33 protein-coding genes, 8 pseudogenes and 1 CRISPR repeat array are annotated in these 45928 nt (G+C 46.2%); of the genes and pseudogenes, 19 read left to right on the top strand and 22 right to left on the bottom strand.

The window, feature by feature from the left end:
• Window positions 1–267: 267 nt before the first annotated feature.
• A CRISPR array of direct repeats spans window positions 268–1028; the repeat unit is 36 nt; unit sequence GCTTTGAACCTCATTGATTTGATATTCATCTAAAAC.
• A gap of 27 nt (window positions 1029–1055) precedes the next feature.
• The 4 genes and pseudogenes from csn2 to cas9 all read right to left on the bottom strand — a co-directional run.
• Complete coding sequence (csn2, locus tag JCM11969_RS09185) at window positions 1056–1721, bottom strand: type II-A CRISPR-associated protein Csn2 (protein WP_054710703.1); 666 nt, start codon at window positions 1719–1721, stop codon at window positions 1056–1058.
• Window positions 1718–2023, bottom strand: coding sequence for a CRISPR-associated endonuclease Cas2 (cas2, locus tag JCM11969_RS09180; protein ID WP_304621840.1), 306 nt, complete (start codon window positions 2021–2023; stop codon window positions 1718–1720). Before cas2 ends, csn2 begins: the two co-directional genes overlap by 4 nt.
• Entirely contained in the window at window positions 2001–2906 is a 906-nt protein-coding gene (gene cas1, locus JCM11969_RS09175) for a type II CRISPR-associated endonuclease Cas1 (RefSeq protein WP_054710697.1), read from the bottom strand. Before cas1 ends, cas2 begins: the two co-directional genes overlap by 23 nt.
• Before the next feature lie 274 nt (window positions 2907–3180).
• Window positions 3181–7205, bottom strand: a pseudogene (gene cas9, locus JCM11969_RS17100) (type II CRISPR RNA-guided endonuclease Cas9); the annotation flags it as partial.
• Window positions 7206–7485: 280 nt separating this feature from the next.
• On the opposite strand from cas9, the pseudogene JCM11969_RS20715 reads away from it, so the two are divergent.
• The 4 genes and pseudogenes from JCM11969_RS20715 (at window position 7486) to JCM11969_RS09145 (ending at window position 10076) form a co-directional block, all read left to right on the top strand.
• Window positions 7486–8405 (top strand): annotated as a pseudogene (locus JCM11969_RS20715) (metal ABC transporter solute-binding protein, Zn/Mn family).
• 238 nt (window positions 8406–8643) lie between these two features.
• Window positions 8644–9201: a TIGR01440 family protein gene (locus JCM11969_RS09155; RefSeq protein ID WP_054710691.1), complete on the top strand. Its 558-nt coding sequence runs from the start codon at window positions 8644–8646 to the stop codon at window positions 9199–9201.
• A gap of 315 nt (window positions 9202–9516) precedes the next feature.
• Window positions 9517–9891: a MarR family winged helix-turn-helix transcriptional regulator gene (locus JCM11969_RS09150; protein WP_054710689.1), complete on the top strand. Its 375-nt coding sequence runs from the start codon at window positions 9517–9519 to the stop codon at window positions 9889–9891.
• A complete protein-coding gene (locus JCM11969_RS09145) occupies window positions 9864–10076 on the top strand; it encodes a hypothetical protein (RefSeq protein ID WP_054710687.1) in 213 nt (70 codons plus the stop codon). The genes JCM11969_RS09150 and JCM11969_RS09145 overlap by 28 nt, the downstream gene beginning before the upstream one ends.
• 18 nt (window positions 10077–10094) lie before the next feature.
• On the opposite strand, the gene JCM11969_RS19870 is transcribed toward JCM11969_RS09145, so the two are convergent.
• Entirely contained in the window at window positions 10095–10229 is a 135-nt protein-coding gene (locus JCM11969_RS19870; protein WP_263850044.1) for a hypothetical protein, read from the bottom strand.
• Between the two features lie 166 nt (window positions 10230–10395).
• Between JCM11969_RS19870 and JCM11969_RS09140 the strand changes: the two genes are divergently transcribed.
• The 4 genes and pseudogenes from JCM11969_RS09140 (at window position 10396) to JCM11969_RS09125 (ending at window position 14973) form a co-directional block, all read left to right on the top strand.
• Window positions 10396–12096, top strand: a complete 1701-nt coding sequence (locus tag JCM11969_RS09140; protein ID WP_162231466.1) for an ABC transporter ATP-binding protein — start codon at window positions 10396–10398, stop codon at window positions 12094–12096.
• 19 nt (window positions 12097–12115) lie between these two features.
• Window positions 12116–14001, top strand: a pseudogene (locus tag JCM11969_RS09135) (ABC transporter ATP-binding protein).
• Window positions 14002–14014: 13 nt separating this feature from the next.
• Complete coding sequence (locus JCM11969_RS09130) at window positions 14015–14230, top strand: hypothetical protein (RefSeq protein ID WP_054710686.1); 216 nt, start codon at window positions 14015–14017, stop codon at window positions 14228–14230.
• Window positions 14231–14322: 92 nt separating this feature from the next.
• Complete coding sequence (locus JCM11969_RS09125) at window positions 14323–14973, top strand: DUF3450 domain-containing protein (protein ID WP_054710684.1); 651 nt, start codon at window positions 14323–14325, stop codon at window positions 14971–14973.
• A gap of 486 nt (window positions 14974–15459) precedes the next feature.
• On the opposite strand, the gene JCM11969_RS09120 is transcribed toward JCM11969_RS09125, so the two are convergent.
• The 3 genes from JCM11969_RS09120 to JCM11969_RS09110 all read right to left on the bottom strand — a co-directional run bounded on the left by JCM11969_RS09120 (window position 15460) and on the right by JCM11969_RS09110 (window position 18314).
• Complete coding sequence (locus JCM11969_RS09120; protein WP_054710682.1) at window positions 15460–16047, bottom strand: EAL domain-containing protein; 588 nt, start codon at window positions 16045–16047, stop codon at window positions 15460–15462.
• The gene (locus tag JCM11969_RS09115) at window positions 16044–17306 is read right to left on the bottom strand and encodes a GGDEF domain-containing protein (protein ID WP_054710680.1); all 1263 of its coding nucleotides are present in this window, start codon (window positions 17304–17306) and stop codon (window positions 16044–16046) included. Before JCM11969_RS09115 ends, JCM11969_RS09120 begins: the two co-directional genes overlap by 4 nt.
• A gap of 162 nt (window positions 17307–17468) precedes the next feature.
• Window positions 17469–18314 carry a methyltransferase domain-containing protein gene (locus tag JCM11969_RS09110; protein ID WP_054710678.1) on the bottom strand — a complete coding sequence of 282 codons (846 nt, stop codon included), beginning with the start codon at window positions 18312–18314 and terminating at the stop codon, window positions 17469–17471.
• A gap of 106 nt (window positions 18315–18420) precedes the next feature.
• Between JCM11969_RS09110 and JCM11969_RS17735 the strand changes: the two genes are divergently transcribed.
• The gene (locus tag JCM11969_RS17735; RefSeq protein WP_156319322.1) at window positions 18421–18840 is read left to right on the top strand and encodes a hypothetical protein; all 420 of its coding nucleotides are present in this window, start codon (window positions 18421–18423) and stop codon (window positions 18838–18840) included.
• Window positions 18841–18924: 84 nt separating this feature from the next.
• Here the strand turns inward: JCM11969_RS17735 and JCM11969_RS09105 are convergent, their stop codons facing one another.
• The 8 genes and pseudogenes from JCM11969_RS09105 to JCM11969_RS18975 all read right to left on the bottom strand — a co-directional run bounded on the left by JCM11969_RS09105 (window position 18925) and on the right by JCM11969_RS18975 (window position 27837).
• Window positions 18925–19365, bottom strand: coding sequence for a hypothetical protein (locus JCM11969_RS09105; RefSeq protein ID WP_054710676.1), 441 nt, complete (start codon window positions 19363–19365; stop codon window positions 18925–18927).
• Window positions 19366–20163: 798 nt separating this feature from the next.
• Entirely contained in the window at window positions 20164–21786 is a 1623-nt protein-coding gene (locus JCM11969_RS09100; protein ID WP_054710673.1) for a glycoside hydrolase family 43 protein, read from the bottom strand.
• 722 nt (window positions 21787–22508) lie between these two features.
• Window positions 22509–23954: pseudogene (locus JCM11969_RS09095) on the bottom strand (MFS transporter).
• Window positions 23955–24298: 344 nt separating this feature from the next.
• Window positions 24299–25201, bottom strand: a complete 903-nt coding sequence (locus JCM11969_RS09090; RefSeq protein ID WP_054710671.1) for an AraC family transcriptional regulator — start codon at window positions 25199–25201, stop codon at window positions 24299–24301.
• A gap of 327 nt (window positions 25202–25528) precedes the next feature.
• Window positions 25529–26242 (bottom strand): acetolactate decarboxylase, encoded by a 714-nt coding sequence (gene budA / locus JCM11969_RS09085; protein ID WP_054710669.1) that lies wholly within the window; start codon window positions 26240–26242, stop codon window positions 25529–25531.
• A gap of 53 nt (window positions 26243–26295) precedes the next feature.
• Window positions 26296–26715 (bottom strand): hypothetical protein, encoded by a 420-nt coding sequence (locus JCM11969_RS09080; RefSeq protein WP_054710667.1) that lies wholly within the window; start codon window positions 26713–26715, stop codon window positions 26296–26298.
• Window positions 26716–26890: 175 nt separating this feature from the next.
• Complete coding sequence (locus JCM11969_RS09075) at window positions 26891–27583, bottom strand: zinc-binding dehydrogenase (protein WP_225353210.1); 693 nt, start codon at window positions 27581–27583, stop codon at window positions 26891–26893.
• A 35-nt stretch (window positions 27584–27618) separates the two neighbouring features.
• Complete coding sequence (locus tag JCM11969_RS18975) at window positions 27619–27837, bottom strand: hypothetical protein (RefSeq protein ID WP_054710663.1); 219 nt, start codon at window positions 27835–27837, stop codon at window positions 27619–27621.
• A 130-nt stretch (window positions 27838–27967) separates the two neighbouring features.
• On the opposite strand from JCM11969_RS18975, the gene JCM11969_RS09065 reads away from it, so the two are divergent.
• The gene (locus tag JCM11969_RS09065) at window positions 27968–28465 is read left to right on the top strand and encodes a MarR family winged helix-turn-helix transcriptional regulator (RefSeq protein WP_054710661.1); all 498 of its coding nucleotides are present in this window, start codon (window positions 27968–27970) and stop codon (window positions 28463–28465) included.
• A 196-nt stretch (window positions 28466–28661) separates the two neighbouring features.
• Here the strand turns inward: JCM11969_RS09065 and htpX are convergent.
• The 3 genes and pseudogenes from htpX to JCM11969_RS09050 form a co-directional block, all read right to left on the bottom strand.
• Window positions 28662–29566, bottom strand: a pseudogene (htpX, locus tag JCM11969_RS09060) (zinc metalloprotease HtpX).
• A 191-nt stretch (window positions 29567–29757) separates the two neighbouring features.
• Entirely contained in the window at window positions 29758–30321 is a 564-nt protein-coding gene (locus JCM11969_RS09055) for a LemA family protein (RefSeq protein WP_054710659.1), read from the bottom strand.
• 207 nt (window positions 30322–30528) lie between these two features.
• Window positions 30529–31698: an aminotransferase class I/II-fold pyridoxal phosphate-dependent enzyme gene (locus JCM11969_RS09050; RefSeq protein ID WP_054710657.1), complete on the bottom strand. Its 1170-nt coding sequence runs from the start codon at window positions 31696–31698 to the stop codon at window positions 30529–30531.
• A gap of 214 nt (window positions 31699–31912) precedes the next feature.
• On the opposite strand from JCM11969_RS09050, the gene JCM11969_RS09045 reads away from it, so the two are divergent.
• The 3 genes and pseudogenes from JCM11969_RS09045 to JCM11969_RS09030 all read left to right on the top strand — a co-directional run bounded on the left by JCM11969_RS09045 (window position 31913) and on the right by JCM11969_RS09030 (window position 33851).
• Complete coding sequence (locus JCM11969_RS09045; protein ID WP_054710656.1) at window positions 31913–32137, top strand: DUF2829 domain-containing protein; 225 nt, start codon at window positions 31913–31915, stop codon at window positions 32135–32137.
• A pseudogene (locus JCM11969_RS09040) lies at window positions 32137–32891 on the top strand (3-oxoacyl-ACP reductase). The gene JCM11969_RS09045 and the pseudogene JCM11969_RS09040 overlap by 1 nt, the downstream one beginning before the upstream one ends.
• A gap of 456 nt (window positions 32892–33347) precedes the next feature.
• Window positions 33348–33851, top strand: coding sequence for a QueT transporter family protein (locus JCM11969_RS09030; RefSeq protein WP_156319320.1), 504 nt, complete (start codon window positions 33348–33350; stop codon window positions 33849–33851).
• A 328-nt stretch (window positions 33852–34179) separates the two neighbouring features.
• On the opposite strand, the gene JCM11969_RS09025 is transcribed toward JCM11969_RS09030, so the two are convergent.
• Window positions 34180–34875 (bottom strand): GTP pyrophosphokinase, encoded by a 696-nt coding sequence (locus JCM11969_RS09025; protein ID WP_082409246.1) that lies wholly within the window; start codon window positions 34873–34875, stop codon window positions 34180–34182.
• Between the two features lie 164 nt (window positions 34876–35039).
• Here JCM11969_RS09025 and JCM11969_RS18970 point away from each other — a divergent pair, with 164 nt between their 5' ends.
• Window positions 35040–35453 carry a hypothetical protein gene (locus JCM11969_RS18970; RefSeq protein ID WP_225353209.1) on the top strand — a complete coding sequence of 138 codons (414 nt, stop codon included), beginning with the start codon at window positions 35040–35042 and terminating at the stop codon, window positions 35451–35453.
• 229 nt (window positions 35454–35682) lie between these two features.
• Complete coding sequence (locus JCM11969_RS18965; protein ID WP_263850043.1) at window positions 35683–36150, top strand: YdcF family protein; 468 nt, start codon at window positions 35683–35685, stop codon at window positions 36148–36150.
• A gap of 42 nt (window positions 36151–36192) precedes the next feature.
• Here the strand turns inward: JCM11969_RS18965 and JCM11969_RS09015 are convergent, their stop codons facing one another.
• Together JCM11969_RS09015 and JCM11969_RS09010 are read right to left on the bottom strand one after the other, a co-directional pair.
• Entirely contained in the window at window positions 36193–37806 is a 1614-nt protein-coding gene (locus JCM11969_RS09015; RefSeq protein ID WP_054710649.1) for an FAD-dependent oxidoreductase, read from the bottom strand.
• 1061 nt (window positions 37807–38867) lie between these two features.
• Window positions 38868–40999: pseudogene (locus JCM11969_RS09010) on the bottom strand (ATP-dependent Clp protease ATP-binding subunit).
• A 1280-nt stretch (window positions 41000–42279) separates the two neighbouring features.
• Between JCM11969_RS09010 and JCM11969_RS09005 the strand changes: the two are divergent.
• The 4 genes and pseudogenes from JCM11969_RS09005 to JCM11969_RS08990 all read left to right on the top strand — a co-directional run bounded on the left by JCM11969_RS09005 (window position 42280) and on the right by JCM11969_RS08990 (window position 45824).
• Entirely contained in the window at window positions 42280–43260 is a 981-nt protein-coding gene (locus tag JCM11969_RS09005) for an aldo/keto reductase (protein WP_054710647.1), read from the top strand.
• A gap of 143 nt (window positions 43261–43403) precedes the next feature.
• Window positions 43404–44156 (top strand): threonine/serine exporter family protein, encoded by a 753-nt coding sequence (locus tag JCM11969_RS09000; RefSeq protein ID WP_054710645.1) that lies wholly within the window; start codon window positions 43404–43406, stop codon window positions 44154–44156.
• A 15-nt stretch (window positions 44157–44171) separates the two neighbouring features.
• Window positions 44172–44623, top strand: a pseudogene (locus JCM11969_RS08995) (threonine/serine exporter family protein).
• Between the two features lie 13 nt (window positions 44624–44636).
• On the top strand, window positions 44637–45824 hold the full coding sequence (locus JCM11969_RS08990; protein ID WP_054710643.1) for an amidohydrolase: 1188 nt from the start codon (window positions 44637–44639) through the stop codon (window positions 45822–45824).
• Window positions 45825–45928 lie beyond the last annotated feature (104 nt).

Here is a 45928-nt window from a genome sequence, read left to right as displayed (position 1 = left end):
CAAATAACACGGCCGTTGTTGATCAAACAGCGGCCGTGTTTTAAATAAGTAGTTTGATATTCATCTAAAATCTAGTTGCAGATGCACTACTTATAATTCACTTTATCGAAAAAGTAGAAAAATGCAAGTGGTAGATTAAGACCTAATAATTGATTCAACACTCCTATTAATAGGTATTGAAATTGGACCAATAACTCTAGTACCAAAGTGAATAGTTTGGTTAAACCCTTCTAAAACCCAGCTCCGGCTATATCTCAAATCTAGCTCACTTTGAACCTCATTGATTTGATATTCATCTAAAACCGCCATATGGTGGAACTGCGTATCATGAGGGCTTTGAACCTCATTGATTTGATATTCATCTAAAACGTTCGTGTTTGACCTTGTGAATAAAATAATGCTTTGAACCTCATTGATTTGATATTCATCTAAAACGATAATGGCACAACAGCTATCAATACAGCAGCTTTGAACCTCATTGATTTGATATTCATCTAAAACAAACTCAACCACAAGGTTCAACTGGCGCTGGCTTTGAACCTCATTGATTTGATATTCATCTAAAACAGGACACCGCAGCTTATGTCAATGTGGACGGCTTTGAACCTCATTGATTTGATATTCATCTAAAACACGTAAACCCTGTAACCATGCGTTCTGGAGGCTTTGAACCTCATTGATTTGATATTCATCTAAAACTAACACTGTTTTTAGCGACAATGGCTGCGCGCTTTGAACCTCATTGATTTGATATTCATCTAAAACAGCCAAGTTCCTGCATGCGATTGTAAAATTGCTTTGAACCTCATTGATTTGATATTCATCTAAAACTTAATTCGGCTGCTGAATCATCAGCAACTGGCTTTGAACCTCATTGATTTGATATTCATCTAAAACTGATTCGTTGAAAGGAATGGGGAAGCAGAAGCTTTGAACCTCATTGATTTGATATTCATCTAAAACCAGCTAAGTGGATCAACAACTCGCGACTTGCTTTGAACCTCATTGATTTGATATTCATCTAAAACATTATTTACACATAAATTATTAATCTTTTATTTATGCCATAGCATAAAATCCGGGTCTATATAGTAATAGTCAGCATTCTCAAACAAACTCTTTCGTTGGTTTTCTGAGAATTCAATGAATATGCAACTCAAGTCAGTATAGGATATTACCTGACAAAATTGATTAATATCTTTCTTAGTTAAATAGTGGCTAGCATTTAAAATAATCGGGGTACGATCAATACCCAACTCCACTAGTACCTTAATCAATGTCTCTGTCTTTTCAAACGGCGACTTAATCACCTCAGAATCAAGCCTCGAACCTAATAGTTTAATTATATCTGTAATTGACGGTATCTCAACCATTAAAGGTAAATCAAACACAAAAAGATCGTTTAGTAACTGCGAGTTTAATCCCTGAACCATGTCGATTAGTTTCACCTGTTCTTCCTGACTCATTTCATCAACAACATGTTGCGAAACTTTTCTCTCAAACACCTTGTTTAAGTCAAGAGTTAGTAAATCACCATAGAAGGTACACAATTGATGTGGATCTTTCAATTCAAAATCATCCGTACTAGTTTTAATCGAATCGTTCAACTCATTTAATCCTTGAATGAAATCCCAGTAGACTTTGACGTTTCCAATATCAATGACTGTTAAACACTTACGTTTTATTGATATTGGTTTTAAAGAATAATATGTTAAGTTCATATCACTATTGTCCTTTCACCAGAATTAATAATGTCATGATTTTCTTCTCCAGCTAAAAAGTGCATGTCTTGGTATTGCTTTTCCGTCACAATGAGTGTTTGAACAAGCCCACTTTCAGGTACGTTATTTGCTATCCTCCTCTCGAGAAATTTTGCAGACTGTCTCGTCGCGCACACTCGAACGTAGACCGAATACTGCATCATATAAAAGCCTTCACGTATCAACTTTTTGCGAAAATGCCGATAATTACGTCGATCTTCTGTTGTATCTACCGGCAAATCAAATAAAACCATTAATCTCACGACTCGATACCTCATTTGGAATTGTCACCTCAACATTAATATGATTGATTTCTTGATTTAAGAAACGTAAACAATCATTTACATAGTCACCAATAATATTCCTTAAAAGTCCTTTTTTACCGTTAAAAACAAGTTCTAAATTTAGTAAATCAACGAGGCCATACTTTATATCAGGCGTAAACTCGTTAAATTTGTGAGTTGCTACCCACTGATCGATAATAGGCCTAAACGGTTCCATTAGGTCTGAGCCCAAATTATATTGGTTATCGGTTCTATCATGATGTATCCCAATGCAGGTCATATTTCCTCTAATCGTAATTTCTCGATTTATCAATGAATGAATAATTGCGTACCCATAATTAAGCGCTGCGTTTTTTTCATTTAATTCATCTCTTGAAAACCCTTTTCCAAATATAGCTGGGAAATATGCTCGGGCAGCAACTGCCTCTCTGTTACTAACGTCATTGATTTCTATTTCATTTAAAGCCGTCTCAATAATTAAGTTTGGACAGTCTAAATGCTCACACACCGCAAGTTGGTTTTTAATTTTACTAGTTACAATCAATGTCCAAAGTCTTTCAACACGCTCCTTTATCCAATTAACTTGCTGTGTAATTCTATGGGCGTTTCGCCGGGGTGAACTTGTTGTCTGAATATCACAGCTGGGATTCCCACTTTCATCGATAAAAATAATAACCGCTTGACCTCGATTTAATGCATTAATTGCAGCTGTTGTAATTACCCCTTGTAATGTGCTTAACATTAATACATCAATATCAGAAACAGGCACATGAAATCGATCTTGATCCGTTTGAATTACGATATTATTTGCAGATAATGATATCTTCGCGTGTCGAGAAACAATAATTGTTCGCCATGCCAAATAAATCAACCCCTTTATCTTTTTGCTAAATTATGATATATTTTTCTTGTTAAGTCTGATCAACTTAATAACCTCATTGATTTGATATTCAGAGTTAAAATCAAACAAGGCTTATGCCAAGTTTTCTCTTTTGAGCTCATCATTTGAGCCATTACATAAAAAGTCGGACTATCTTTTGATGGTTCGACTTTTTGAATTATTTAATCGGTACGATTCGTTCAAACAACCCAGTCGGCGACTGATGGATAATTTTACAATTCTCAGTAATCCGTAAACCGTTACTTTTTTGTAATTTTCCAAAATCTGTTTTAATGCCCATTTGTTTTAAGTTGCCTAATGTTGCATTCGCATGTAGCCCAATAAAAATCTCCTTTAAAATTGAACGCTTTCCTTTCTTCTTTTTATTGTCTGGCACATCTTTAGGAAAATCATTAATCGGTAATTGCTCGAAGGCTTTTTTACTCTTTTGCAGAGCTGCTCTAAAGCCATTCACATCATACAAATTAAAATAACTATCTACTTGCTTAAGTACATCATTGAAAATATCAAGGTATACTTTATCATCTGACTCACGATCCATTAGTTGTCTTTGCATCGATAACGGTAAAAATAATTGTTGAGAATTATGATAATACGTATCTGTTCCAAGTCTAAATCGGTGTGGACTTCCGGCAATATCATCAATCACTAACTGATCTAGTAAGACCTTGGGAATCACAACATCAAATTCAGGGATTTTTATTTCATGTGTCTTTTTATTTTCTTTACCTAATTGAGGTGCAATGACTTTTTTAAATGCTAACATAGTAGCTTTATCGCCTTGCGTCATCGCTTTCTCTATTTGCTGTACCTTATTTGTATAGATTGGCAAAACTCGAAGTTCAGATGTTTTTTTTGAATAGACTCTGACAATTGTCAAATAGGCGGCAGTCTGACCAGTGTAACCACCATAAATATCAACTGGCCGATTACGTTTGGTTGGAACCAACTTGAAACCTCCACCGTTTTGTTTTGCGTCGGTTGCCTTTAAAATTTTCTGCTTATACATTGCCCCGAAGCTTGTACGACTTTCATGGGTGATTAAAAGACGTTGATAATTATATATTTTTATCATTTTAGCTAAGTCCGACTTTTTATCCCATAGAATTTCTCCAGTACCTTCATCAACAATTGCTTTATCAGAATCAAGCGTCTTTATTAGATTGATACTTTTTAAATTTTTATGATTTTGCATATACTGACCGTACACAAAATATGGTCGCAGTTTGGGATACCTTTTATATAGATAAGTGCCGATACGCGCAGCTAGAAAAGCATCAAATGCATGATGATTATCATTTACTTCACGGATCTTAACGAGATCAAACTGTTGTCTGAATTGATGAGAAAGTGACGCTTTAATTGTGATGATTTCTGTTTGACTGTTTCCTAATAAAGCATCAAGAAGTTCAATAACTAGCTTTGTAACCTGTCTTGTTTCTACTAATTGTCGTTGAATAAAACCGGGTGCATATTTGTCAATTTCATCTGGTCTCATCGTTAGATTTTTTAATTTTCTGGCAGAAATCAGTCCCATTTCATGCCATCGTTTCCAGGTTGGCAACATGTTATTCATGTATTTATCTGAGACGAATGTAACACCTTTGTCCTCATTGGTTTTTTGACTAACAAGAACGCGATTGTCTAATGAATCATCTTTAACCAAGGATTGAGGCAATATATGATCAATATGATATAGCGATAATTTGTCAATGTTAATTGCTTTTCCTGTATAAAGATCCCGCCCACCTTGTTGGAAATACAGGAATAATTGATCTTTGATATTAGCTCGATTTTTTAAAATATCGTCTAACTCACTACGAACACTAGAATCAATGACTTCCTTATCTTCCGATTGATAAAGCTGTTGTAATTGCCTTTGGCGAGCAATTGTTTGTTGGTGACTATTTGACGTGTCACGTGCGACTTCAATAAAGATTTTTTCAGGCATATGGCCGGCTGCTGTCATCATATCTTGAACCACTCTGATAGCCTTACGCAAGGCCTTCTTATTCTGAGGAGAAGTATACAGATTAGAAATGAATTCATCCAACGATGCCAAATTCTTGCGTCCAGGTTCCCATTTGGCAGGAAGAACTTGACTCAAATTATTATTGTTTGCTGTTGCGATTTGTTCAGAAAAATCAGATTGTGCTTGAATTTCCATAAAATTATGATTAGAGTTCCACAGTTCATCTAAGATACTGTAACCATCTTTATTTTTAAAAGTTGTGAGTAATCGTAAAGACAATCGACCCCAACCACGATATCTTTTTTGAGCAAGTCTTTTCCTTTGACTGCTAGTTAACCAGTCAATTGAATCCAGTTTTTCCACAAAAATTGAGTTGTCTTCAAAAATAGTTGACCATAAAATTATTTTTTCGATATCATCAACTTTATTTCTATCTTCAAGTGCGTCAGGAATTATTTTATTGTAATCATATAACGTTGATAGTGAACTATTGAATTGTTTTTCATTAGCTAAACCACCAATCTTTGGCAAACTCATAACCTCTCCTGAGCTAACCAAAAATTTTGAACATCCTTAACCTGAACCGTTTTCTTCTTTTCAAATACGTGTGTATATACACTCTGTTTTTGTTTACGAGTAATGGGTTGCCCATCGATAGAAATCTTATTTAACTCATTTAGCACTTCAAAACGTTGATAGATTAAACTTTGTTTTGGCAATACATCCTCACCAATTAAATAAGTATCGGTAGTTGTCATTCTATCAATAAATGCAGTAGCTGACGCTGTGCGATCAATCTTTTCATCGAAGTTCCAAGGCGTTACTTCACCACTCTGTTTACGAATCATCCAGGCAAATTTACTATTCTTTGAATTGGAAGTATCTTCCTTCGCTATCATCGGTCCTACATAGTAGGGAATTCGGAATCCGACTAGCTCATCTAACTTGTATGGAAATGCAATTTGATGGTCAGCGACTGGGTTCTCCTCAGCTAACCATGGATAATATTCTTGTTGATTTTTTATAATTGTATCTAACTCTCTTTGTTGCAATTGATATGGGATTACACCATTTTCGGTTGTCCGTTGTTTTGGCAAAAAATTTCCAATCGTTATTTTAGACTTGATTTCTTGCGCTAGAGTGTCATCATCATTTTTAATTAACTTACTAAGATCACTGTAGAACTCATCAACTACCTGATGGATTTCAATATATTCTGCATAAGTGTTTTGAAGCTGGTGCTTCACTTTTGGCTTAGTGTCCCAATACTTTTTGAGCAAAACTAAATCGGACGCATGCCTATCATATTTCTGAATCATTGCTTCGGATAGGCTAAGCCCATTTGGAACTATTCCAGCCAGCGTCACACTAGAATACAATTTCTGTAGAATTGTTATTAAGGAAAAGTTCTTTTCTGAGAATGAGGGTTCAATAACGCTCATTTTTTCGTCCAATGTATCAATGCTAAAAGTCCAATCCTTTTGTTGGTCTTTTGCGATATCATTGCCGGTTATCACAAAAAATTTTGCTTTCAATCCTGTGATGGCTTTCGTAATCTCAGTTGAAACTGTTTTTAGAATTTTCGTTGTATCTTTGTCTAAATCATTTGTTGGCAACAACAATTTTGCAGCAGCTTTCTGTCGATCTGAACGTGATTGGGTACTATCCAGTAGCACTTCCTTTAATTTTTCAACGTATTGATCATTAAACTGTACCTGTTCATTACCAAAAATGCCTACTAAAATAGCATTTATTTCGTGAATGTCACTTTTTAGATCAAGATTAGAGGACTCAAAGTTCTTAGCCGCACCGTCCAGTAAAAAGTGGCCCCGGTATTTGACGATATGGTGAATAGCTAAATAAATCTCACGAATATCGAATTGGTGATCTTCATACATCAGTGCGTGACGTAAATGATAGATTGTCGGATAAAGAATCTTTCCATCCTTATCTCTTGGAATCAAAATTTCTTTCGCTAAACCGTCATAGTTAGGATCCTTTGGAGATACTGAGGATTCTTTCATCCGAGCAAAAAAAGTAGGATCTACCCGACTGATAGGTTCATCAAATATCTCTCTGAGTAACCGCAATCGCCACTTTCGGCGATTGTACCGGCGCCGTGTCGTTCTGAAACCACGCGTTTCAGCAGCCGCTTCCCCTTCTCTAAACAAATGTGCACCAATTGCCCGCTTCCCTTTGATATTTAGTGGCCAACCGTTTTCATCAACCCCGACAAATCCGATTGAGCTGGTACCAATATCTAAGCCAATGCTATATTTCTTATCCATAGATAGACGCTCCTTTAATCATTTGATTTTATCCTAATACGAAACCGATACCATTCATAGCTTTATTTTATTAACACCTATATACCCGTCACATACATGTAATAGTGTATTATAGGACTAGACCATTATCCACAAATAATTACATGAGAACTGAGGCTTCAATACCGACCGATTTTTAATCTCATCCAAAGTTTTTTACCAAACACATTGCAATTCACTGAAAATTCTGTCAGAATATTATTTTGAATCGTAATTATTACTTTTTAACGGAGGCTTAGTTTTGAGAGTTCATCAACATCGAATTTTTCGAGTATTATCTGCTCTATCTATTATTTTGGTAGCAGTCCTACTAACAAGCTGTACTAGTAAAACGGCCTCCAGCATCACAAAACACCCAAGTAAAATCCACGTAGTCACCTCCCTAGACTTCTACGGTGAAACCTCAAAAGCAGTCCTAGGCAACAAAGGTACGGTAAAATCCATCATCAACAAAACCCAGCATGGATCCGCACGAGTATGAAGCGACGACTAAAACAGCAAAAATTGTCAGCGATGCGGACGTCATTATCTACAACGGGTTGGGGTACGATACCTGGATGACCCGCATCGCGACTGACACAACCCACACCACCAAAATCAATGTAGGCCAAACAGTCATGGGCAAGCCAGTCGATACCAATCAGCACATCTGGTACAACCTAAAGACTATGCCGACTTTAGCAAAATACCTCGTCAAAAAGTACAGCAAACTCCAACCCCAAAACAAAGCCTATTTTGAAAAAAAATGCCAAGAACTACATCGCTTCACTCAAACCGCTCCAACAAAAACTCAACCAACTAAAAAAGAACGCAAACGGCGCCGAGGTCGATGTCAGCGAACCAGTCTTTGATTACACTCTAAATGACCTCGGCTATAAAGTAGCTGATACCGGCTACTCGATGGCTGTCGAAAACGATACAGATCCATCGCCTGCCGAAATCAAGGCCATGCAACAAGATATCAAGACACATAAAATCAAATTCTTCGTAGTAAATACGCAGGAAATCAATCAGATCACTAAAAACATGATGACCCTTGCAAAAAAGGATGGCGTTCCAATTCTAAAGGTCACCGAGTCCATGCCTGCCGGTAAAACCTACGAGTCATGGATGATGAGTCAGTTTAAACAGCTAGAAAAGATTCAGAAAGCCGTCAAATAATGACTAACCGGCCACTTTCAACTCAACCAAGGTGGTCGGTTTTATTTTGCACACAGTTACCAATCCGGCAGTACCACTTCAACGGTTAAACCAGTTCACTCCAGTATTGAATCTAACTCACCTTCACCCGCCACATAATTTTTAATCGAATTATCATTTTCCACGCTGAGTTGATTGTAATTTTCCGCTTCTCAATGTATAGTAAGCTTATTGATTATACGTATAAGGAGCGAAGAGAATGGATCTAGAAACAATTAAAAACCAATTAACGCAAGCACTATCCGACTACTTCGACAAGGTGCATTTACCGGAAAACGGCTTATTCGTTCTCGGGTGCAGTACCAGTGAAGTCACTGGCGCTTGGATGGGCCATGCGTCCAGCCAGGATGTGGGTGACGCTATTATTGATACGTTACTTCCTATTTTAGGTGCACATCATGTTGCTCTCGCTGTTCAAGGCTGCCAGCACATCAACCGTGCCCTACTCATGGAGCGCGAAGTTGCTGACCGTCGCGGGTACGAAATCGTCTCCGTCGTGCCTTCCCTGCACGCGGGTGGCGCAGCACAAATTGCTGCCTATCGGACGTTCAAAGATCCCGTTGAAGTCGAGCACATCGTTGCTGACGGTGGCATGGACATTGGCGACACCCAGATTGGGATGCACGTCAAGTTCGTTCAGATTCCGATTCAGACTAGCGTGAAGGAAATCGGCGAGGCCCACACGACCTTTCTAACTTCCCGGCCAAAACTCATTGGTGGCGCGCGTGCGATTTATGAATTTCCGGATGAAATCTAAGAGTGTGGAAGCAGGCGTTTAAGGAGCGGAGCGTAAGGGACTTTTACCGAAAAAACTGGGTTTGTTTTTTTGGTAAAAGCCCCTTACGTAGCAGCTCCTTGCCTGCTGAAACACGTTTCGACAATTAGAAAATAAAAGGCCAGTTTTCAGCCCTAATCCGCTGGAAGCTGGCCTTTTTGCACACTCGTAAAAAAACATTCTGGAAATTAGTTAGGATTTGTTGACACATCCTAACTACCGGACTATAGTAAGTAACGTTTGTTAGGATTTCTTAAATTATCCTAACTATTTATTTCTAAGAAAAGGAGGAGCACCATGTCAACTGAAACCAGTCAGCTCTTCGGGGTGTTCGCGCATTTGTTCCATGAAACGCGCCATATGACAGGCCATATTAAGAAGAGCGACTTGCATAGCCATCGTCATCCAAATCCCGGCCAACTGAGAGTCATCTTTCTATTAGCCAAGAATCCTCAGATGACTAACTCGGAAATTGTCGAGAAGCTGAGTATCAAGCCCAGTTCTGCCAGTGGCTTAGTCAATCGCCTTGTCGAAGGCGGCCTCGTTCAACGTCACGCCTCGCCAAAAGATAAGCGAATCATGCTCATCTCACTGACCGCTCGTGGCAGCGGTTCCTCGATTCTGCTCATGAGTTGCGGGATAAATTGTCTGAAGTCATCTTTGCATCGTTAACCGATGAGGAGCAGGCGCAATTACTGCACTTACTCAAAAAATTATCAGATGATATGGCAGACAAACTACCCACTTGGGAATCGTCAAGGGTGATGCACGACTTCTTTGAACAGCATCAAGAATTCAAGGAAGATCTTGACCACTTCGGCTTCTCCCAAACCAACACGATGCCCACAAAGCAATAAAAAAAAGCAGTCCCCCGACTACTTTTCCTGCTGATAGGTCACGTGATACGACTCGATACCATTTGATTCAAAGGCCGTTTCCAAGATTGCTGCGATTTGATTCATATCAATCGTTTTTGGTAGTTGAATGACAATGTGATTGTTGTCCGCCATTTGATCACCCCGTTTTGTATTACCTTCATTATACGAACATACATTCGGTATTGCAATCTTTTTCCGCAACAATTCTGATTCCACACAATTTTACGATTGTGCACCAGAATTCGCGCAGCCACCATTTCGTTTTGTCACTTAGTCATCATTTGAAAGGAGCGCAAAGATGCTCAAAATTGCCAAAGGACGCATTTCTTACACCGCCGTACTGGGGGCTGTCTTGTTCATGATCGTCCAGGTATTTGCCAACCTTAACCTCCCTAACTTAACGTCAGATATTGTTAACAACGGGGTTGCTAAGGGGGATATCAGTTACATCTGGAAGATCGGTGTCCAAATGGTCGGCTACTCACTGCTGAGTATTGCAGCGGCCATCTGTAACGTCTTCCTCGCCGCCCGGACCTCACAAAAGTTGGGTCAGAATTTACGGACGGATATCTATAGTAAGGTTATTCATTTTACCAACGATGAATACGACCAAATCGAAACGTCATCCCTCATCACCCGGACCACGAACGATGTTGTTCAGATCCAAAACGTGGCCATGATGATGTTGCGGATGATGATCATGGCGCCAATTATGTTGATTGGGGCTAGTTTCCTTGCGTACTCTAAGGACCACCAACTCACCATGATCTTCCTGGTTTCTATTCCATTACTTGCCATTTTTATGGGGATCATGTTGCGGTTCGCTGTGCCAATGTTCCAAGCCATGCAGACCAAGACTGACCGCATCAACCGGGTCTTTCGTGAAGGGTTAACTGGTGTTCGGGTCATCCGGGCATTCCGGCAAGACCAATTCGAACAAGACCGGTTTGAAGACGCCAACGTCGAATACACCAAGAACGCCATTAACGTGAACACCATTATGGCGCTCGCGCTTCCTGTCATGACCTTGATCATGAGTGGGACCAACGTCGCCATTATCTGGTTCGGTGCCAAACTCATTGGTGGTCAAGCCATGCAAGTCGGGAACTTAATTGCGTTCATGACCTATGCCACTCAGATTCTCATGAGCTTCATGATGCTTTCCATGGTGCTGATCTTCATCCCTCGGGCGCAAGCATCCGCCAAGCGGATCCAAGCCGTCTTCAACTTGAAGTCCACCATGACCGTTCCCGACACCCCAGCTGAACTCGATGACAAATCTGCTGACCACTCACTGGCTTTCAACCACGTCACCTACCGTTACCGCAACGCTGAACAGCCGGCTTTGACCGACATCGACTTCAGCGCTACCAGCGGGCAAACGGTGGCCATTATTGGTGGGACTGGTTCTGGGAAAACGACCCTGATCAACCTGATCCCACGGTTCTACGACGTTGAAAAAGGCGACATTGAACTCGACGGCACTAACATCAGTAAGCTCGACACTACCCAGCTCCGTAATGCCGTTTCCCTTGTCCCACAAAAGGCCACTCTATTCACTGGGAGCCTGCGGGATAACATGAAGTACGGGAAACCGGACGCCACCGATGATGAAATCTGGCACGCACTGGACATTGCCCAGGCTCGGGACTTCGTTGAAGAAGATCCAGACGGCCTTGACATGTATGGCGGCAACTTCTCTGGAGGGCAACGGCAACGTTTAGCCATTGCGCGGGCCCTGGTCAAGCAGTCATCCGTTTACGTCTTCGATGACTCCTTCTCCGCCCTGGACTTCAAGACCGATGCCGACTTGCGGGCTGCCTTACGCGCCGACAAGCACATTCAACAATCGATCACGGTCATTGTTGCCCAACGGATCGCCACGGTTGCCGATGCTGACCTGATCCTCGTTATGGATAACGGGAAACTCGTTGGTAAGGGTACCCATGATGAACTCCGGAAGACCAATACCGTTTACCAAGAAATCATTCACAACTGAGAGAGGAGGATGACAAATAATGGCTGATAAAGAGACGCCAAGACCACAACAACAGCGTGGTATGATGGGCGGACACGGTCCCGGCAACCACGGCGGGCTCGTCGAAAAGCCCAAGAATTTCTGGGGCACCACCCGTCGGATTATGAGCTACATGTCAGACCGGCTGGTCGGCCTGTGCTTCGTGTTGGCCTTCGCATCATTAGTGTTATCTTCCAGATCCGAACCCCGAAAATTTTAGGTCAAGCCACGACCGAAATTTTCAAGGGCGTTATGAAGGGCCAGTCTGAACAAAAAGCCGGCTTCTCCATTGCGGGACTGCCAATCAACTACGAGAAGATCGTGCACATCATCCTCATCGTTGGTTTGATGTACGCCGCTTCCGCCATCTTCAGTTTCCTGCAACAGTACATCATGACGCGGATCTCACAACAGACGGTCTACAAACTGCGAAAATTCATGAAACAAAAGATGCGCGTTGTGCCTATCAAGTACTACGACACGCACAGTAACGGGGATATTATGAGCCGGGCTGTCAACGATATGGATAACATCGCCAGCACCCTGCAACAACCCCTGACCCAAGCGGTTACGAGTACCGTGACCTTTATCGGGACCCTTTGGATGATGCTCACCATCAGCTGGAAGTTAACGCTGATCGCGCTGGTCACCATTCCACTGAGCCTGATCATCGTCGGCATCGTTGCTCCGCGGTCACAAAAGTTCTTCGCTGCGCAACAAAAATCCCTTGGGTTATTAAACGACCAAGTGGAAGAAAACTACGCTGGTCAACAAGTTCTCAAGAGCTTTAATAAGGAAGACAACACGATTGAAAGCTTCGAAGTTCAAAATAAGAACTATTACCAAGCTGCATGGAAAGCCCAATTCATTTCCGGCATCATCATGCCATTGATGATCTTCCTGAACAACATCGGCTACGTCTTCGTTGCCGTTATCGGTGGGATCGGCGTTTCCAACGGGTACATTACCTTAGGGAACGTGCAAGCCTTCCTGCAGTATACCAATCAATTCTCACAACCTATCTCACAACTGGCCAACTTGATGAACACCATTCAATCCACCATCGCTTCAGCCGAACGGGTCTTTGAAGTCATGGATGAAGAAGAAATGAAGGACACCAAGGAAAACCGCGACGTTGAAGACACCAGCAACCTCATCGAACTCGAACACGTTCAGTTCGGTTACGAAGATGAGCTGTTGATGACTGACTACAACCTGACTGTTAAGGCGGGACAACAGGTCGCAATTGTTGGGCCGACCGGTGCTGGGAAGACGACCATCATCAACCTGCTGGAACGGTTCTACGACGTTAAGGGCGGTGCCATCCGCTTGAACGGTACTGACACCCGTGACCTCGACCGTGAAGACCTGCGTTCACACTTCGCCATGGTGCTGCAAGACACCTGGCTGTTTACCGGGACCATCTACGATAACATCAAGTATGGCCGCGAAAACGCGACGAAGGACGACATCATGAACGCCGCCAAGGCCGCCCACGTGGACGAATTCGTCCGCAAGCTGCCAGACGGCTACGATACTATTTTGAACGAAGAAGCTTCCAACATTTCACAGGGACAACGTCAACTTGTGACCATTGCGCGGGCGTTTGTTGCGAACCCTGAGATCCTCATTTTGGATGAAGCCACCAGCTCCGTCGACACCCGGACCGAAGTTCAGATCCAGCACGCCATGAGCGAACTGCTGAAGAACCGGACCAGCTTCGTCGTTGCGCACCGGCTATCCACCATTCAAAATGCCGACAACATCATCGTGATGAACCACGGGGCCGTTGTTGAAACCGGGACCCACAACGAATTGCTGGCCCAAAACGGCTTCTACGCAACACTGTACAACTCACAATTCTCTGACAACGTGTCATTCGACTAAAGGAGGCCACAACATGACGAAAAAAGTTGGTGTTTTACTCTCAGCTGTCCTGCTGGGTCTCGCACTCGCCGGCTGCGGCAAGTCTTCTGTTTCCGTACAGGACCACTCCGTTGCCCCAAGTGGGATGGCCGCCGTCATCAAGGGTAAGACCAATCAGGTACTGTTCGCTACACCATCAACGGTGGCAGTACCAAAACAACAAAATCGCAATCTGAAGGCTACTCACTGACCATTCCGGCCAAGCCTTACAAGCAAACAGTCAAGGTCAGCGTTAAGAACGGCAATACTGAAACAGTAACGGTTGCCAAACGCAAGACCATTATGACCTATACCAAATTCCAAACGGCTTACAACCAAACGTTAGCAGGCGAGGCACTCTCCAAGAGTAACCAGACCAAGGCAACGAACCTGCAGGATCAGGCCGCTGCGCTAAAGAAGCAGTCCGCCTCGATTCAAGCACAGGTCAAGACAGCCAAGGCCAAGCTCGCGAAGGGCGACACTTCGGCTACTGCAACTTTGCAAGACCTCGCAACTAAGGGTGAAGCCTTGAAGACGCAAGCCGCCAAGTTAAAGGCCACACAGGCATCACTTGCCCCCGCTTTGAAGAAGGCTCAGGCGAGTGTTAAAAACGATACTTTGCCAGCCACTGCAAAGAACGGTATCCACACCATCAAGACAACCAAGCACTACAAAGTGCGGACCAACGTTTACAACGGCAAGCTCATGGGTGCAACACTCATCGTCCCAATCTCAGCACTGAAGAACGACACGCAAGCCAAGAAGTTTGCGATGACCTTCTCAGTCCTGGCAACCGGGGTTGGCGCCAATGCTAAACATGTGTTGAAGACTTTCTCGAATAATTCAAATAAGAAGAATTCGAGTCAAACAACTACTGAAACCATTCACTCGAATGGCGTCACGTTTAGTTTGGGGTATTCGACCAGTACGCTTTATATTTATGTAACTAAGTAGGATTTAATGTTAAAAGGCGCCACAGCAATGATGCTGCGACGCCTTTTTTATTTTTTGTTTGGTAGTATTGCTCGATGTATCCGAGGTTTAGTTTTGAGGAGGATCTTGCCAATGTTAAGTGATTCAAAGCAGCACTCTAATGTCGCTTCGTTCAACCGTTCGGCCCCGCAGGCTGAGGTGCGGTCGAACGGTTCCACTACGCTTTGATTCTGGCAGTGGTCGTCATAGCTAGTAAGTCTTCAAAAGTGGTATCACGAAACCTCTATATTAATCGTTACTGGTGACTGACATGTCATGAAAAGCATTGCTGTTAATAGCCTTACTAGCAGTCGAGGGCGGATTCTCTGCCAACTGGTTTTAACGCTATTGTGATGCTTAACTAGTGTTAAAAAGGTTCTCAACGTCAGTGGAATGGAGCAATTTGGCACGGATCTATTACCTATCATTGGAAAGACCCTCCAGAAGACATAGCGTTACTTCCACACGCTACCCAATTATCGGCAACTCTGCTGTCTCATAATAATCCCCAATCAACAAATGAATCTTCGCCTGCGATTGCGCCCAGTCAACTTCGCTTTTGGTCTTAATGCCACCGATAATGATCGGGATTGCCCACTCCAATGCCTGGACGTACCAGGCTTGTGCTGACAGTAACGCCTTGGCGCGGTTTGTCATTCCCTCGGTAGCCGGTAATGTATATTTTAAACCGTCAAATGGGTGACTTTCCTGCAGTTGCGCAAAGGCTTGCTTCTCGCATGAGGTCACATCTAAAATGACGTCAATGCCCGCTAAGTGGTACGCATGGACAGCTGCCTGCAACGCACTTTTATCCGGTAGCTGCATCAGCACCAGCGTCAACGTTTCCGGTCCGTCCGATGACCGCATAAACTGCGACAATTTATCAATGACCTTCGCATCTAAAAATCGCGCTTGCGGAATGGGTAACTGGACCAGTTGCAGCACCAAATTCACGACCGCTTCGCGAATCAGCTGAAACAGTCGCTCCACGCTCAGCTCTGTGGCTGGTGCTGGTTCCCACTGGTTCGTTTGATTATCATGATGATACAGCGTCAACTCATTTCGAATCCGTGCCTGATCCGCAGTCTCATCGTCGTAAACGCCTGGACAAAGAACGCGTAGTTATCATTAATACCCGCCTTCAACTTGACCTGGCGTGTCTGACCGTCGACCGTAATCGTGTCGCGGCCATTTCGTTTCGAAACGTAAAGACTGTCATCCGCCCGTTTATACACATCTTCCACCGATTTATCCGCAGTCTGAACCTGCGACACGCCCATCGATATCGTGACCTGAATCGCCTGGTCTTCATAGTGGCAGACCTGTTTGCGGACGGACTGCCAACACTGGGTCACAATTGGTAAAGCCTGCGTCAGATCCGTGTTCGGTAGCGCCAAGGTAAACTCTTCTCCGCCAGTCCGGTAGACCTGATACTGTGCGCTCGCCTGTTTCAAACAGGTTTTAAGGGTCGTTGCCACCTGGATAAGGATTTTATTACCGGCTAAATGCCCGTATTGGTCGTTAACGATTTTAAAATGGTCGACATCCAGTTCCACCATCGTGAACGGTGACTGCCGAACGCGAGCATCTGCGAACATCGTCGCAGCTTCATGCTGGTACAACGAAAAACTCTTTGCGTGCGTCAAGGCATCGAAGCTGGCAATCTTTGCGTAGTGTTGCGTCCGCTGACGATTGGCCCACAAACTATTCCAGAAAACGAACACGCCAGTCGAAATGATGATGTACATCATCATCCCCTGCGTTTCGATTCGTCCTTGAGTGCCCGCCGCTTTAATGGCAGTCGGCGGTAATGTCAACCAAAACAGGCTTGCGTAGATCACACTCATCACCAGGTTGATCAGTAACTTATGCCGCACGCGTTTATGAAACAGGTAAACCACCACGACCCACGCCAGCAGGGCCGCGAAACCAAACGTCCGCACTGCACCCATGACTGGCATGTGATGGGCAAGGCCAATACCAACGACACCAACTGCTCGAATGGCGTACTCAACAAAATTTATCTCTTCATCAGTCAGTGGAAACACGAAAACAAACACTGCCAGACTGTAATACATCAACGAATTCGTTTCCGAAAAATCACCCTGAATATTCAACGCGATCCCGGTCACAAACGTCAGCACGACCAGACCGACTCGCCACAAGAGACGGTGAGCGGCTGAGTCGTTTTCCGTATCGAATGCCCGTCGCGTCATATTCAAATAGACCGTCAAAAAGCCGAACATGAAGAAGGCCGCAATGCCGAGTTCAATGCCCCAAAGCCAATATGGTAACGCACTAAACGTTGCAGTCATCTCGCATCTCCTCACGGTCGTTTGTGTCGATCAATTTAAAGCTAAGTATAACATTACAAAATGATTATAATTCATTTTTTCATCATTTTATATAACTATCGTTGCTTATTTAGTGATAGACAAATTAAAAGCGCCCATCTTCAACAGATTGGGCGCTTTTAGTTACAGATGCACGATACCAACTTCAAAGTCAGCTGTTATGTTAGGTAATCCCTGGTTTAAGATCTCATTTCGTCGTTCTTCACTAGCCTGCCAGGTCAGCGGTGTCATTGCAAAAAGTGCTTTAAACAAGGCTGGCGTCAACTCAAACTGGTACTGGACTGGCACGAAGTCAACCTCACCATATTGAGCAATAAAATGCTGCTTGACTGGTGCATTGTCGTAAGTGGCATGTTCCCCTTCAGGATAAACAAGTTGGCGTAATTCGGTCAAATAATGGCTGTTTGGGATAACCTTGATCAGCACACCACCCGGCTGCAGCACCCGGTCAAACTCCTGATAATTTGCTGGCGACAGAATGTTGACGATACTGCTCAGCGCATTGGTTTCAAACGGCAACTTAGCAAGGTCACCAACCGCAAACAACGGCTGCGGATCACTGACCACGCCGGAACCAGCGATATTGATTGCCGGCTTTGAGATGTCCAACCCAACAAAATCACCTGATGGATAGTGGGAAGCAAGCCATTTAGTTGTTGTCCCTTCCCCACTACCGGCATCCAAAACAAGATCACCCTGCAGATGCTTGACGACCTCACCCAGCATCGGTTCAAAGAAACCGCTGGTAAGCATCTGTTGCCGGTTGCGCAGCATCTCATCCGTATATTCCGTGTTAACGGGGGCGTTCAGAAAGAAAAGTGTCCCCTTCTTGGATAGATCAAAAGTGTGGTCGTTTTGGCAACGCAACGTGCCGTCATCTATTGCTGTAAATGGGGCGTGGCACACAGGACACTCAAACTGGTTCAGGTGTGCTGTGAGAAACTGGCTTGCAAGGGCGATTTTGTTCAAGGTGAGGCCTCCGTTTTGTTCGATAGTCCTATGATACTTGGGTTTTATGGGAATGTAAAATGAATTTTGTGATGCAAAAAGCGCCCTTGGTAGGCGCTTTTTAACGTTGAATCGTTTTTTAGTTTTAGACTTGTTGCTGGGGTGTTTCGGCGATGCGAACTGGTGCGCTATTGTTGAAACTGTTCAGCAAAGAATCATCACCTATGCAATACACACAGAATGCCATAGTTCAGGTGTTCAACTGTTACTGAATACTATTGGTGACGTGGTTTCTCGCCTCTATTGCCGAAACGTGTTCAGCAAGGCAGAGGGCTACTGCGTAAGTCAACTCTGGCAAAAATGCCAAGTTCAGGCATTTCTGCCGGTGTTGTGGGTCTCTGCTCTATTGTCGAAACGTGTTCAGCAAGGCAAGGGGCTGCCATGTAACGGACTCTGGCAAAAATGCCAAACCCAGGCATTTCTGCCGGTTTGTGGGTCTCTGCTCTATTGCCGAAACGTGTTCAGCAAGGCAGAGGCTACTGCGTAAGCCAACTCTGGCAAAAATGCCAAGTTCAGGCATTTCTGCCAGAGTTGGCTTACGCTCCGCCCTCTAACCGCCTTGCTTCACACTCTACCCAAGGAAGTAAGAAGAATACTGCAACGGCAACTTAACTTTCTTCCCATTCAAGAAAACATCAGCATAGTGCGAATTCTTGCTGTACTTCTTCAACAGAACCGTCCGCTTCGTGTTACCAATTTTGATCTTCTTTGTCCGGTAGGTTGGGTTGGTAATCCCCTTATAGCCAATTTCATACCAACCGCCGCTCTTCTTGATCACTTGCAAGTTACTGCCAGAAATCTTGTTGTGGTACGACTTGTCCCCCACATCGATTGACCTTGACGTAAATTTGATAAATGACGGGTCCTTAATTGATGGCAACGTCATGTACCAGCTGTGCCGTAAACTTGATGGCACCTTCGTTGCAGCCTGTGCCGGCTTGGCAGCTGCAAAAATCCCCACCATCAGTGCCAAAGAGAGTGCTGCGAGCACGATTCCCTTAATTTTTTTCATTGTGACTCCTCCAATAAAACTTCCAGCTTTTTACGTCGTCAGTGTTTGGACCAGGCGTATCCCCATTTAGAAGTTAATCCGTATCACGTGTGCATTTACATTTAGCATAACATAGCCTTTACCCGGTTTGAATATCCCATAAGGTCAATTTATCGCCTGTTATATCAAAGTTCTGACCTGATTAAGAGCGTTTTTTTGAGTTACCTAGCGCCATATTTCCACCTAGACTGCAAATTGCAATGAATCGTTGCTATCTTCAGTCCTTGTAGCTGTTACGTCTTATAGCTAAGGTCAGCCGCAACTGATAAAATCGCAACATATTTTATAAATTGTTGTGAATTTTTTTAGTAACGAAATGTTGACCACAAAAATGGCGAATTCCACTACACCAACCGAAGTATTCTGACCGCTTGCAAGATTGTAAGAAGCATTGCTAACAGTGAGTTACTAGCAGTCGAGGGCGGATAATCTACAAACTAGGTTTAACTAACAATTTCATGCTTAACGAACAAATACGAGAACGCTTATGTGAGTGGAATGGAGCGATTTGGTGCGGAGCAGTGGTGTCGATGTCACTTGATGGCCATCCTTTGGCCATTTAGTGACATGCGAGACGAATGAGATCCACTCGAGAGCCACGCAGTGGAAATCGAGTTAGCTCATTCGCGAGCCACCACAGCGGAGCACCAAATCGCGCAATGCAACGGACTATACGAGCAAATATCATTTCAAAAAAAAAGCACCGGAATTTAATCCAAGTGCGTTTCAGAGAAATCAAGCACATCCACTAACAGCGAGTTAGTCGAGTTCTTTGTAGTCGAAGTAGTCGAATTCAGCAGGTTGTTTGTAACCACTGTAATCAACGGCTGCTAGGCCAACAAAGGCACCGGTGAAGAAGCCACCGTATTCTTGAAGAATGTAGTCATCTGACAAGTGAGCAGCATCCAATTCAACTGGAATTTCGTGCCACGTCTCACCGTCAAATGAGTATTCGTAAGTGTAAGACTGCGTCCGGGCCTTGACCTTGAACCAAACATATTCCGTACCCTCCGGAATCTGAATGGCGTCGTCCTTGAGGTATGAGGTGTAGTTGTTCCGATCGTTTTCGGCAACTTCGATCACATGCCCCTTCTTTTCGTCCCAGGTAATGAAGACGAATGACCAGTTTTTATCGTTATAGAAGTTGGTTAAACCAGCCATTTGCTGATATGTGTATGGGTCAAACTTCACTTTGGTTTCAGCATCAAAGTTGAAGGCCTGCCATCTTCTGGCAATCATGGAAACGTCGAATTCGCTTGCGAGTGACCGTTGGCCGATCAGGGTCAACTTGCCATCGCCGAATGAGCCCATCTTGTCGTCAAATGGAATCCGAAGCGTGTTCCATTCGCCGTTTAATTCAGGGGTATCGAATTCGTCGTGTTGGTCACCGTTAGCAGGGGCATCCGTCAAGATAGCATCCTTTGGTGCGTCCACTTCCATTTGACCACCGTGACCGCCGACAACCCGTGGCCAGCCTTCGTCATCCCATTCAACCTTTTGGATCGAGGTTTCACGCCCCAGGGTGCACCAGCCGCGAGGGTCAGTGAAGGATTCGTTTTCGTGGTGCCATGGACGGCCACACAGTGAAGCATAGTACCATTCGTCGCCGCTTGGCGTGTTGACTAAAGCACCGTGACCTTGCTTTTGAATGCCCAGCCGTGGCGTATCAAAGTTGGTGATGAATGGGCCATCTGGTTCAGATTCAAAGGACAACGCATCAAGTGTCTTAGAACGGGCAACGACTTCTTCGTGGGTGTAAACGGTCCCGCCTTGAGCAGCAAACAGGTAGTAGTACCCCTTGATTTTGTACAGATGAGGACCTTCAACCAATTTGACATCAGTCCCAGTGTAAATGGTCTTGGCGGTATGCGGCTTCAACTGCATGGTGTCGGTGTCAAACTCAGTCAACGTAATGCCATCAAATGGATGGTGGTATTCACGGTGATCCCAGGTCTGTTGGACCAGATACTTACGACCATCATCGTCGTGGAACAGTGAGGCATCAAAACCAACACCGTTAACGGCAATTGGGTCGCTCCATGGGCCGCGAATATCATCAGCTGTTGTCAGGTAGTTGGTCATATCCTTGAAGGCGCCTTCAGTAATCTTGACGTCGGTGTAGATCAACCAGAATTTGCCATCAGCGTAGGTCAGATCTGGTGCCCAGATCCCACCTGATGAAGGGTTCCCCTTCATATCAAGCAACGTGGTTGTTGATAATGGTGATGGTAACAGGTTCCAGTGCACCAAGTCCTTAGACTCGTGCAGCCGAACACCAGGGAACCATTCAAAGGTTGAGTTGGCAATGTAATAGGTATCACCAACGCGAATCATACTTGGATCAGCGTTAAAACCATGCAATACAGGGTTTTGAATCTTCATGATAATTCCTCCTACAGACTTATTTACATATTTTTGATATTGGTGTTACTTTCGCTGCGTTCCATCGGTTGGCCCTGCAGGCTGGAGTGGGGTCGCTCCGGAGCTAGTGACTTTCTTTCAGAAAGTCACGGATCTCCTACGACTCCCGTGTTAGTAACCGGACAAAGAACGCCCGCTAACTAACACCGACACTCCTGCCTGCAATGCCAACCGATTCCACTCCGCTGATACGTGCGGTTGAAAATGAATTATCTTAATCTTCATCAATCATTGGTGATGACTGACTCATAATGCAACCTCAAACACTATCCAGCCACCGACAACATTGCGGGGTTACTACCGAATACGATTAAACGCAGTCGAGGGCGGATAATCTGCGAACCAGGGTTAACTGACAATCGCATGCTTAACGAACCTATGCGAGAACGACTATGTGAGTGGAATGGAGTGATTTGGTGCGGAGCAGTGGCATGCGAGACGAATGAGATCCACTCGAGAGCCACGCAGTGGAAATCGAGTCAGCTCATTCGCGAGCCACCACTGCGGAGCACCAAATCACGCAATGCAACGGACTAAACTTTCTAGGCAACATAGCTGAAACGCGTTCCGGAAAACTGAGGGCTGCTGCCTAAGCAACTCTGACAAAAATACCAAACCCGGGCATTTCTGTCAGAGTTACTTAGCTCCGCCCTCAAACCGTTTTCCTCCACACTCTAGCAACTTTAAGCGTTCTTCTTATCAGCAACGATGGCTTTGTTGATCTCGTCAACGCGGGCATCAGTCAGTGGGTAACGGCTCATGATGATGATTGGCAGCCATACCATTGACCACTGGATACCCATTAAAGCAGCGTGTGGTTGGGTAGCGGCAGCACCGTTAAACTTGAAGTAGGCGTTGATGTAACCTGGAATGATCCCACCAAGTGCAAGCCCGATCTTGAAGAACAGACCCATGATGGCGTTGATGATCCCAGCAACCCGCTTCTTTGACTTGTATTCGCCGTAAGAAACGACTTCTGGCACCATTGACCACATGTACAGTAGCGGCAGTTAAGCCCCATTGTTGTAAGAAACGACCAATGTAACCAAGGGTAGTTTGGTTCTTGAATTGTGGTAATGACCATGCCCAGATGATTAACGTCCCGATAATGAACAGAACCAAGAAGAGGTAGAAGAAGCCCTTCTTCCCGATCTTTTTACGAACGATTGGCCATAAGAAGACTAAGAAGATACCAGGAATTGACCCGATCAAGTTAATTGAAGCCATCCATTCTGGGTGACAATGTTGTATTGGGTGTAGAAAGGCCATACAGTGTTCCCAAAGAACATGAAGGTAAAGCCGACCAGGAAGAACAGACCCAAAACTTGAAGTGGTTTGTTGTTCTTTAATTCAGTCCAAAGATCAGAGTACTTAACGGAGTCTGTTTCTTGTTCCGTAGGGAGAACCCGTTCCTTAACACCAAAGTAAGTGAACAGCAACATGCAGAATCCAATGACCATGTAGATCGACATAACGAGGAAGTAAGCACCGCCAGCGTGTGGTGAGCTGTAGTTCCCAAGGTGAAGCTTGATACCAAACAACCCAATGTCTTTCAATTGCTTGTCTGGTGAAGCTATTTGAACGAATAATGGCAGGAATGTGTAAACCAATAAGTTACCAATGTTGGCTTCAGTCATCCGGACAGTCGACAAGGTTGAAACTTCTTGGTTGTCACGGGTAAGAGAAGCGTTCAAGGCACCGTATGGGATGTTAACCAATGAGTAGACCATGGCGGTTAACATGTAAGCAACGAACGCGTAAATGACGTTGCCACGAACGGCTTGAATTGGCAGGAATAAAAGCGCTGATAAAATGGTTAATGGCACACCGAACTTCAACAGGAATGGCCGGTATTTCCCAATCTTTGTCACAGCAGAACGGTCAACGTAAGCACCGACCCACGGATCCCAGAAAACGTTGATCCAACGAACAACTAAGAAAACTGTGGCACCGGCTGCGGCGGAAATCCCGTAAACAGTGGTGAGGTAGAACAGTAACATGGAACCGATCGTCCCGAAAATCAGGTTTTGCGCGAAGTCACCAGCCCCGTACGCGATCCGCTCGCGCCAGGAGAGCTTAGCAAATTCATTGTTTTGTGTAGATGAATCTTGGCCTGCATTAGAAGCCATGATGATTCCCCCAATCTATGAGTTAAAACAAGTTTTGGTTACGGACAACAAGGTAGAAATTTGAGTGATTGTCATCGTGCAGTTCATCACGAAATTGTGAATGTGAGTTGGTTTAAAATAAGTGCTACTTAGTTTTTCGAATGAACTAACTGATTACGAGACCAATTGTATCCGGTTTCATTTTGTGGGGCTATCTTCAAATATGCCTATTTTTAGTTAAATTGTGACCAAAAACCTGTAAAAAAAGCGCCTAATCAGATCAGCAATTGATTAGGGCACAACTCATATTTTATACAATTTCCGGCAGAACCTTATACATCGTGTTGCACAGCCATGACCGGCAACTACTCGAAATAACCGCTCTCCTTCACGTTGCGAACCTTCCGCTTGGTAACGATTTGGCGCTGATACTTACTTGGCGTGACGCCCGACCATTTCTTGAACTGTTTACTAAAGTTGGAGATGCTGCTGGCGCCCATCATATAGGAGATCTCTTCAATCGAATACTCCGGCGACCCCAGTAACAGTTTAGCTTTTCGGTACTTTTGTTCCTCAATGAAATGCAGCGGTGTGATGCCGTATACCTTCTTAAACGTCCGGTGACCGTAGCCTGTACTGATACCTAATTTCTGACAAATATCGCCAAACGAGAAAATCGGCACCTCTTCTTTATCAATGTAATCTTCGATAAGCGTTGCCATTTCACGGCTGACCTTGGCTTCTCGTTCGGAATACTTGGCGTTTTTGGGTTTATATGCATTAATGTTCTCCATTAACCCATACAGAAAATTCAGCAGTTCAATCTGAATTTTGATGTTGGTTTGTTCCTTATCTAACCCTGGGTCGTCACTGTAAGCCACCATTTGTTCAGCCGACTTCATCGCCAGTTTGGCAATCGGTGCATCCGCCGGAATGACCGCGTTCGCAATTGTGCTGATGATCTCCGACTTCAAGGTCAGACTTTCGATATTAAAGTGAAAGGTGATGTATGTCATTGACTCGGTCTTGCTGGCGTTCCAATTCGTGTGCAATGTCCCTGGCGAAATGATCAACACGCTCCCCGGACCATAGGTGAACGTTGAGGCGTCCTTGATCTCCGTTGTCTGCTGTCCATCCACGATACACATGAGTTCGAAGGCCTGGTGCTTTTGCTCAAAAAAGCTCCACTCGCCGGGTACTGTCCGCATGTGACCGCCAAACATGTATAGACTTGAATCCACCACCGGTAATGAGACGAACTTTTTCATGACCAGTCCTCCCTAACAGCATAATTTATTCATATCATATGCATAATGGGACGAATAGTCAAATACTGAAGCTCACGTTATTTATCGATAAGTGTTGCAAAGGTGATTGGATTTTGTCAATTTATGACTGAATGTTGAAATCCGTCTCGTTTATTTTCTATCGTTTGCACTAGTATGACTGAGAGCCGTCTATCAATTAATTGATCATTGTTTCACAAAAAGGACGAAAAAAGAGCGACACCCTGTCGCAATTTCTTGTCCTCATAAGTTTTCAATTCTATTTTCAATTTGGTAATCAATGCGCGGTACTGCGCGAATGCAATCAAGTCAGTGCTCAGCATGGGCAATGGCATCATGGATGGCATCATCTGAAAAATCGTGGTTCATGTAGTCAGCATTTTTCACCGGCAAATGTTGTTCTAACGTCGCAAACTGCTGCACATCGATGTTGCCCGTCTTCAGGTTAGCGTTTAACACATGGCCACCAAAATCGTGGTCAACGGATAGGAAGTGATGGTGAAACCCACCAACCGCCGCCCCGTCAAACAATTCTGGTGCGTAATAGCTCAGCATTGTTCCGCGGACCTCGTCCTGGTGAAAGATACTTTGCTGGTCCGCTGTCGCAGCCAACGTCTTGTATGGTTTTTGCGATTTTGCGACAGCTCTAGTTGTGACATCACTAAATTCGCCACGTGTTAAGACGGCAAAGAAGGTGTTTGCCCACCGCGTTTTATTGCGCACTAACCGTTCTAGATCTGGCTGCGTCAGGATCTCTTTAACTGTGGCCAGTGGCTTAAAATCTGCCGTGTGAACTGACGCAAACGGTGTCGTGAAGTCGGGTCCAATCTGGTTCACCTTGCCAAAACTGTCGACTTGGTACGCGATGCCGTCTAAAATAATCAGTTCGCCATCCAGGCCTTCCCCGGTGCCAATACCGGTATCACCGTGGGTCAGAAGTTCTTTCATCGTCATGGTACCGGCTAATAACCCGGGTACCATTAGCGCAAGCGTGCCGTGTTGATAGAGTGTACTTGTTGTCATTTGTCGTTCCTTTCAAAAAACGGACTCGCAACTGGCGCGTCCGTTTGTCATCATTAATTTACTTTTCGTCTGTCCTGAACATTTCGGTTCCCTTGATTGCGTTGCTGACCATTATAAATCAGTCCCCAGATACCAGGAATCAGGTAGAGCCAGCCGCCGAGGACGCCGGTAACAATCAAAATGATTGGCCACGTATCGGCGTTGTGATCATGCAGGTGCCAAATCCCAAACAGGGCGAGAATCTGCAAACCAACGCGCCAGATCAGCCAAATACTGCCCAGTCCAATCAGCCAGCGGCCTGATGACATCATGTTGCTGCCACCCATCATGCCGCTGCCCATCATACTGTAATGGCCAAATAGTGACCCGGTCATGCTGGTAACGCCAACACTACCGATGATCACCAACGTTTCCAACCCCCAAATAACCCAACCGACGATCTGTACGGGACTTTGCGGATGCTTAGTAGACATGAATAAGACCCCCAAACTTCAGAATGGCCTGTCTAAACAATTGGCAGGTGTTACTTTCATTATAGCACGCTTAATCCCTGAATTAAGCGTTCAGAATTCCCGTTAAGCAAACCAAAAACGGTTTTCAATACTTAGCCGTTATTGCCAAGGATTAAAAACCGTCATTAAAGTGACATTATGGTTTGAAGACCACGCGCGCTGTCGTCTGCGTTGGCCAATTTTCGTGAACGGTGCTCAGGGGGTAAGCCGTGGTAGCAACTGCTAACGTCCCATCCTCGATCAGCGCCAATAGCCCTGGCATATTGCCTAAAAAGTCACGTCGGCTAATGGAACCAAGGCCACTACCGATCAATGTCAGGTTCGTACTCCGAAGGGCGGCAGCGGGTAGTGCAACTGTCTGCCCAGCAATCGAGCCAATTTCGATCCAGGTCAATGGTTGCGAACGATTTTCTCGTTGCTGTAGCATCGGGACCATGAACTGTGCCGTCGCGTCGCCCCAGAGGTAGTCGAGCACAACATCAACGTTTGCAAGGGTTGGAAGAGCCTGTTTCAATGCGGTTTCATCACCCATGTTCACAACCTCAGCGCCTAATCTTTGAGCGTCAGCTAACCGTTCTGGATTTCGGCCAACACCAATCACCTTAGCAGCACCGAAGTGTTTTGCGATAGTGACGGCCAACCTCCCGACATTGCCAGTCACGCCCAAAATCAAAACAGTTTTGTCCTTGATGTTTTCGGCGCCTAATCGTGCCTCAATGGCCATATAAGACGACATTGCTGGATTCACCGTTGCGGCAACGACTTCAGGCGCAACGTCTCCGGTCAATGGTAAAACTAAATGAGAATTGACAACGGTGCGTTCTGCCAAAGCACCATACACTGGTTTATTAGCATTAAAGTAGACTAACTGCCATCGTCAGTTGTGCCCACGCCATCGACTCCGGGAATCATCGGAAGCTGGTGGTCGCTGCTATAGTGACTTCCGTCGGCTTGCGAACGGACAAGTCGGTTCACACTGGCTGCTAAAACGGTGATGCCAGTCTCTCCTGCTTCAATTGTTGGATCAGTAAAATCTGTGTATTGTGGTGCCTGGTTAAAATCTGTTACAACTGCTGCTTTCATATTAAAACTTCCTTTTCTATTGAATTCGATTTAAGATTGCGTTTTGATTACTAGTAATTTAAAATAAGAATAACATCTATTACCGGTAATGTAAATAGATTACTAGTAATATATTTTAAGGAGTTTTAATATGGCAACTAATCAAGACACGCTCAATCAGCTTCGTGAAGCCATTGATAGCGTTTATCAACAACGTGATCTTTTTCAAAATTCATTGACAGACGACGTTATTTCAAGTCAGCAACTCAGCGAGTCGCAACTTGATAAGATCACAAAAATGAAATTAAACCACTCAAAAGTCGAGATTTTAAGTCTCGTCAACGATGCTGGCGAACTGTCTAATAAGGCGTTAACTGCACAAGTTTCTTTTTCTCAAGGCATGGTTTCCCGGTACGTTAAGCAACTTATTAAGGCTGACCTTTTAGTTAAAGTGGCACTGCCAGATAACAATAAGGCTTATGATTTGCGGGTGACTGATGCCGGTCGAGTGCTTGCCAAACAGCACGATGCCATGCACATTAAAATGGATACAGCTTATAGCGCTGCGCTGTCACAGTTTTCGGAGAAAAGGATTGCTAAGACGATTGAGGTTTTGCAGGCTTTGGCTGAGACGCATTTGGAGCGGTGATGGTCTATAGATGACAAAAAAGACTGGGAATTTTCTTCTCGGTCTTTTTTTGGAACTGGTTTTCTAGTTTATATTGCCGAAACGCGTTCCGGGAGGCAAGGGGCTACTGTGTAAATCACTCTGACAAAAATCCCAAGTTCGGGGATTTCTGTCAGAGTGACTTACACTCCGCCCCTTAACCGCCTCCCTCCACGCTCTACATCTTTTCCAACCTCTCAATCCTCTCCTCCATCGGCGGATGAGTATCAAAGAGGTGCGTCATCGAGCGCTTCTTTTTAAACGGATCTGAAATATACATGGCCGCACTACTTGGGTCGGCCTTTTTCATTGGCTTGCTATCTGAAATCTTTTCCAACGCTGAGATCAGGCCCTGCGGATTTCTGGTCAGTTCGACACTTCCCGCATCCGCGAGGTACTCCCGATTTCGCGACAGCGCCATCTGCGCAATGGTTGCCGCTACTGGTCCGAGAATCAGTAACAAAATGGAAATGACCATCATGATCAATTGCACATAACCGTTGCCTTCACTATCCTTACCGCCACGCCGTCGATCGCCGCCACCCCACCAGAACCAGTGGGAGGCAAAGTTCACGAGCAGCCCGATAGCAGCTGATAGTGCCAGTGCAATGGTCTGCAGACGAATATCATAGTTGCGCACGTGGTCATTTCATGGCCCATCACCCCTTCAAGTTCTTCCCGATTCAATCGGTCAAGAATCCCTGAAGTGGCCGCAACAGCCGCGTGCTTCGGATCATTTCCGGTCGCAAACGCGTTGGGACTTGGATCATCAATGATAAAAACCCGGGGCATCGGCACTCGGGCAACCAAGGCCATGTCTTCAACCACGTGCCAGAGTTCAGGTGCATCTTCCGCACGCTTGATTTCTCGTGCATGGTTCATGGACATCACCACGCTGGTCGAATTGCCGATCATGATGGCGCAATACACCGCGGCAACCACGACGGCAATCACCATCCCGATCACACCGTTGTTGTAAAAGACGTACCCTAGGGCATAGCCGATAGCAATCAGTAACAGCACAAAGCCAATGAGAACGTAAATCGTGCGCCGTTTGTTCCGCGCAATTTGTTCGAATAGCATGGCTGGTTCTCCCTTTTTTCTTTTGGTGGTTTATTTGTAGGTTTGAAGCTGCTTGTTCTAGGCCTCATAGCTGAAACGTGTTCCACAAGGCATGGGGCTAACGTGTAACGGACTCTGACCAAAAAGTCAGGCCCGGACTTTTCGGTCAGAGTCCGTTACACGTTAGCCCCTAAACCGCCTTGTTCCACACTCTATTTGTCAAACGAAACCTTCGGCGCTTCCTTCTCTTCTTCTGGAACCTGCAGGTATTCTGAAATTGTAAAGTGGTGGATGCCTGCCACAATGTTGCTTGGGAAGGATTGGATCTTCAAGTTGAAGCTGGCCACGCTTGAGTTATACAGTTGCCGTGAATAAGCAATCTTATTTTCCGTGTTGGTCAGTTCTTCCATCAACTTGGTATATTCATCGTTTGCTTTCAAGTCTGGATAGGCTTCAGCAACCGCGAAAATACTCTTCAATGAACTGGACAGTTGGTCAGAAACGTCCATCATTTTTTGGTGGTCGTCCGCTGGCATGTTGATCAATTGATTCCGCAGACCAACAACCTTTTCCAGGGTGCTTTGTTCGTAATGACTGTACCCCTTTACCGTTTCGATCAGGTTTGGAATCAAGTCATTCCGTCGTTTCAATTGAACATCGATCTGGCTCCATGATTCTTGAACGTAAGTCCGGCCCTTGATCAAGCCGTTATAGGCTGACACGTATAAAATAGCCAGCAGTACAATGACAACAATTGCAATTATCCATGCGATCATTTCGTATTCCCCCACTTAATTTGGATTTGATACTTCTATTTTAACAGGTATTGCAGGCGTTTTCGGTTAAGAATCCGTTATTATTTGGAATTTTTACAAATTAGCCACTAATTGCCGGCTAATGACGGAAACTTTTTCCCTATACCCTATAACTACGCAAAAAAAGACCATTGTTTTAAATGAAATGGTCTTTTTTACTCATTTTTGTTAAGCATTCACCTTAGCCTGCAGCAGTTGACGCATCCCATCAACGGCAGCCTTGATATTATCCATGCTTGATGCGTAACTGATTCGAATGTACCGGTCATCGCCAAATGGTTTACCAGGCATGACGCCAACGTGATAGGTAGCGGCCAACTCATCCGCAAATTCAACGCTCGTCTGCTGGCACACAGCTGGAATCTTCGCAAAGATGTAGAAGGCCCCGCCAGGTTTCACCATATCAAAGCCCAATTTGGTCAATTCATCAGCCAAATAGGTGCAGCGTTTTTCATAAATAACCCGCATCTTTTCGGCATCATCTTGCCCGTGCGTCAGCGCCTCAACCGACGCGTACTGCACGATTGAAGTTGGTGTCGTGACTTGGAACTGGTGTGCCTTGGCAATTTCATCGATCACCCCAGTCGGACCAAACACAAACCCGATTCGCCAGCCAGTCATCGCGTGTGATTTCGATAAGCCGTTCACGATAATGGTCTGATCCGGTAACCATTTTGACAAACTATAATGCTTTGCACCGCCATACAGCAGTTCGCCATAAATCTCATCACTAATGATCCAAATCTGATTGTCGCGGAAAACGTCAACCAGCGCGTGCAGTTGTTCTTCGGTGTAAATCACACCGGTCGGGTTGCAATGGTCCGTGATGACCACGCCTTTGATTGTCGTCTCAGGATTGGCATCGATAGCCTCTTGCACTTCCTCCGGCGTCAACACAAAGTCTGAACTGCTGGTATCGACCAAGATCGGTTTTAAATGATTGACGCCAGCTAAGGCTTTATAAACGGGATAAGCTGGGGCGGGAATGATCACGCCTTCCCCAGGTTTAAACAACGTCTTGAAAGTCGCCGCTAAACCCTCGGTCGCGCCAACTGAACACACAATTTGGTCAGCGGTGTAGTTGTAGCCAAACTTCTCGCGATAGTAGGTCGAGGCTGCGTCACGCAATTCCTGAATGCCCCAATAGTAAGGGTAATGAGATCTATCGTCGGTGATCGCCTTAATTGCCGCCTGCTTAATATGTTCCGGCACGTTAAAATCAGGTTCGCCTAACGTGAGTTTAACAATGTTTGGGTCCTGACTAATCTTGTGGTCAAAGGCTCTAAGTGCTGATGGTGCGACGCTGGTAATATCTGGGTTTAGTTCGTCTATGTTCATGGAAAGGCCTCCAGTTAGTTGTGATGAAGTTCACTTAAGTTTGTTGCTTCTAGTGTAGCATAATGAGAATACTATGAGAAACCCTACTTCAAATTAACAGTTTCAAACCGACTTGTTTCCTATAGCCAACATACATGACCCATCTTAACTGCAACTAAAACAAGCCAACTGTGTTAAACTCAACTGTAAACCGAAATTTCAGGAGGAACCAAACATGACTTTCGAAGCAATTTTACCGTATCTCAAAAAGGGCGACCGGGTCGTTCGAACTGGCTGGGAAGGTACTGAACTGTACGTCCAGCTCCAACCAATGAGCACCTTTGAAGGCGACCAGTTAAACCCCTATTTCTTGATCAAGACCGAGGATGAAGCCTTCAGCATGTGGTCACCAACCGACTGTGACATTTTAGCCGAAGACTGGGAACTTGTGACTGACTAATGACCGAGGATTTCAAGAATCAAACGGTTATCGTCACCGGCGCGGCTTCTGGTATTGGTGCAGCCAGGCGGAAAAATTCATTACTGCCGGCGCAACCGTTATCGCTGTGGATACCAACAAGGACGGCTTAAAGAAGCTTGAGGCGAAATGCAATTCTGGGTTACTGCACACGTTGGTTGGTGATGTTAGCCAACCTGAAACAAGCAGCAAAACCTTAGCGCTCGTCACCAAAATTAGCGACCATCTGGATATCGTTTGCAATACCGCGGGTGTTCTGGATGCTTACAAACCAGCGATGGACACGAGTTTTGCGGACTGGCAGCACATCTTAAACGTGGACCTCAACAGTCAGTTTCTGATGGTCAAGGCCGCGTTGCCGAAAATGCTGGCGCAACACCACGGTGTGTTCGTCAACATGGCCTCGATTGCCGGCCTAGTTGCGGGTGGCGGCGGCATCGCCTACACAGCGGCCAAGCACGCCATCATCGGTATGACCAAGCAACTGGATATCGACTATGCGGGCCAGGGCATCCGCGCCAACTGCTTAGCCCCAGGCGCAATCAATACGCCAATGAACGCCGCCGACTTTGCGGGCGACGGCCACATGGCAAAATGGGTGGCGTCAGAAACACCAGCAAAACGCTGGGCAACAGCGGAGGAAGTCGCTGATCTGACACTGTTTGTTGCGAGTTCGAAAGCCGACTATATTCATGGGGTGACGATTCCGATTGATGGTGGGTGGATTGCAAAGTAGAGTGTGGAAGAAGGCGGTTAAGGGGCAGAATGTAACGGACTTTGGCAAAAATCCCGATCCTGGATTTTTGCCAGAGTCCGTTACATGGCCGCTCATCGCAAATTCCACACTTTTCACCAAAGCACCCTTAGCATTTCTCTCAAAGTGCCTTGCACAGGAGTTCTGCCTTCTGAAACACGTTTGGGCTAAGAAGCCAAAACCCACGTCGCCAAGCCAACCTTGAAGAAACTAAAGCAAGAATGCTAACCCAAGTCGGCTAACGCAGCAATACAAGCACCACACATCTCACCACCTCCGCAAAAAATCCAACTTGCCAACACCCAAATTTTGTTGCACACTAGAACCCGGACAACTTTCATTTAAACGGCGTCAAATCTGACCGACGCCACTACGACACTTCATCTTTCCTTTGGTCGTAGTTATGACTAGCCCCTTGCGGCTACAAAGGAGATTAATATGAAAAATTCCACCAACACACCTATTTTGTCGACCCAAAGCGTTGCGAAAACAGCGGTCGTGGCAGCCTTATACGTTGCCATTACGCTGGTTCTTGCGCCAATTAGTTTCGGAGCTGTTCAGCTTCGATTTGCAGAAATGTTTAACTATTTGGCCCTGTATAACAAGCGCTATGTCTGGGGCGTCACGCTGGGTGTCTTTTTAGCTAATTTTGCGTCACCAACATGGGCGTTTGATGTGCCGATTGGTAGTCTCTCAACGTTGTTAGTCTTGATTCTAGTCCGATTTGTGACAGCTAAAATCAAGGACATGCGCGTGAAGTATGTCATCACAGCCATTATCGTGGCCATCTCAATGTTCACCATCGCGGGCGAACTCTACTGGGTCTCACACATTCCATTCTGGATGAGCTGGTTAACAATTGGTATCGGCGAGTTGCTGTCGATGGTCGCGGGTGGGTTTATTATTTACCCGATTAGTAAGCGGATTGATTTGGAAGACTAGAGTGTGGAGGAAGGCGGTTAAGGGGCAGAATGTAACGGGCTCTGGCAGAAAATCCCGATCCTGGATTTTTTGCCAGAGCCGTTACATGGCCGCCCCTTGCCTTCTGGAGCACGTTTCGGCACGGCTGCCAAGAAAGCCGTAGCCTTAACCAGTCAACTGAAAAGATCAAAATACTGGGTCTGACTTTTTGGTCAGAGTTGGCTTACGCAGTGGCCCTCTGTTTGGAACACGTTTCAGCAATGAGGCATGAAAGCGCGTCGCCAAAAAAAACGACGTCAAAAAGGCGCTCCTCACCAAAGAGGAGCGCCTTTCACATCCACAAAAAAGCTCAATCGCCTTCATCACTACCTTCAGCATCCGGCACATCTTCCGCCTGATGCCAAATATCGGCGCGCAACGAATCCATCTTCGTATCAAGCTTGGTAATACTCTGCGCCGTATGTGCTAAATCAGCGCGGATGGCATCTTTATTTGGAATATCCTTTTTATAGTTCAACTCATGTTCTACCGATGCCCAGAAGTTCATGGCAATCGTGCGGATCTGGATTTCAACATCAATGTTTTCGGTGCCAGAGCTAAAGTAGATCGGCACGGAAACGATAATGTGCAAACTGCGATAGCCGTTGTCCTTAGGGTGCTCGATGTAATCCTTGCGTTGCACGACCCGGACATCCGGCTGGTGGAGCAACATATCCTCCAAGGTGTACACATCGCTGATAAATCGGGTAATTACCCGGACACCCGCAATATCGTGCAACCCAGTAAAAAGGGTTTGCCGCGTTTTCGGCAGGTGTTTTCGGTCAACTTTTTCCAGAATACTATCCGGCGATTTAATACGGTGTTGGATACTATCAATTAACGCATAGTTGTTTTCTAGTTCAAATTCATGACTCAAAAACTGTAATTTATCTACCACAAAATCCATTGCGGTGCGAAAGCGAATGGAAAAGCCTTGGCGTAATCGCCGCGAATCAGAAATGGTGCGCTTATCCACAATGTCGTCGTAAAAATCTCGATTTTCCATGATTATCCTCGATTTTTTGATAATGGTAACAGCCATTATTATACGCTATTTACCCCCGTGATTTCTGAATTTCACCCGATTCTCATCCTGCCGTAACGAAAACTACCCGGAACATTAAGAGTAGGCTATAATCAAGAAGAGTAATTCTAGGGGGTATTTCGTAAATGGCTTCAAACTACATCACCACTCTCAAGGTGGGCTGGGTCTTTTGTCTCATCTGGCTCGTGATTTTTCTATTCAGTTATTTGCGTGACCGGACAAAGTTACGCAACGGCATTTGGTTTAATATTTTCTTCTATTCGTTTTGGGTCGATCTGGGCCTCACGATTCTCGCAACGAATAATGATAAACTGATTTATCCGATTGGATTACTGTTCATCTTTTTCCTGTTTTGTATCGGCGTGGCGTTTGCGCTCCAAGCGTTCTTGCTGCTATGGAACGCCGCGATCGTTTGGCGGCGAGAGAATCACTCCCCCGCAAACATGCTGACGCTATATCTTGGCATTATCATTTTGCTCATGCCGTTTGTGGAACGTCTCATTTCCGACCATCTGCCTACTTTTGGTCAAACCTGCTGATCTCGTTTCCAGCGCTCTGCATTGCGTACGCTGTCTTTTGGTTCTACAACTATTTAACGATGCTGGTGCTGTATCAGCTTTACTGGCCCCGACTCAACAAGGATTTCATTATCGTTTTGGGTGCTGGTTTAATGAATGGCGACCAGGTCACCCCGCTGTTAGGGCAGCGGATCGACCGGGGCATTGCTTTTATCAAAAACAGAACCAGAAGAAACACAAGCGTGCCAAAATGATTCTTTCTGGTGGTCAGGGCGGCGACGAAACGGTGCCCGAGGGTGAGGCCATGCGCAAGTATGCCGTCGCCCACGGCATCGACCCCAACGATGCCATTGCCGAATTCGAATCTAAAACAACGCTGCAAAACATGCGGTTCTCAAAAAAAATTATCGACAGCCTTAAAATCGAAAAGCCAAAAACGATTTTTGTCACCAACAATTACCACACCTTCCGGGCTGCAATGTTTGCTAAGGCCGTTGGATTAAAAGCGAGTGGTGTCGGGTCGCGGACAGCCCGGTTCTTCCTACCAAACGCTGTGATGCGCGAGTACATCGCAGTGGTCAATCGCCAACGCAAGTGGCATGCCATCATGATCGTCATTCTGTTCCTGATTGCCTTCCTGTTCAGTCTATTAGAAGCGCATCCAGGTGCGATTGCCCATCTAATGCAAGGCTTTCAAAACTTCTTGAACAATCTCTAATTAAAAATGCTTCAGGCCAATAGAGGTCTGAAGCATTTTTGGTTATTCTGCAACAATCTTAACGTTAAATCCTTTTCCAGCAAGGATCCGCGATGCATTGTAAGGCCCTAATCCCTTACGTGCCAGAATATAAACTGGCTTTTCAGCATCCAACTGATTCAGTTCGTCCCGCAGCACACTCAGCGGAATCTCGAAGTCAGCCTTGATGGATCCGCTCGCTGGTTTACCGGCCTCGCGAATATCCAAGAACTGGGCACCAGCCTTATCATCATCGCTCAATTCCGCGATTTTAATGGTGTTCAACGCTTGGTTTCGCTGATTGATTGCCACGTACCCGGCCACATTTAGCGGATCTCGGGTAGATGAATATGGCGGCGAGTATGGTAACTCCAAGTTTGGCAGATCATTGATTCCCAAGCCACCCGCAATAGCGGCCGACAACTCGCCAGATCGTTTATCAACGCCCCGCTCACCGAGGAATTCGCCACCCAGAATCTGACCCGTCGACGGGATAAAGAGCAGCTTAATATTCAACCGGTGAGCATCCGGGTAGAAGGACGCGTGGTCAAACGGCGTGACAAAGACCGTCTCATAGTCAGTGATACCAGCGGCCTGCAAGCCCATTTCGGTATACCCGACGCTGCTGGCAGTCAGGTCAAACAGCTTCGCGACGCTCACGCCAATGAACCCGGGATACGTCATGTCCGCGCCGTTGATAATATCGGCGAGGAGGTGCCCCTGCCGGTTAGCAGCACTCGATAGCACGCTTTGAATCGGCAACCCAGTAATGAGGCTGGTCGTTTCCACCACGTCACCAATCGCGTAAATGTTTGGCACGTTCGTCTTCATCTGGTCGTTCACAATAATGTGACCATCATCCGCCAGCGCAACGCCGGCCGCTTGCGCAACTTCGTTATTTGGCGTCACACCAGTCACCAGCATCAAAATATCAGTGTCGATCTCAGACCCATCAGCTAAAACGACCGTCTGCCCGCCGTCCGCCACGTTGGCCACGGTCTCATTCAGCCGCAAATTAACGTCGTGGTCGCGCAGGTGTTGGGCCACAATGTCCGTAATTTCAGTATCGTACGGGGTCATCACGCGATCAGCCTGGTCGACCAACGTGATCTGCATCCCGAGCCGCTGAAAGCTTTCGGCAATTTCAATGCCGGCAGCCCCGGCGCCCACAATCGTAGCCTTCTTGGGCTGGTTGGCATCGATGAACGCCTTGATATGATCAGCATCCGTCACGTTCCGCAGCGTAAAGACGTTCTTAGCCTCAGCCAAGCCCTTGATCGGCGGCAATACTGGTCTAGCGCCAGTTGATAACACCAGTCGATCGTAGGTTTCAGTGTAGGCCTCACCCGTTTCCAGCTTCGACACCGTCAGCGTCTGCGCATCCGGATCAATGGCAGTCACTTCTTCGTGAATCCGCACATCAATGTTATTTTTCTGTCTTAAAATCTCCGGTGTCCGCTCGATCAGCACATCTCGACTCGGCAACACGCCACCTAAGTAGTACGGTAACGCACAACTGGCGTAGGAAATATGGTCGCCACGTTCAAACATCACAATGTCCATGTCTTCATTCAACCGGCGTAACCGCGTCGCAAACGACGGTCCGCCCGCAACACCGCCAATGACAACAACCTTCATAATAGTGCCTCCTTCTTTTGTGTAAGCGCTTTTAATCGTGTCTAAAGCATACCGATTTGAGCGGGGGTTAGCAAGTAAGTGGCTTAGAGCGTGGAAAGAGGCGTTTAGAGGGCGGAGCGTAAGCTGACTCTGGCAGAAATTCCTGGTCTTGGAATTTGTGTCAGAGTCGGCTTACGCTCCGCCCTCTGCCTCCTGAAACGCGTTTCGACTCGAGGGCCGTTTTGCAGAGAATCAGCCTCAACAGCGATGATGCTATTAGCTGTGATGCTTATTATAGACGATTAAGGGTCTTTCCATTGTTAAGTGATTCAAAGTAGCGCTTTAATGTCGCTTCGTTCCACCGTTCGGCCCTGCAGGCTGAGGTGGGGTCGCTTCGGGGAGCTAGTGAATGTCTTGGCAGAAATTCAAGGATCTCCTACGTTTCCCGTGGTCGTAACCGGCTAAAGGACAGCCGGTTACGACCACCGACGCCACAGCCTGCAATGCCGAACGGTTCCACTACGCTAAAATTCTGGAGTAGTCGTCAAAGTTAATAAGTCTTCAAAAGTGGCATCACAAAACCTCTATATTAATCGTTACTAGTGACTAATACGTCATGAGAAGCATTGCTATCAATAGCCTTATAAGCAGTCGAGGGCGGATTCTCTGCGAACTAGTTTTAACGCAATTGTGATGCTTAACTCGTGAAAAAAACGGGCTCAACATAAGTGGAATGGAGCAATTTGGCACGGAGCTGTGGTGTCGACATCAGTTAGCGACCGTACTTTGGTCGGTTACTGATATGCGAGACGACTGAGATCCACTCGAGAGCTGCGCAGCAGAAATCGAGTTAGCTCAGTCGCGAGCCACTACACGGAGTGCCAAATTGCGGAATGCAACGGACTATCACCTAGCATTGGAAAGGACCACGGATAAGCACTAGTATTCAACGACCACCAACACAAAACACGCGCCGTTTCAGTTAACACACTTAAAATCATCTAGTGGTAATCACACAACCATGCAAAAAAAGCCCCCGCAATCCGTTTACAGATTGCGGGGGCTTTGTCACTACCCATCAATTAGGCAGTAACCCCATCCAAGCTAGAAATGGTGATGCTGTCATCAACCAAATCAGCCTTGAGTTGTTTTGCATCCATGTGATCCAGGTAGAAATCAGTGACCTTGTCTCGAATTTCTTGTTCGATGACCCGACGAAGTGGACGTGCGCCCATGGCTTCATCGTAGCCCTGTTCCATCAACCAGTCTTTAGCGTCGTCAGTAACGGTGAGCGTAATGTCCTTCTTAGCAAGGGTTGCGTTCACGTCACTCAACATCAGGTCAACGATCTGGCTGAGGTCGTCCTTGGTCAGGTGGCTGAATTCCACGATACCGTTGAACCGGTTGAGGAATTCAGGTCTGAAGTAAGGCGCCAATTTCTCAGCTAAGGTTTGGTCGTCATCCTTGTCACCGGTCAGGGCTTCGTTGCCAAAGCCGGCGTTAGAGGTGGCAATGATGATCGTGTTCTTGAAGTTCACGACGTTGCCTTGGCCATCGGTTAAACGACCGTCGTCCATGACTTGCAGCAATAACGTTAAGACTTGTGGATCCGCCTTTTCAATTTCATCCAGCAGAACAATCGAGTAAGGGTTCCGACGAACTTGTTCAGTCAACGTGTTGCCGTTGTCTTCGTAGCCCACGTAACCGGCAGAAGTCCCAATCAACTTGGAAACGGCTGTCCGGTCGCTGTATTCACTCATGTCAAGACGAATGATCGCGTCCTTATTGCCAAACAGGTCAACGGCCAGTTGCTTTGCAAGTTCAGTCTTACCGACCCAGTTGGGCCGACAAACAGGAAACTGCCGATTGGCCGGTTGCCTTCATCAAACCCAGCCCGGTTCCGACGAATGGCCCGTGAGACCATGTCCACGGCTTCGTCTTGTCCGATAACCTTGCCCTTGAGCCGGTCAGCGATACCCTTTAACCGTTCAACATCGTTGCTGCCCATTTTGGCAACCGGAATCCCCGTCAAACGTTCAACGGATTGCGCGATGTCGTTTGGTGTTGCGACAACGGCTTCAGTCGTTTCCGCATCAGCGTTCTTAAGTTGTTCAGTCAACTTGTCGACCCGCTTCTTAGCATCAGCAGCCTTCTCGTAATCCTCATCCTTAGCGGCAGTTTCCTTGTCAGCCTCAGCCTTTTTCAGTTGCGTCTTCAAGTCATCGCTGTCAGGTTCGGCGTTGCCGGCTGCCAAGTGGGCTGCGGTCATGTCGATCAGGTCAATGGCCTTGTCCGGCAAAGTCCGTTGCGGCATGTACTGAATCGAATAGTCGACAGCGGCCTTCAACACGTCATCCGGTAAGGAAACGTGGTGGTGCTTCTCGTACAATCCCTTGATGCCTTGCAGGATCTTGAACGTGTCATCCGCCGTTGGTTCGTTGATCACAACATCGTTGAATCGACGTGCCAACGCAGTGTCTTTTAAAATCGTGTTCCGGTATTCATCCTGGGTAGTGGCCCCAATGACGGTGATATCACCACGGGAAAGTGCTGGCTTGATAATATCAGCCAATCCTTTGCCGCCGCTCTCTTCACCACCAGTTGCGCCAATGCCTAAAATCTGGTGAATTTCATCAAAGAACAGGATGACGTTGCCGGCAGCCTTCACTTCCTTGACTAAGTTCTTGATATTTTCCTCAAACGACCCACGATATTGTGTGCCAGCTTCCAGTGAGGATAGATCGATCGAGTAGATCTCCTTGCCCTTCACTGATTCTGGTACCTGATCGTCAGCGATTGCCTGAGCTAAGCCTTCAACAACCGCCGTCTTCCCAACGCCAGCATCCCCAACGAGGATCGGGTTGTTCTTAATACGACGGCTTAAAATTTCAGCCGTTTCTTGAATTTCTTTATCACGGCCGATCACTGGATCCAACAAGCCATCGCGGGCTTCCTGAGTCAGATTACGACCAAGCTTTTCCAAAATGCCGCCCTTTTTAACGGCGTGTTCACTACCTTCATCATTTACTGGAATTTCGTGTTCCCGGTCTGGTAACTTGCCAGTCGTCCGGTACTGTGCGAATTCGTCCGGGGTCAACTCGTGACCGTTAACCATGTAACGGGCGGTCTCACCGTTCCCCATATTACGAGAGACCTGATTAAATAAATCATCCATGTTGTTTCCAAAGAATGGATCATTAAACATATTTGCCATAAAAACGCACCCCCATCGGTATTTTTAGTGCCAATTCCAACGAAAAAGCACCGTTTTAGTCAACGGTGCTTTCCTGATATTATTGAGTTGGTCTATCAGTTAAGCGAGTTACCAGAGTAAGTGATTACTACTAATACTGGATAATTCTGGACGTTCATCCGTTATTTATTATCCATTCCCGTCAACATCATTATAGTACCACATTTTTAGCACTCTTGCAAGTAGAGTGCTAACATTTTTCTGATTTTTTTCAATAATATTTTGTTTCTTGTAAGCGATGGTTACATTAGCGTTCTAATGCCGTTCTGTTTCGTGATTTGGCACTCCGCTGTGGTGGCTCGCGATGAAGCTAATTCGATTGTCGCCTTGCGCCACTCGAATGGATCTTCATCGTCTCGCATGTCACTAGATGCCCAAAGGACGGCCATCAAGTGACATCGACACCACAACTCCGTGCCAAATCACTACACGCCACTGACTTAGTGCACCCTTTTTTAATAGTTAAGTATTGAATATCAGTTAAAGCTAGTTCGAAATGAAGTCCGCCCTCGACTGCAAAAACGCCAATATTCAGCGAATCTCTCGGCGTCCCCAAAAAGGTAAATACAATGACTGCTTCTGAAAATACGCTTAATCCGTCAAGTAACACTAACCCAAGGGTGATTAGTCAATAACTCATGCTTTTATATAAAATGACGCAATCTACTGTTGCGTATAGTCAATCCATTAATGGTTGTGGGAAGCATTGCTATCATTAAACTAGCAGCAGTCGAGGGCGGATTTCTATACAAACTGTCTTTAACTGTATTTCGCTGCTTAACAATCGTTACTAGACTGCACAACATAAGTGGAATGTAGTTTTGGGACGGAGCGGTGGTGTCGAAGATGCCAGAGTGTGTAGCAAGCCGGTTAGAATGCGGAGTGTAAGGGACTATTGGCTGAAATCCCGGGCTTGGATTTGAGTCAATAGTCCCTTACACAGTAGCGTTCTGGCTTGCGGAACACGTTTCCACAATGTAACAGTAAGACCAGTCACCAACTAACATGCGAGACGATGAAGATCCATTCAGATAGCGCATAGCGACAGCTGAATTAGCTTCATCGCGAGCCACCACGGCGGAGTCCCAAATTTCGAAATGCAACGAACTTCAACCACAATACTCCTCGAAGACTATAGAACTATAGAACCAAAGAAACCAGCCAGAACCATATCATCACCAGCTAATTTTTTGTATAATTGAAACTGTAAAACGCTTACAGCAATTTAAGGAGGAATTCGTATGTCACAACAAGTTAAAATTGGTAAGTCTGACGTCACCGCAACTGCTTTAGGGCTTGGTACTAACGCAGTCGGCGGGTATAACCTCTTCCCTAACCTGAAGGATGAAACGGGGTTAGACATTGTTAAAACGGGTATCGAAAGCGGCATCACGCTGTTGGATACCGCTTACGTATACGGCCTTGGCCACTCCGAAGAATTGGTCGGGAAGGCAATCAAGGACTTTAACCGCTCAAAGTTGGTCATTGCAACCAAGGGTGCGCACGACTTTTCCACCGGCGAACAAGTCATCAAAAACGACCCGAAGTTTCTGACGGAACAAGTCGATGCCAGCTTGAAGCGGCTGGGCACCGATTACATTGATATTTACTATATTCACTTTCCAGACCACGACACGCCAAAGGCTGAGGCGGTCGGTGCACTGCAACGGCTTCGTGAAGCGGGCAAGATTCGTGCCATCGGTGTCTCCAACTTTAGTCTTGACCAGATCAAAGACGCCAACGCGGACGGCTACCTTGATGTTGTTGAGGACGAATTCAGCCTCCTCCACCAGGATCATGGTGCCGACATGTTACCTTATTTTAAGGAAAACAACATCAGTTTCGTGCCTTACTTCCCGCTGGCTTCCGGCCTGTTGACGGGTAAGTACACTAAGGATGTTCACTTCCCGCAAGATGACATTCGCAGCCAAATGGACGACTTCCAGGAACCACGTTACAGCGACATTTTGGCCGCTGTCGATAAGGTTCGCCCAATCGCTGAAGCCCACGATGCCACAGTTGCCCAAACGATTCTGGCTTGGTACATCAAGAACCCACTGATCAGCGTGGTGATTCCTGGTGCTAAGAAGCCGGAACAAGTGGCTGCTAACGCTAAGGCCATGGCTGTTGCCTTAAGCGATGACGAGTTCCAGACCATCGACGCTGCTTTTAGCGGGTTCAAACACATTACTAGCGGTAAATCATTAGCCGATCCAGACTAACGCAATTACAAATAACCAAAAATGAGCACTCCTGTATCACTGGGAATGCTTATTTTTGTGACTTTCAGGTAGTTGACGCCCTCAAGTATTCAAGCTTATACTAATTTTAATACCAATCTTATAAAACGAAAGAAGGCGCGCCTGTGGATTCTGATACAGAACGGAACATCATTGAGCTTTGCGGCCACGCTGGCAAAATTCTGCTCGAAAGCGGGGCTGAAACTGCACGGGTCGAATCCACCGTCGAGTACATTGGCCGAGCAGCGGGAATCGACATCAGCTGCCACGCCGAAATGACCGCTATTTTTGTTGATTCTAATCATAATCCGACCACCCACCTCGTCAAGGTGCGCACCGGCGACTTTAATTTGCAAAAAGTGGATGAGATCAACACCCTTTCTCGTCAGTTCACCGCTAATCAGATCACGTTTGAACAGCTTAAAACAGGCATCGAGCGAATCGACCACGCGGTTATCGACTTTAACTGGCCGGAGAAGATCCTCGGTGCCGGTCTGGTCTCTGTGGCACCGATGCTGCTGTTCCAGGCCACATGGCAGGACCTGACACTGGCGTTCTTTGTCGGTATCATCGGCTACCTCACGGCTCAGTGGGCCGGTCGCGTCGTTGTCACGCCCTACTTTAGTATGGGTATCGGCGGCCTCGTCATTGGCCTGTTAGCCGCTAGTCTGCAGGGAATCGGCATTGCCACCAGTGCGCAAAGCATCATCGTGAGTGCACTTATGCCGTTAGTGCCAGGCGTTGCCATCACCAACTCGCTGCGAGAAATTATTGGTCGCCACACCATCTCCGGTATGGTGCGTGCGGTGGACGCCACGATGACCGCCTGTGCAATTGGTGCTGGCGTGATCATCGGGAGTTTACTGGGTCATTTTTAACGGGAAGGCTGTAGCATGGAAATTCTAGTTGGGTTTATTTTCAGCTTTCTCTCCACCGTTGGCTTCGGCGTCATCACAAACGTACCGCGCCGAACACTGCTCCCTGCCGGCTTGACAGGTGCACTCGCCTGGGTCGTTTACCTGCTGGTACAGGATGCGACCAGTAACGTTATTTTGCCAAACCTGCTGGCTGCGATCACCATTTGCGTACTGGCAACGTCGCAGCAATCGTTGTGCGCGCACCCGTTAACGTGCTGTACATCCCCTGCCTTGTCTCACTCGTGCCCGGAGCCATTATTTTTCTCAGCATGAAGGGCTTCACGTTGGGTCAGGACAACACCGCGTTGCAAAATCTGCTGAAGACGCTCACCATCGCCATGTCACTGGCGGTGGGCTTCTTGATTGCTGAAGCGTTTTTCAGCAAACTCCGGCCGGTCATTAAGCGCTGGGCCGCCAAACAAAAATGAAAGGACTGATCACATGACAGTACAAACTGACCTCATGGATAAATTAGACGCAAACAAACAGACGATGATCGACATCCGCCGACATCTTCACCAACACCCTGAATTGTCGTTTCATGAAAAGGAAACCGCAGAATATATTAAAGCCTTCTACAAGGATCTCGATTGTAAAATTACCGACTATGGCGAAGGTTACGGGTTCGCCGTGGACATCGACAGCGGCAAGACGGGGCCTAATCTCGCCTTACGCGCCGACTTTGACGCTCTGGCAGTTCAAGAGGACAACGACCTGCCCTTTAAATCAGTTAACCCGGGCGTCATGCATGCCTGTGGCCACGATGGCCACACCGCTTATCTGATGGTGCTTGCTAAGGCGTTGATTGAACTAAAGGATCAGCTGCACGGCAGTATCCGCATCGTTCACCAAAACGCTGAGGAAGTCTCCCCAGGTGGTGCTAAGGGCATGCTGGCAGCCGGCGTCCTCAACGGCGTGGCTAACGTGATCGGCCTGCACGTCATGAGCTCAATGCCTACCGGTTCCATAGGCTACCACCTGAATGAGACCCAGACTGGCCGGGCAAACTTCACCATCACCTTTACGGGCAAGGGTGGCCACGCGTCAATGCCGCACCTGTCAAACGACGCCATTGTTGCTGGCAGCTATTTTGTAACGGCGGTGCAGACGGTCGTTTCCCGGCGTATTGATCCCTTTGATACCGCTAGTGTGACGATTGGTTCCTTTGACGGTGCCGGCTCGTACAACGCCATCAAGGAAAGCGTCACGCTCAAGGGCGACGTTCGGGTAATGAAGGAGTCGACGCGGACAACCGTGCGCAACCAGATCGAACAAATTGCGCACGGCGTTGAAACGATGTTCGGGGTGAGCGCGGATATTGACTACGACGACAACTATCCGGTACTGGTCAATGATCCCGCTCTGACGACTCAGGTGACCGACAGCATTAAGGCTGCCAAGATTCCGGAGATCACCACTGTGTTTGACTGCGGTCCACAAGACCCTTCTGAGGATTTCGCCTACTTTGCGCAAGACACACCTAGCTGTTTCTTCTACGTCGGTTGTCAAACTGCGGACGGCGCTAACCACCCGCATCATAGTCCTGACTTTATGATGAATGAAGCCGCGCTGATCATTGCGGCGAAGGCTGCTGGGACGGCGGCGGTTGCATATTTGAGTGGTGATTAAATTAAAAACACCTGCTTATGAACTGCCGAGTTGGCTGTTCATAGACAGGTGTTTTTGTCTCAATTATTAAAGCTTCGTTTTCTAGGCATCATAGCGGAAACGCG

Source organism: Secundilactobacillus paracollinoides DSM 15502 = JCM 11969, assembly GCF_001311135.1.
Classification (GTDB): domain Bacteria; phylum Bacillota; class Bacilli; order Lactobacillales; family Lactobacillaceae; genus Secundilactobacillus; species Secundilactobacillus paracollinoides.
This window is presented reverse-complemented; position numbering and strand designations above follow the sequence as displayed.

Bases quoted from the DNA above. Each gene is read 5' to 3' on its own strand.
- csn2 (WP_054710703.1), bottom strand. From the start codon at position 1,721: ATGAACTTAACATATTATTCTTTAAAACCAATATCAATAAAACGTAAG.
- JCM11969_RS09155 (WP_054710691.1), top strand. From the start codon at position 8,644: ATGGATCTAGAAACAATTAAAAACCAATTAACGCAAGCACTATCCGAC.
- JCM11969_RS09150 (WP_054710689.1), top strand. From the start codon at position 9,517: ATGTCAACTGAAACCAGTCAGCTCTTCGGGGTGTTCGCGCATTTGTTC.
- JCM11969_RS19870 (WP_263850044.1), bottom strand. From the start codon at position 10,229: ATGGCGGACAACAATCACATTGTCATTCAACTACCAAAAACGATTGAT.
- JCM11969_RS09140 (WP_162231466.1), top strand. From the start codon at position 10,396: ATGCTCAAAATTGCCAAAGGACGCATTTCTTACACCGCCGTACTGGGG.
- JCM11969_RS09130 (WP_054710686.1), top strand. From the start codon at position 14,015: ATGACGAAAAAAGTTGGTGTTTTACTCTCAGCTGTCCTGCTGGGTCTC.
- JCM11969_RS09125 (WP_054710684.1), top strand. From the start codon at position 14,323: ATGACCTATACCAAATTCCAAACGGCTTACAACCAAACGTTAGCAGGC.
- JCM11969_RS09115 (WP_054710680.1), bottom strand. From the start codon at position 17,306: ATGACTGCAACGTTTAGTGCGTTACCATATTGGCTTTGGGGCATTGAA.
- JCM11969_RS09105 (WP_054710676.1), bottom strand. From the start codon at position 19,365: ATGAAAAAAATTAAGGGAATCGTGCTCGCAGCACTCTCTTTGGCACTG.
- JCM11969_RS09100 (WP_054710673.1), bottom strand. From the start codon at position 21,786: ATGAAGATTCAAAACCCTGTATTGCATGGTTTTAACGCTGATCCAAGT.
- JCM11969_RS09090 (WP_054710671.1), bottom strand. From the start codon at position 25,201: ATGAAAAAGTTCGTCTCATTACCGGTGGTGGATTCAAGTCTATACATG.
- budA (WP_054710669.1), bottom strand. From the start codon at position 26,242: ATGACAACAAGTACACTCTATCAACACGGCACGCTTGCGCTAATGGTA.
- JCM11969_RS09080 (WP_054710667.1), bottom strand. From the start codon at position 26,715: ATGTCTACTAAGCATCCGCAAAGTCCCGTACAGATCGTCGGTTGGGTT.
- JCM11969_RS18975 (WP_054710663.1), bottom strand. From the start codon at position 27,837: ATGAAAGCAGCAGTTGTAACAGATTTTAACCAGGCACCACAATACACA.
- JCM11969_RS09065 (WP_054710661.1), top strand. From the start codon at position 27,968: ATGGCAACTAATCAAGACACGCTCAATCAGCTTCGTGAAGCCATTGAT.
- JCM11969_RS09055 (WP_054710659.1), bottom strand. From the start codon at position 30,321: ATGATCGCATGGATAATTGCAATTGTTGTCATTGTACTGCTGGCTATT.
- JCM11969_RS09050 (WP_054710657.1), bottom strand. From the start codon at position 31,698: ATGAACATAGACGAACTAAACCCAGATATTACCAGCGTCGCACCATCA.
- JCM11969_RS09045 (WP_054710656.1), top strand. From the start codon at position 31,913: ATGACTTTCGAAGCAATTTTACCGTATCTCAAAAAGGGCGACCGGGTC.
- JCM11969_RS09030 (WP_156319320.1), top strand. From the start codon at position 33,348: ATGAAAAATTCCACCAACACACCTATTTTGTCGACCCAAAGCGTTGCG.
- JCM11969_RS09025 (WP_082409246.1), bottom strand. From the start codon at position 34,875: ATGGAAAATCGAGATTTTTACGACGACATTGTGGATAAGCGCACCATT.
- JCM11969_RS18970 (WP_225353209.1), top strand. From the start codon at position 35,040: ATGGCTTCAAACTACATCACCACTCTCAAGGTGGGCTGGGTCTTTTGT.
- JCM11969_RS18965 (WP_263850043.1), top strand. From the start codon at position 35,683: ATGATTCTTTCTGGTGGTCAGGGCGGCGACGAAACGGTGCCCGAGGGT.
- JCM11969_RS09015 (WP_054710649.1), bottom strand. From the start codon at position 37,806: ATGAAGGTTGTTGTCATTGGCGGTGTTGCGGGCGGACCGTCGTTTGCG.
- JCM11969_RS09005 (WP_054710647.1), top strand. From the start codon at position 42,280: ATGTCACAACAAGTTAAAATTGGTAAGTCTGACGTCACCGCAACTGCT.
- JCM11969_RS08990 (WP_054710643.1), top strand. From the start codon at position 44,637: ATGACAGTACAAACTGACCTCATGGATAAATTAGACGCAAACAAACAG.